42 protein-coding genes and 1 riboswitch are annotated in these 41,981 nt (G+C 37.0%); of the genes, 12 read left to right on the forward strand and 30 right to left on the reverse strand.

Going from position 1 to position 41,981, the window contains the following annotated elements; translation table 11 throughout:
* Positions 1-172 precede the first annotated feature (172 nt).
* Positions 173-367, forward strand: coding sequence for a hypothetical protein (locus AC1DCY_RS19880; protein WP_477352986.1), 195 nt, complete (start codon positions 173-175; stop codon positions 365-367).
* A gap of 41 nt (positions 368-408) precedes the next feature.
* On the opposite strand, the gene AC1DCY_RS19885 is transcribed toward AC1DCY_RS19880, so the two are convergent.
* From AC1DCY_RS19885 to AC1DCY_RS19895, 3 genes are all read right to left on the reverse strand, one after another.
* The gene (locus tag AC1DCY_RS19885) at positions 409-1,680 is read right to left on the reverse strand and encodes a glutathionylspermidine synthase family protein (RefSeq protein ID WP_477352988.1); all 1,272 of its coding nucleotides are present in this window, start codon (positions 1,678-1,680) and stop codon (positions 409-411) included.
* Between the two features lie 14 nt (positions 1,681-1,694).
* Complete coding sequence (locus tag AC1DCY_RS19890; RefSeq protein WP_477352990.1) at positions 1,695-2,369, reverse strand: hypothetical protein; 675 nt, start codon at positions 2,367-2,369, stop codon at positions 1,695-1,697.
* A 150-nt stretch (positions 2,370-2,519) separates the two neighbouring features.
* Positions 2,520-3,566 (reverse strand): DUF418 domain-containing protein, encoded by a 1,047-nt coding sequence (locus AC1DCY_RS19895; RefSeq protein WP_477352992.1) that lies wholly within the window; start codon positions 3,564-3,566, stop codon positions 2,520-2,522.
* A gap of 221 nt (positions 3,567-3,787) precedes the next feature.
* Between AC1DCY_RS19895 and AC1DCY_RS19900 the strand changes: the two genes are divergently transcribed.
* Together AC1DCY_RS19900 and AC1DCY_RS19905 are read left to right on the forward strand one after the other, a co-directional pair.
* The gene (locus AC1DCY_RS19900) at positions 3,788-4,051 is read left to right on the forward strand and encodes a Parvovirus coat protein VP1-like protein (protein WP_477352994.1); all 264 of its coding nucleotides are present in this window, start codon (positions 3,788-3,790) and stop codon (positions 4,049-4,051) included.
* A 368-nt stretch (positions 4,052-4,419) separates the two neighbouring features.
* Positions 4,420-4,707 carry a 3-isopropylmalate dehydrogenase gene (locus AC1DCY_RS19905; RefSeq protein WP_477352995.1) on the forward strand — a complete coding sequence of 96 codons (288 nt, stop codon included), beginning with the start codon at positions 4,420-4,422 and terminating at the stop codon, positions 4,705-4,707.
* Between the two features lie 259 nt (positions 4,708-4,966).
* On the opposite strand, the gene AC1DCY_RS19910 is transcribed toward AC1DCY_RS19905, so the two are convergent.
* Together AC1DCY_RS19910 and AC1DCY_RS19915 are read right to left on the reverse strand one after the other, a co-directional pair.
* The gene (locus tag AC1DCY_RS19910) at positions 4,967-7,321 is read right to left on the reverse strand and encodes a M13-type metalloendopeptidase (RefSeq protein ID WP_477352997.1); all 2,355 of its coding nucleotides are present in this window, start codon (positions 7,319-7,321) and stop codon (positions 4,967-4,969) included.
* 414 nt (positions 7,322-7,735) lie between these two features.
* Positions 7,736-8,506 carry a GNAT family N-acetyltransferase gene (locus tag AC1DCY_RS19915; RefSeq protein ID WP_477352999.1) on the reverse strand — a complete coding sequence of 257 codons (771 nt, stop codon included), beginning with the start codon at positions 8,504-8,506 and terminating at the stop codon, positions 7,736-7,738.
* A gap of 181 nt (positions 8,507-8,687) precedes the next feature.
* Here AC1DCY_RS19915 and AC1DCY_RS19920 point away from each other — a divergent pair, with 181 nt between their 5' ends.
* A complete protein-coding gene (locus tag AC1DCY_RS19920; RefSeq protein ID WP_477353001.1) occupies positions 8,688-9,212 on the forward strand; it encodes a GNAT family N-acetyltransferase in 525 nt (174 codons plus the stop codon).
* Between the two features lie 230 nt (positions 9,213-9,442).
* On the opposite strand, the gene AC1DCY_RS19925 is transcribed toward AC1DCY_RS19920, so the two are convergent.
* Both AC1DCY_RS19925 and AC1DCY_RS19930 read right to left on the reverse strand, forming a co-directional pair.
* Entirely contained in the window at positions 9,443-10,066 is a 624-nt protein-coding gene (locus AC1DCY_RS19925) for an HAD family hydrolase (RefSeq protein WP_477353003.1), read from the reverse strand.
* Positions 10,067-10,243: 177 nt separating this feature from the next.
* Positions 10,244-11,107, reverse strand: a complete 864-nt coding sequence (locus tag AC1DCY_RS19930) for an AraC family transcriptional regulator (protein WP_477353005.1) — start codon at positions 11,105-11,107, stop codon at positions 10,244-10,246.
* Between the two features lie 437 nt (positions 11,108-11,544).
* Between AC1DCY_RS19930 and AC1DCY_RS19935 the strand changes: the two genes are divergently transcribed.
* The gene (locus AC1DCY_RS19935) at positions 11,545-11,931 is read left to right on the forward strand and encodes an NUDIX hydrolase (protein ID WP_477353007.1); all 387 of its coding nucleotides are present in this window, start codon (positions 11,545-11,547) and stop codon (positions 11,929-11,931) included.
* A 100-nt stretch (positions 11,932-12,031) separates the two neighbouring features.
* On the opposite strand, the gene AC1DCY_RS19940 is transcribed toward AC1DCY_RS19935, so the two are convergent.
* The gene (locus AC1DCY_RS19940; protein WP_427560882.1) at positions 12,032-12,244 is read right to left on the reverse strand and encodes a hypothetical protein; all 213 of its coding nucleotides are present in this window, start codon (positions 12,242-12,244) and stop codon (positions 12,032-12,034) included.
* A gap of 22 nt (positions 12,245-12,266) precedes the next feature.
* Entirely contained in the window at positions 12,267-12,443 is a 177-nt protein-coding gene (locus AC1DCY_RS19945) for a sporulation protein Cse60 (RefSeq protein ID WP_477353009.1), read from the reverse strand.
* A gap of 275 nt (positions 12,444-12,718) precedes the next feature.
* Here AC1DCY_RS19945 and AC1DCY_RS19950 point away from each other — a divergent pair, with 275 nt between their 5' ends.
* Complete coding sequence (locus AC1DCY_RS19950; protein WP_477353011.1) at positions 12,719-13,819, forward strand: hypothetical protein; 1,101 nt, start codon at positions 12,719-12,721, stop codon at positions 13,817-13,819.
* 112 nt (positions 13,820-13,931) lie between these two features.
* On the opposite strand, the gene glnA is transcribed toward AC1DCY_RS19950, so the two are convergent.
* On the reverse strand, positions 13,932-15,266 hold the full coding sequence (gene glnA / locus AC1DCY_RS19955) for a type I glutamate--ammonia ligase (protein ID WP_477353013.1): 1,335 nt from the start codon (positions 15,264-15,266) through the stop codon (positions 13,932-13,934).
* A 458-nt stretch (positions 15,267-15,724) separates the two neighbouring features.
* On the opposite strand from glnA, the gene AC1DCY_RS19960 reads away from it, so the two are divergent.
* Genes AC1DCY_RS19960 through AC1DCY_RS19975 form a run of 4 tightly spaced genes read left to right on the forward strand, consistent with a single transcriptional unit; the run spans position 15,725 to position 19,443 of the window.
* Complete coding sequence (locus AC1DCY_RS19960) at positions 15,725-16,855, forward strand: SpoIIE family protein phosphatase (protein ID WP_477353016.1); 1,131 nt, start codon at positions 15,725-15,727, stop codon at positions 16,853-16,855.
* 3 nt (positions 16,856-16,858) lie between these two features.
* Complete coding sequence (locus AC1DCY_RS19965; protein ID WP_477353017.1) at positions 16,859-17,281, forward strand: ATP-binding protein; 423 nt, start codon at positions 16,859-16,861, stop codon at positions 17,279-17,281.
* Between the two features lie 27 nt (positions 17,282-17,308).
* The gene (locus tag AC1DCY_RS19970) at positions 17,309-19,003 is read left to right on the forward strand and encodes a methyl-accepting chemotaxis protein (protein ID WP_477353019.1); all 1,695 of its coding nucleotides are present in this window, start codon (positions 17,309-17,311) and stop codon (positions 19,001-19,003) included.
* A 53-nt stretch (positions 19,004-19,056) separates the two neighbouring features.
* The gene (locus AC1DCY_RS19975; RefSeq protein ID WP_477353021.1) at positions 19,057-19,443 is read left to right on the forward strand and encodes an STAS domain-containing protein; all 387 of its coding nucleotides are present in this window, start codon (positions 19,057-19,059) and stop codon (positions 19,441-19,443) included.
* 68 nt (positions 19,444-19,511) lie between these two features.
* Here the strand turns inward: AC1DCY_RS19975 and AC1DCY_RS19980 are convergent, their stop codons facing one another.
* From AC1DCY_RS19980 to AC1DCY_RS20045, 14 genes are all read right to left on the reverse strand, one after another.
* A complete protein-coding gene (locus AC1DCY_RS19980; protein ID WP_477353022.1) occupies positions 19,512-20,858 on the reverse strand; it encodes a sodium-dependent transporter in 1,347 nt (448 codons plus the stop codon).
* Between the two features lie 360 nt (positions 20,859-21,218).
* Complete coding sequence (locus tag AC1DCY_RS19985) at positions 21,219-21,806, reverse strand: ECF transporter S component (RefSeq protein ID WP_477353024.1); 588 nt, start codon at positions 21,804-21,806, stop codon at positions 21,219-21,221.
* 221 nt (positions 21,807-22,027) lie between these two features.
* A riboswitch (FMN riboswitch) is annotated at positions 22,028-22,227 on the reverse strand.
* A 303-nt stretch (positions 22,228-22,530) separates the two neighbouring features.
* Complete coding sequence (locus AC1DCY_RS19990) at positions 22,531-23,835, reverse strand: RNA polymerase subunit sigma (RefSeq protein ID WP_477353026.1); 1,305 nt, start codon at positions 23,833-23,835, stop codon at positions 22,531-22,533.
* Complete coding sequence (gene sigX, locus AC1DCY_RS19995) at positions 23,832-24,365, reverse strand: RNA polymerase sigma factor SigX (RefSeq protein WP_477353028.1); 534 nt, start codon at positions 24,363-24,365, stop codon at positions 23,832-23,834. Before sigX ends, AC1DCY_RS19990 begins: the two co-directional genes overlap by 4 nt.
* A 484-nt stretch (positions 24,366-24,849) precedes the next feature.
* Positions 24,850-26,625, reverse strand: a complete 1,776-nt coding sequence (locus AC1DCY_RS20000; RefSeq protein ID WP_477353030.1) for an ATP-binding protein — start codon at positions 26,623-26,625, stop codon at positions 24,850-24,852.
* Entirely contained in the window at positions 26,618-27,334 is a 717-nt protein-coding gene (locus tag AC1DCY_RS20005; protein WP_049668637.1) for a response regulator transcription factor, read from the reverse strand. Before AC1DCY_RS20005 ends, AC1DCY_RS20000 begins: the two co-directional genes overlap by 8 nt.
* 381 nt (positions 27,335-27,715) lie before the next feature.
* Positions 27,716-28,903, reverse strand: coding sequence for a c-type cytochrome biogenesis protein CcsB (gene ccsB, locus AC1DCY_RS20010; protein WP_477353032.1), 1,188 nt, complete (start codon positions 28,901-28,903; stop codon positions 27,716-27,718).
* Positions 28,900-30,564: a cytochrome c biogenesis protein ResB gene (gene resB, locus AC1DCY_RS20015; protein WP_477353034.1), complete on the reverse strand. Its 1,665-nt coding sequence runs from the start codon at positions 30,562-30,564 to the stop codon at positions 28,900-28,902. The genes ccsB and resB overlap by 4 nt, the downstream gene beginning before the upstream one ends.
* Before the next feature lie 13 nt (positions 30,565-30,577).
* Entirely contained in the window at positions 30,578-31,111 is a 534-nt protein-coding gene (gene resA / locus AC1DCY_RS20020) for a thiol-disulfide oxidoreductase ResA (protein WP_477353036.1), read from the reverse strand.
* A gap of 352 nt (positions 31,112-31,463) precedes the next feature.
* Positions 31,464-32,195 (reverse strand): pseudouridine synthase, encoded by a 732-nt coding sequence (locus tag AC1DCY_RS20025; protein ID WP_477353038.1) that lies wholly within the window; start codon positions 32,193-32,195, stop codon positions 31,464-31,466.
* A 220-nt stretch (positions 32,196-32,415) separates the two neighbouring features.
* Positions 32,416-32,538 carry a hypothetical protein gene (locus AC1DCY_RS20030; RefSeq protein ID WP_477353040.1) on the reverse strand — a complete coding sequence of 41 codons (123 nt, stop codon included), beginning with the start codon at positions 32,536-32,538 and terminating at the stop codon, positions 32,416-32,418.
* A gap of 509 nt (positions 32,539-33,047) precedes the next feature.
* The gene (locus AC1DCY_RS20035) at positions 33,048-34,118 is read right to left on the reverse strand and encodes a D-alanyl-D-alanine carboxypeptidase family protein (protein WP_477353042.1); all 1,071 of its coding nucleotides are present in this window, start codon (positions 34,116-34,118) and stop codon (positions 33,048-33,050) included.
* A gap of 86 nt (positions 34,119-34,204) precedes the next feature.
* Positions 34,205-34,798, reverse strand: coding sequence for an SMC-Scp complex subunit ScpB (gene scpB / locus AC1DCY_RS20040; RefSeq protein ID WP_477353044.1), 594 nt, complete (start codon positions 34,796-34,798; stop codon positions 34,205-34,207).
* Entirely contained in the window at positions 34,770-35,549 is a 780-nt protein-coding gene (locus AC1DCY_RS20045) for a segregation/condensation protein A (protein WP_477353046.1), read from the reverse strand. Before AC1DCY_RS20045 ends, scpB begins: the two co-directional genes overlap by 29 nt.
* Before the next feature lie 55 nt (positions 35,550-35,604).
* Between AC1DCY_RS20045 and AC1DCY_RS20050 the strand changes: the two genes are divergently transcribed.
* The gene (locus AC1DCY_RS20050) at positions 35,605-36,111 is read left to right on the forward strand and encodes a DUF309 domain-containing protein (RefSeq protein ID WP_477353048.1); all 507 of its coding nucleotides are present in this window, start codon (positions 35,605-35,607) and stop codon (positions 36,109-36,111) included.
* Here AC1DCY_RS20050 and AC1DCY_RS20055 read toward each other — a convergent pair.
* From AC1DCY_RS20055 to spoIIAA, 6 genes are all read right to left on the reverse strand, one after another.
* Positions 36,105-36,479: a GNAT family N-acetyltransferase gene (locus AC1DCY_RS20055; RefSeq protein ID WP_477353050.1), complete on the reverse strand. Its 375-nt coding sequence runs from the start codon at positions 36,477-36,479 to the stop codon at positions 36,105-36,107. The two genes, AC1DCY_RS20050 and AC1DCY_RS20055, sit on opposite strands and share 7 nt — an antisense overlap.
* A 199-nt stretch (positions 36,480-36,678) precedes the next feature.
* Positions 36,679-37,998 carry a diaminopimelate decarboxylase gene (gene lysA, locus AC1DCY_RS20060; RefSeq protein WP_477353052.1) on the reverse strand — a complete coding sequence of 440 codons (1,320 nt, stop codon included), beginning with the start codon at positions 37,996-37,998 and terminating at the stop codon, positions 36,679-36,681.
* A gap of 255 nt (positions 37,999-38,253) precedes the next feature.
* Positions 38,254-39,696, reverse strand: a complete 1,443-nt coding sequence (locus AC1DCY_RS20065) for a spore germination protein (protein ID WP_477353053.1) — start codon at positions 39,694-39,696, stop codon at positions 38,254-38,256.
* 15 nt (positions 39,697-39,711) lie between these two features.
* Complete coding sequence (sigF, locus tag AC1DCY_RS20070) at positions 39,712-40,455, reverse strand: RNA polymerase sporulation sigma factor SigF (RefSeq protein WP_477353057.1); 744 nt, start codon at positions 40,453-40,455, stop codon at positions 39,712-39,714.
* 58 nt (positions 40,456-40,513) lie between these two features.
* Complete coding sequence (gene spoIIAB, locus AC1DCY_RS20075; RefSeq protein WP_049668625.1) at positions 40,514-40,954, reverse strand: anti-sigma F factor; 441 nt, start codon at positions 40,952-40,954, stop codon at positions 40,514-40,516.
* Positions 40,947-41,300 (reverse strand): anti-sigma F factor antagonist, encoded by a 354-nt coding sequence (gene spoIIAA / locus AC1DCY_RS20080; protein ID WP_370075042.1) that lies wholly within the window; start codon positions 41,298-41,300, stop codon positions 40,947-40,949. Before spoIIAA ends, spoIIAB begins: the two co-directional genes overlap by 8 nt.
* A gap of 335 nt (positions 41,301-41,635) precedes the next feature.
* On the opposite strand from spoIIAA, the gene AC1DCY_RS20085 reads away from it, so the two are divergent.
* Positions 41,636-41,981: hypothetical protein (locus AC1DCY_RS20085; RefSeq protein ID WP_477353055.1), on the forward strand; the 346-nt coding region annotated here is incomplete at its 3' end.

The raw sequence follows: 41,981 nt of genomic DNA on the forward strand, positions 1-41,981 counted from the left end.
TATAGACTTTTACTAGTCTATAGATGGAGTATAACACCCTTTCAGACAATTAAGGTAGCAATAGTTACCTCTTGTCTGACCTCACTTTCATCCCATGTCTAAAGACGGGCTACACCCTGCATAGGCTTTCTCGTTCGGAAAATCTGTAAGAAAATATACTGGAGGGCTTGCAATGAAGACTATAGCGGGAACAATCTCTTTATCTGTTTCTTTTACTTTATTCATTTATTTGTTAGGACTAAAACTGGAGCATTCAATTAAATATGACTCTGGATTCTTTTTTCTTCCAATAATTTTACTGATACTTTCTGTTATTTTCTTTAGACAAGACTATAAACGAGAAAAAAATAAAGATTTACGAGACTAATGATCCCTTCATGTGGTAATAACACTCCGCTATTGAGCTTACTATTTCTGAACTAAAATTTCTTTCTTATATCCAACAGCTAACCAGTGCGAATCCCATTCTGTAATTTGATTGCCTACTCTACAAGATAAGCCACATGCACGATTATCAGCGATAAATGAGCCGATTAACCATTTCTTTGTTTGTAATCCTTCTTTTAGCTTTATCGTTATAGAGGGCATTTCCACGTACTGCTGATAAATAAACAAATTATCATCATAATGGGTATACGCAGAGGCATTCGTTTTCGTACCATCCCCTGCATAAATTTCTACAGTATTCCCTTCCCGCGAATAGACAGGTTTCTTTACGAACGGCAAGTTTTCCTGAACAAATGGTTCTGCCGAAAGGTATGTTGGCAACATATACTTTTGAATAGCAGCTCGTTCTTCTGCATTAAAAAGAAGTGGATCATCTTTTCGTTCCCAAATCAGCCATAATAAAATTTTCGATTGCAGTACATATGCAGCGGGTGCGTTGATAATAGCCAACTGTCCATCTTTTACAAGTTCCAGTAATTGTAGACCAATACGATCACCATCGGATGACACATCATCTATTAAAAACTCTACTGGGTGTGCGGGACGATACAAAATATCAATTTTTTCCATGGCAGGCGTGTAAAGTCCTCGAGCTATATTAGCAGTGTTACTTGAAAAAATGATTAGCTCTTGTATAGGAACATATTCCACTTCAAAAGGTATACATTTCTTTAAAAACTGTACCTGACAATATTCCTCATAATCTTCTGTAGCCGTTTTCCCAGTAATGATGATTTTAGGTTTTTTCACATCATTTAAATAATGCATAGCCGCAAAGAGTGCACCAGACAAGGTTTTATGTAATGCCGAAACATCATTCGGACTTTTAAATCCTAAATGCTGACAAAGCGCTTCATTAATCTCAAAGGTTTCTTGGACAAGAAATGGCGTTTCACCATTTAATTCAAGACATTTTATTTGTCCGTCCTCTGTACAAATAAAATCAAAGCGAGCCAGTACCGATTGTTGCTGTAAATAATCTAATTGGATATATGGCAGCATTTCAGAACGAATGCCTAGTGCTAAAAGTTGTTCATCAGCTAAATGCTTAAATTGTTTCCCAACCTTTAAAAATATTTTCCAAAGTATAGTAGATGCATAGTTAATTTCATCGATTTTCTCTTTCGGTAAATCTAGCACATCGTATAAGGCGTACTCAAGGTCCTCAAAGTCAGGAAAGAAATTAGGAAATTGAGAATAAAATGCTTGGCGTTGTTGAAAATGATTGTCCATGTTGATTTCTCCTTTTAAGAAGATGAAGAGCCACCACGAGAGGCACCACCTGAGCCAAAGCCTGATTTCCCTGTGTTGGAAGACGAGTGATTAGAATAAGAATTAGAACTATTCGTCGATGAACCTGAACTATTTGAGTATGAGCGCTTGCCACTCGAATAAGACTTGGAACCGCTTGTATTTGAATTTGAGCTATTTGTTGTTGTTGAGTTATTTGAGCTACTAGATGTTGTACCAGACGGATTTTGAGAGCCATTCGTCGTAATTCCATTTGAATTCGCATTTTTACTTTCGCTCGTATTGCTATAATTCGTTCGTGGTACTGCTGAACCGCCGCCTTTATCCTCTCTATCTGTACCATTTTTTAAATTGCGACTTTTATAAATGGCACTTCCTAGCATTGCTCCGGTAGTTGCATACATAAGTCCATTAAAAAAATGATGAGCATAATGAGGCGAATTCTCATCTAAACACTCGAACGAACCATCATCACTTTCTTTCCATTTATCACATTCATTTGCCATATCGCTGTCATAGACACTTTGTACCCCATTCCCTGATGTTGAAGTATTATTTGTATTAGTTGATTCTTCAACAGTCCGAGTTTCTGTATTCCCACATGCGGCTAATTGCATAGCCATAAATGACGCTGTTGTGACTGCTAAATATTTTTTCATTTGTTTTGCCATATCCTATTTCTCCTTTATTTCGATACCTATTTTACGGATGTCTCCTTCTTTAGGTTTCATTTTTTACAAATTCATACATATTGTCATAGCACTAAAAACCCCCTGGTGGATTGGAATCATTCATCTCCAGGGAGTTTCGCGCAAAGATATTTATTTAGTCGGTACTGCTTTTCTTCCATATGTCATAAAGCGCCATAGCTTTTCAAATGGCCCCATTTTAAAGAATTTGAACCAGATGACACTAAAGATAATTTGAATGATAAAAATTAAGATTGCAATAATCACCGCATCAGAAGGTGAAACAACTTCAAGCCCCATTAACGACATAATAGCTAGGCCAATAAAGCTTTGAGCTAAATAGTTTGTAAATGCCATCTGACCAACTCGTCCAATTGGTTTAAGAAGCTTCGCAATTTTCTTATTTTCTAACAAAACAAATAGACAAGCTAGGTAAAAATACGTTGTCGGAATTACCCCTAAACTAATAACAGAATTTAGATTTTCGTATCCGCCTTGAGCTGCAAACCAAATCCATATTGAAATGCCAACAAAAAGCGGGAACGTCACAAATTGTAGCCACTTTATTTGTTTTGAGTATTCACTTACATGACTAATCCAATCAGCTTTTGCTACTAAAAAACCAGTTAAAAACATGATAAAAATAGTAATTGCATCATTTCCTAAAAAACCAAAAACAGTTGAAAAGGCTCCTTGATTTGGCATAAAAATTTGCCCGATAATGCTTAGGACATGAACAGTAATGATAACAAATAACCATTTACTAATTGTTGAAACCTTTGCACTATAGAAAGGAATTAGTAAAAAACCTATTACTGCATAGATAGCAAGGATTGAACCCCAAAAAATAAAAAAATGAACTATACCAATTAATAATAAAGCTAGTAAACGTCTTGCAAAACGCCATCTTGGCTTATCGCCACGCGCTTCTGCACGTGAAGCAAAAATATAAAAGCCTACACCAAAGAGGAATGAAAAAATTGAAAAGAATTTCTTCTCAATAAAAATATTAATAAGCGTATCAATAATACCATTAATTCCACTATAGTCAGGCATCGGTCCTCCCTCTACTATTACCTGATAGGCCGCTACATTTATAAACAAAATGCCAAATAACGCTAGCCCACGGATAATATCTAAGGAAACAATTCTTTCTTTTTGAGTAACAGATGGATTCATTCTTTAAAACTCCTTATTTTTCATACTTTACTGCGCTATAACTATCATAGCTCCCCATCCTTACAGTAGTTTTTTTAAAAGCTTACAGGAACCTTACATTTTTAGATTTGTCTCGTCAGTTAATGTCTTTTTTTACTTACATTAGTTTTTAATCCCTTTCTGAAAGCAAAAATATCATATTTTATAGTAATAATTATTTTTTTTAAAAAGGAGAATAGATGATGTTCGGACACCGCAGACTTGGTTTTTGCTACCCTGGTTATAAATACTGTGGACCAGGATGTTCAGGACCAGGTAGACCTATCAACGCTGTAGATTCATGCTGCAAATTACACGACGAATGTTATGCTCGATATGGTAGATCAAGATATTGCGATGAAATGTTCCAAAACTGCTTACGACCACAAATGAACGCTAATAATAGAATGGCAAGAGATGCTAAATTGTTTTACAATATCTTCGAAATGCGAAACAGGTTCTTTTAAACAATAAAGAAAGCTCACGATGTTATTTTTTTTATTAAAAATCAAGTTTTAGGCTGAAACTATTTTCACACAATATATGTATAGAAATAAAAAGGAGGATTGAAGAGCTTAAATAAATTCGCTCTATCTATCCTCTTTTTTATAAAAAAATGAACATATTTACTACAACAACTAATTTGTTCGTTAATTCAACTTACCGGGCAGTTTACCTTAATAAGAAAAACAAAACTGATGATGGTATTATTAGGGAAATTTGTATAATACACAACTTTAATAGCATTTATTGTTATAATGTATCAGAAAAGAAAAGTAATCTAAGGGATAGTTATTTCATTAAGAAAAATCGTTTTTTGAAAAGAGGGAGTTAAATGGAAAGTTTTTTCTTAATACTTATGGGCTTTTTAATCGTTATGGCAAATGTTATTGGGTTTGTATTCTTCCAAAAAAAGAAAAATCTATATTTTGCAGCTTTCATAATATTACTACTAGCAGGTATTTTTGGTGGACTAGGAAGCGTATTAGCACTATTTATTATTCGTGATGCCTTTGCGGTATTCTACGGGTTGAATCTTGCCTACTATTTACTACTAAATAGTCTTATCGTATTTCTTCTTGCGATTTTAGCTACTATAATTAAAAAATATAATAGTAGATAAATGTGATTATGCAAAAAACTTAGTTTGTGAATGAATACACTTAAAATATTGGGTGCTTTAATTACATTTTTGATTCACAAAATATCGAAACAAAAAGGCAGAATTTATTCTACACGTTTTGTAGATTAAATCTGCCTTTTTGTTAACAAACAATATTTGAGAAAACAGCCTTACTCTAAAAAGGACTTCTTAACATCCTCTTTACCTTTATACACGGATGTAAGAGCTATCGGAATTAGCTCTATCTGCTCTAATTTTATTACCAGATAGAAACTCGATCCTCAGGTGCTACATACATGCCATCTCCAGGCTTAATTCCATAGGTATCATAGAATTGCTGGAAGTTCACAATCGTGCGGTTTACCCGAATTTTAGCGGCTGAATGTACATCGTTTTTGCTTAGGATCGCTGCAAATTCTTTTGTAGTTGTAGATTTCCATATTTCTGCATTGCTTTCGAAATATGCTTTATAATCCGGATTACTCATTTTGGATACAACTTGCAATGAAGCCGCCATTCCACCTAAATCAGCGACATTCTCGCTCTGTGTAAGCTGACCGTCGCTCGACACACCCGGAATAATTTCAATTCCATTATAGAACTCAATCAGTTTCTGGTTTTTCTCTTTGAATTTCTTAAAATCCTTTTCTGTCCACCAGTTATTTGCATTTCCATTTTCGTCGTATGCAGATCCATTGTTATCAAATGCATGGCTGATTTCATGACCAATGACCATGCCAATGGCACCATAGTTTGCTTCAGGTTTAGCGTTAATATCATAGAAAGGCGCTTGGAGAATACCGGCAGGGAAAGTAATTTCGTTATTAAAAGCATTGTAGAAAGCATTTACGGTATATACACTCGTTGTCCATTTCGTTTTGTCCACCGGTTTTCCTAGCTTGGCTTTCATGTCATCAATGTATGCTTTGTTTACTGTGACGGTATTAGAGAATAGCGAACCACCTTCGTCATATGTCTTGATAGCTACTTTATCTAATGTCGTATCCCATTTATCTGGGTAACCGATCTTAACAATCATCGTATCCAGCTTTTTAATTGCTTTAGCTTTCGTAGTTTCTGACATCCAATCAAGAGCTTTGATTCTTTCCTCATACGTAGCAATTAACTTCTCTACCATTTGCTCAACATCTTTTTTAGCTTCTGATGAAAAATGTTTCTCGGCAAACATTTGCTCCAAATATCCGCCCATTGTGCCTGTTGTCTTGGCCACTGCGATTTCTTGAGCTGTTTTTTCACCTGTAACGCCTAATAACGTTGCGTCAAACTCAATAGCAGCTTCTCTGAATTCATCTGACAACGAACCGCTTGTTGCCATAAGCAATTGCACTTTGGAGTAAGCTTTTAGTACGTTAAGATTAGTCTCAGTCAAGAGATCCGCGCCTTTTTGCGCCAGCTTCACATCGGTTACGATCACTTTATCAACACTGTCGACTTTCATCGATTTCAAGGCTTGTTTCATATCTACTGTTTTGAACATGTCATCGAATTGTTCGATTGTATACGGATTATAGTATTTATTGACGTCGCCTTTTTCATGAGGTTCAAGTGATACGGAAGCTAAGCTTTTCTCCATATCATATACTTTTTCGGCAAGTGCATTCGCAGCAGACTTTTCCTCGCCCGATGCCACAAGAAGTCTGGTCATATATTGAGTATAGGCTTTTTTCGCTTTCGAGTCTTCCGTTACAAAGCTGTTCTTATCCAGACCAGTAGTTAATCCAGAGTAATACAAAGCATTTTCACTGCTGTTCTTTGCATCGTTCATGATTGCAAAGTTGAATAATGAGGTTAGACCCAATTCTTTCTCCAGGATAAGATCTGCTTGAACGAGTTCATCAAGCGTTTTAGCCCCATCAATTGCCTTTACATATTTTTGGATGGGCTCAATCCCTTGTTTATTTCTATTTTTTGAATCCAACGCTGTCGTATAGAAGTCGGCAATTTTTTGTTCTTTTGTTCCTTCTGCGAACTGTTTGCCAGCGAGCTCTTCTATTATTTTTTCTATTTTATCGTTATTTTGCTTGTACAGCTCGGGAAATACGCCGCCCATGATTTCTCCTGCCGGAATTGTCGATTTATTTAACCATTCCTTATTGATTGCTTCATAAAAATCGTCATTTAAATGGGAGCCTTTAAGCGACCAAATTCTGGCGATAATGTTTTGGAACTCATCGATTGTAATAGTGTCATTTGCGCCTAATGTGCCGTCAGGGTTGCCCATCAATACGCCTGCTCTTGACAGTTTATTGATATCTTTCTTAGCCCAAGCGGGTACATCGGTGAACTCGACGCCAAATGTTCCACTGCGTAGATCATTTCCAACAGGCTTTGGTAATTCGCCGAATGCCCTGCTCAACATGACTAAAGCTTCAACCTTCTTAGCTGGCTCATTCTCTCTTAAATCTCCGTTTTTAGAGCCTTGCATAACGGCTTCTTTATTAATACCTGGTTGATAAGCATCTGCTGCCATCAACAAGGTTTTAGCGATCTCTCCTCTAGTCGCTGGTGGCGACGTTTCATCGGCATACACCGATACGCTAACTGATAGGACCATAATTATGGACATGAATAAGGATAAAAACTTCTTTTTCATCTTCGTGCTCCTCTATAGTAAATTTGTATAAATAAAGATAAATGGATAGATTTTAGAATTTATACCATTTAAAAACCATTGTAGTCGATTTTTTTCAGTTTGAAAATATGTAAGGAGCTTTTTCATTTTCACAATTAAACAAACGGAGAGATAACCAAACTAGAAGCAATAATCTTTGAGAGGCTCCTTTTGAATTACCGCAACATTAGTTTGATTAACGAACAAATTAGTTGTTGTAGTAAATAGGGTCATTTCTAATAAAAAAGAGGATAGATAGAGCAAATTTATTTAAGCTCTTCCATCCTTTTAATTTCTATATATATAATGTGTGACATTAAATAAGAATATTCACTATTTAAAGTTGGTTTGACTTTTAATAAAATATTTATTCACCGTGAGCATTTTTTATGAACATTAAGATTTTATATAAATTGCATATTTTTGTGGATTAGTAAAACCTAGCTTAGTGCCTAAATGATAAGATGCTTGGTTATGAATGTCACAATCCCAACAAGGCTGTATTTTATTTAAAATACAAAAATCAATAAATTTCTCTGCAATGAAGCTTGCTAATCCTTTTCCTCTATAATTCGGATCAGTTACTATATCAACCTCTGCGAATTGATGGGATTTAAAAATAGTGACAGCTTCACTAATAATCTTGTCTCCATGCCGCAAACAAAAACCAAAGCCATTTTCAAGAAAATTATTAGTAGAATCCCAGTATTCCTCATAATATTGATTGTCGAATTCTAAACAATGCTCAATTTGATGTTGCTTAATTTTAATGGATTCATAGTCAAGCGACTCTCTTCTTTCTCTATCGTTATAAGCATTTATAGCAAAGGTAAAAGTGTATCTTTCTAGTTTTTTCACAAGACCATTTAATCGTTGTTCAATTTTTGTGTTCCAATCATCTGAATAAGAAAACAATGTAAAACGTTTACTTTGTTCAATAGATTCTTGTAGTAAAGATCCAAGTTTACTTACGATTTGCTCGCTAGAAGAATCACCATAAACATAGTATATTCCCGATTTAGTTTGAAATAGAAGTGAATGGAGGCTTTCATTGTCGGCATAGACAGTGCCTTCTATTACCTGATCTAGTATGCTATAGACAAATGTTGGTGCCCTTTCTATTGTTTCTTTGATAATCGAATAATTCTCGGCCGTTACCTCGATCATTATCATTCCCCCTATTCTTTGGATATATCTTCAAGCATTATAACATTGATAGAAATTATTGGGTCTATTGTTTAATTTTTAAACAATGTATAATAGGTACATAAAATTTGAAGGGACTGAAATATGCGCAGATAGCAATATTTTTCATCCAAACTTAATTAATTACTTGGAGGTAAAAGTATTGATAGATCAAATCTACACAAAAAGATTGTATTTAAGAAAAATGAAGATGGCTGATGCACATAGTTTATTTAATATTTGGTCAGACTCAGAAGTTACAAAATTTATGAATATTACTAATTTTACTCATGTAGAACAAGCGAATGAAATGATTGAGCTTTTTGATGAATTAACTGAGGAGCGCAAAGCTATTCGCTTTACCATTATTGAGAAGGAATCAAATGAGATAATCGGCACTTGTGGATTCAATTCAATTGATGAAGTTAACGCCTCAGCAGAAATTGGCTATGATCTTGCTAAAGCTTATTGGGGAAAAGGATATGCGCCAGAAAGTATTTCGGCTTTGATTGATTATGCTTTCACCACTTTAAACATAAATAGAATTGAAGCAAAGATTGAGCCTGGTAATATAAATTCTATAAAAGTAGTAGAGAAATTGAATTTTACTTTTGAAGGAACATTTCAGGAAAATGAAGAATCAAAAGAATCTTTTTATGACATTAATGTTTATTCTTTATTAAAATAAATTGATGTAAAAGTTATAATAGCCAAGAATGTTACCTAAGAGCATTCTTGGCTGCTTTCATTTCTGTTACTTAATCAGAATCCAAATTTCACAATAAAGGTCAAGACTAAATGGATCTTCGTCTGAGTACGTATGTCCAAATAAGTAGGATGTTAAAATTCCCCATTCTTTTAATAAAAATAAGAGTATAGAGACCGTCAGAAGAGACAACTCCATACTCCCTCTCTAGTTTAAAATATATTCAATAAATCTATTGGCTTTTCGATGATATAGTCATACTCCTCTGGCTTACCAAAACCATATGAAGCAAAAACAAAAGGAATCCCTGCAAACTTCGCAGAAAGCATATCTCCTTGAGTATCTCCCACATATACAGCGTTTTTTATGTGATTTCTTTCCTTAATTAATTGAATATTTTCTCCCTTTGATAAGCCTGTACGTCCCGGATTTTCAAAATCGAGAAAATATTTGTCTAGTTTATGATAAGCATAAAATGTTTCTATGTAGCCCTCCTGACAATTGCTCACAATGAACAAGCGGAATTTTTTTGAAAGGGCTATTAAAGTTTCTTCTAACTGCGGATATAAAATACCGCCATTAAGTAATAAATCATCTTGCTCTTGCTGGCAGCATGCTAAAATAAGCTCCATCTGCTTTTCTTCATCAAGATAATCAAATAATACAGCGGCTATTTCTTTAATTTGTAAGCCCATCGTTTTAGATAAATCCTCTTCGGTTATCTTTCCTTTACCGAAAGGAGACGCCTGAACTACCTGCGTCCATGATTGCGCTACTGTTTTTCTTGAATCCCAAAGTGTCCCATCCAAATCGAAAATAATGCTATCTATGTCCATATGCAACCTCCTTCAATATATTATACAAAATATGGATGTTGAAGAAAGCGAAAATTTCTCTTAAGGAGAATTTTTAGATACAAGATACGGTGCTTACTATGCTGGACTACACTATATAAAACATCATCACTACAAAAAATGGATTTGGCAAACAATCGTTTACCAAATCCATTTATCTTATTGAACTGGAATCCAAATTTCAGAGTATGAATCAGGGCTATATGCATCTTCATCAGGGTAAACTTCAAGTTCAGCTGTTCCTGCTGGTTTATATGGATTGGATGGGAACCACTCTGAATAAATTTGCTTCCAAGTATTTTGCATAGCTTCTGGCATAGGACCATGCACCTCAAACACAACCCACTTCGATGCAGGTATTTCCGTCGCAAATAGGTTTTCTTCCACTTCCCCTACATGATCCGTAGCAATCCAGTAATCAATGAAACCATTTTGCTCTTGGCTTGTATTTGGTACACAAACACCTAACACCCCTTTGATGCTTCCGTTATTTAATTGGATAAGTTGATGATCGAATTTTTTCGAATTCATCTCATTCCAAAATTGAGGAATGCCTTGTAAGTTCTCACCATTTTGACAATTATATGTTCTTTTTACCCCTACCACTTGAAACTTTTCTTTTTCTACGATTTTATACTTCATTGGTTCTGCTCCCTTCAAGCTTACCTGGATGACCAGGCGATTGTATGATTGTAGTTGTCCTTGCTTCTTTCTTGCTTCACTAGGCGTTAGGTTATGCTGCTTCCGAAATGCCTTTGTGAAAGCTTCAGGAGAGTCGTAGCCATATTTGTAGGCGAGTTCGATTACTTTTTGCTCTGTATTTATTAACTCCTGTGCAGCTAATGTTAGCCTTCGACGTCTTATATAATCAGCAATAGACATATCCGTTAAAATCGAGAAAGTCCGTTGAAAATGAAAGACCGAAGAATTTACCTCTCGTGCAATTTGCTCCATTGTGATGTCATCTAGTAAATGCTCCTCGATATAATTAATTGCTTTTTGAATCGACTCAATCCAACTCAATTGCTCTCACTCCTTGTTTATAGCTTAAAACATCATAATTAGTTATTCCTGTCTTTTTATGCTAACTTTGGACTGGTTAAAATGAAAGCTTTATTTTCACCATAGCGTGGTGTTGATTTCCGTTCCGACCGGTCGCTTTGTTGCTGCCGCTACGTTAGCACTACGCTTTCGCACAGAACAAAGCTTCCTGGGGGCGTCCGATGAGCCGCTTCACTCGCGTTGCTCGCTCCAGGGTCTCAGGCCAGCACGATGCTGGTCACGAAGGCGTTATCACAGGACGTGATGGTTTTAGCCTTCGTTCCTCTATTGTTGATCCCCAAGGAGTCGACCAGTCTCCATTCCAATCAACCTATATGCATAGAATCAACAAAAGTAATACCTATTTTTGGATAATATAGGTTAAAATAGTATAAAAAATTAGATTGAAGGTTTTGATATTGGTTAAATGGCAAGGAGCTGCAGGAATTTGTTTAAATGAAGACAAACAATTATTAATGGTTTTGCAAGGGACTGAAGAGGAAGTAAAAACTTGGTCAGTGCCATCAGGGGGAAAAGAAACTACCGAGAATTTTGAGACATGTTGTATCCGCGAAGTATATGAGGAAACAGGATTTGTAGTAGACATCGTCAGAGAAGTGTTACATAAAAATAATGATGTAGTAGAAGTTCGCTATTTCGAAACAATCATTAAAGCTGGTCAAATGCTGATACATGATCCCGATGAATTGATTTATGACATTGCGTGGAAATCAAAAGATGATTTACTAGATTTAACATTATCTTTCCCTGAAGATAGACAATTTCTATTATCATTATTTCAATAAAACCTATCGCAATAAATGATGAGAAACTTAGCTTAATGCTTGGCATTACCTCAACCGCGGGTATTTTCCTTTCACCCGCGGGTAAACTCTTATATTATGATTATTTCATTTTTACTTTTTCAACAGCCGCTTCATATATCAATTCATCATCAATTTTAATATATTGATTTTTCGCAGCCTTACAATAGCCTTCTTGTTCTAAAAAATCCTTTAGTTCAGATTTCTTCGCAAATATTTTTTCAATGACATTTTTCTCCGCTCCAGATTCATCATCTGTTCTTTTAGCAATTGATACCCAATATATTTTTGACAAGTTATTTCCCCCTTTGGATCAATTATTTATAAATAATTAAAGCTGAATGTATAACTGTATGTTCCCCTATATATAAAGTATTGTATTTAATATCAACTATTAAACACTCGCTTAAATCTAATAGAGCGTTGTTAATATCATGTTCAAATTGTACAATGTCATTATTTTGGATCGTTACTACTTGAGTCGCTTGCGTCATACATTTTCCCCCTTTTCTTCTAATCATAGAATAAAAGGAATTATTTGTCACAACAAAATGTTTTCGGTAGTAGGAGTAGGAAGAGAAAAAGTAGTACATAAAAATCATAGGGTAATTCTGCAAAATATTTGGTAATATATACTAAGGATACCAAACAGAATTGAGAATAACTTTTGCTAAAACGTATACTTGGTATTTGATTGGAGTGCAGGCTTTGACAACTCTTGAAGATGAGCTTTTTTAAAAAATACCATAGCAAAAATGGAGAGATTCATTTGAAAATAATAGAGAGAGTAATAATACTATCATGCACAGCTATATTCCTATTCATTGTTTTTAAAGCCGTTTATAATGGTGTACTGGCAAATAGATCTTTGATTAAACCGCAAAGTTCAAATTATTATCAAATAATCGATAAAGATTTCAATAAAACCGTAGACGTACCTTTTACTGATATTCACTCATATAGAGGGAATGCTGACTATATTTATATGAGTGTAGATCAAGAAAGTACTTCTCTCAATAATAAAATTGTTCAATATAATCGCAAGACTCAAAAATGCACAACCATTTTTACTAGTAAATTCAAATTACCGTCAGTTCAAGGGGTAGAATTAAATGATAATTGGTTATTGTGGGTAGATACCGATGAAAATGGATGGTATCTGAATCCATATTTTATGAATTTAAAGACGCAAGAAATTCAACCATTAACAAAAGAAAATGAAGAAAATGTTATTAATGATTTCCCCATACTAATTGAAGACTACGCAGCTTGGATTAAAATGGACAGAAAAAGTGAAAAAGCGGAAGTTATGCTTAAGAATCTCAAAACAGACGAAACTATAAGTATAATTAATTCAAATAGCTTTACATTCAGGAATATGTCTTTGTCTGCAAAGGATGGAAAAATATTATTTACTGATGAAAAAGATCATTTTGGATACCTCTATTTGTATGATGTGAAAAGTAAAGAAATAAAAGAATTTAAGAGTTCATATGAATTTATTGGTTGGGCAAGGCTTCTAAATGATCAACAATGGGTTTATCTAACATTTGACGCCCCATCTGAACCTTCAACTGGTGATGGTAAGCTAATTTTTTATGACGCTTCGACAAATCATACGCAAGAAGTTGTTTCGGATATTGATAGTGTAAGTGATCTTAACATTGATTTTAATAATCAAATATATTTATTTTTCAATGATAATGAGTACTATAAAAAATTTAAGATAAAGGATCATCTATTAGTTGAGGATGGTTGGTTAGAAATACCGAATTTTTTTAGATTTTCAGCTGAAAATGGTGTTTATATCCATGACTATGAACTAAATGAAAAAGGCAAATTAATAATTCAAAGTAAGCTAACTAACTAAAAAATGGCTATCCCTATCAATGAAAAATTGGGATAGCCTTCTTTTTGACACTCAATTCCCCCACATTTTGGGTCAAAAAAGTGTCGGAGCACTAATGCCCCAACACTCCCCTTCAATACATTTTTAAATATTCTTCCCGCTCCCAGTTATGGACACGTGTGCGGTATTTATTCCATTCTATTTCTTTAGCAGCAGTGAATTTTTCAAAGATATGATCTCCAAGCGCTTCACGTACGATATGATCCATTTCTAGTTCAAGGAGTGCGTATTCCAATGACGATGGGAGGCTGTCGATACTGTTCAATTCACGTTCTGCTCGTGACATTTTATAAATATTGCGATCTACAGCATCCGGTGGTGTGAGATCTTTGCGAATGCCATCGAGCCCAGATGCTAAAATAACAGCCATCGCTAAATATGGATTTGCTGCTGGATCGACAGAACGCAACTCAATTCGTGTTGATAGTCCCCTTGAAGCTGGAATTCGAATAAGTGGTGATCGGTTTTGTGCAGACCATGCTACATAGCAAGGAGCCTCATAGCCTGGCACTAATCGTTTATAGGAATTAACAAGTGGATTTGTTATAGCTGTAAAGCCGTGTACATGTTTTAGTATCCCGGCCATAAAGCTACGTGCTGTTTGGCTTAATTGCAATTCTGCACGATCATCATAAAACGCATTATTATCCCCTTCAAATAATGATAAGTTAAAATGCATTCCAGACCCATTAACACCATATAGTGGCTTTGGCATAAAGGTTGCGTGCAGTCCATGCTGTGCTGCTATCGTTTTTACAACAAGCTTAAACGTTTGAATATTATCACATGCTTCGATCGCACTTGCATACTTAAAGTCGATTTCATGTTGACCTGGTGCAACCTCATGATGTGATGCCTCAATCTCAAAGCCCATTTCTTCTAACTCTAATACGATATCACGTCGACAGTTCTCCCCTAAGTCAGTTGGGGCTAAGTCGAAGTACCCACCACTATCATTTAACTCAAGTGTTGGATGCCCTTTTTCATCTAGCTTAAATAAGAAAAATTCTGGCTCTGGTCCTAAATTAAATGAGCTAAAACCTAACTCCTCCATCTCCTTTAACACCCTCTTCAGATTGGAGCGTGGGTCACCTTCAAATGGTGTACCATCTGGTCTAACAATATCACAGATAAAACGAGCCACTTTGCCTTTTTCAGCAGTCCAAGGAAAAATTACGAAAGTATCACGGTCAGGGCTCAAGTACATATCTGATTCCTCAATGCGTACAAAACCTTCAATTGAGGAACCATCGAACATAATTTTATTGTCCAATGCTTTTTCTAATTGGCTAACTGGTACTTCAACGTTTTTTATTGTTCCTAATATATCAGTAAATTGTAGGCGAATAAATTTAACATTTTCTTCCTCAACACGACGTTTAATATCTTTTTTTGTATAACGTTTCATTTTTCACCACTCCAATGTAATTTTTATTAACACAATTCTTTTGTAACTGTTTTTAAAATACATTAAAAGGGTGTAAAACACAATATCTATGTAAGGTTTTATTACATGCATTTTATCGAATATATTAATCTTTTTTACAGATGGATAGAGTCACTCTCCCATCCCTTTTATCACATAAGGTCTTTAGACTCATCATACTGTAGTTTAACTAAAAAAATTTTGACTTTATTGCTAGATGCAAGAACTTTTTTTCCATATTTTATATCACATTAGTCTTGTATAATGTCATATTTATTGGTAAATTTATAGCAAATTAGAATTTCTATATTATTCATCATATAAGTAAATATGGCGTATATATTATAGTCGGAAATTATCATATCCATTTTACCTTGGCGCAATTGCGTCCGAGGCAATATATCTTCTGAAAGATACATAAGGCGGTGAATGTAAGAAGCATGTCAGTACTAATTATTGGCAGCGTAAGTAATGATGTGTTGCGTCTGCAAAAATATTCTCATCGTATCGGCATCAAAAATATTCATTGCTTTACAACAACTGACGCAGCAATGAATTATTTATCAGATTCTTTGAAAGAAGAGCTGGAATTAATTATTCTCGATGCAAAAATGACGCTTAAAAATTGCGAGAACATCTGTCAACAAATTGAGAAACTAAAGAGCTGGCTTGATGCCCCTATCCTTCTTTCTACTACTTATGAAAAAAGCATTACAATTGATAGGGTTTTTGAAGCTGGGATTTTCGATTTCATTTTAAAACCATTTGATTTCACCCAGTTTAAAACTCGGATTCAGGTGGCCCTTACATATCAAAAGGAAACCAAGCTACGAAAGCAGCAAGAAAGCATTATTCAAAAAGATTTAATTGTCGCGAAGAAATTTCAAAAAAATGCACTATCTCCCTCATTGAATCTTGAGCATATTCAGATTGATGGGCTTTATGTTACATCCAACACATTAGGAGGTGACATGTACTGCTGGTTTAAGATTAATGAACATTTAACTGCCATTCTTCTTTACGACGCAATGGGACATGGCATTGCCGCATCACTCGTTACAATGTCCATTAGATCTTTGTTAAAGGGAATAATCACGAAATTAATTGATCCAGTTTTAGTAATCCGAGAACTTAACCGACAAATTTACGAGTTATTTTCTGATGAAGATATGGACCGTTTTTTAATGACAGCTATCTACATACTCATTGATACGAAAAACGGAACTGTACACTATGTTAATGCGGCTCATCCATCTGGTTTCTTATTTGGAAAATACGGAGAGACGGTGTTCCTCCCAGCAAATACACCTATCTTAGGGCTATTCCCAACTATTCATATTAATAAAAAAACGATACCTTTATCCGGATGGCATCGCATAATACTTTATACAGATGGCTTATTGACAATCAATGAGCAACGCGTAGTTGATATGGACTTTTTCCATTCTTATGCTTCACAAGATAATGGCTACGCCTTACAAAAATTTTCTCAAAAATATGATTTATTCGACAATGATTACAGCGATGATATAACAGTAGTTTCAATAACAATTACATTACAGGGTCGGTGATTGATGATGGAATTCACACTCAATGTAAATCCTGATACACAAGCTATAGCTTATGTAGATCAAATTATGGAGAATTATACTAATGTATATAATCTACCTTTTAAAAGAGAATTACGATTTGTCGTACATGAATTAGTTATAAATGCTGTGGCAGCTAGTGAAAAGATAGAGCCATACTCCAAAAAAGCAATTCAAGTACACGTATCCTGCTCTAATGAAGAAATAAAAATAACCGTTACCGATGAAGCGAAAGGTATTGCAGAAAATGATTGGGATAAGGTTCTACAATTTGATTTGAACGAACCCGATTATTCAGATCGCGGGCGAGGTTTATTTTTTATTAAAAATATGGTCGACCATATTTGGTTTGAAAATATTTCTGAAACGAAATTTTTAGTTGGTATTTCAAAAAAGATTCATGTATAAAGTAAACGTATAATTGGAGGAGTTTTCATGAAGCTGTCAATCCGAAAAAAAATGAGCCTGTTAATATTCGGGTGTATTTTGCTACTTACTACACTTTTAGCAGGAATAAATTTTTATGTTGCCAAAAAAAATCTTTTAGAAAGTGCAAATACAAAGCTTTTATCAGATATTCAATTAGGCTATGAATATTTAGATGCTAAATTCCCCGGAGAATGGTCCATCAAAAACAATCAATTGTATAAAGGCGATGTCAAAATGGCAGACAATTTCGAGGTAGCTGATAAAGTTGGAGAGCTTACCAACGGGAATGTCGTCTCAATCTTTCAAAACGATACTCGCATTAGTACAAATATAGTCGAAAATGGAGAACGCGCATTAAATACAAAGGTTTCTGATGAAGTTGCGAAAGTTGTGTTAGAAGAAAAAAAACGTTTTATCGGATCAGCAAATGTCTTGGGTAGTATGCATCAAGGAGCCTATGATCCAATTTTAAATAGCCAAGGAGATGTTATTGGCGTATGGGCAACAGCTGTACCTACCGCTCCATATATAAGTATTGCTACAAAGTCTGCACTTGAAAATGTAGCGATCTCCTTAGGAATTGCCATTTTAATGATTGTTGGGATTAGTTGGTTTTTACAGCGACAAATCATCACACCCATTAATATTTTAAGTACAAATGCCAAAGATTTAGCAGATTTAAATTTAAATGTAAAGTTATTAAACCCTAAAGGTAAAGATGAGATTGCTGTTTTAGCAAATGCCTTTAGTGATATGAAGAATCGTTTAACGGAAACGATGACAATCGTAGCTGGTAGCGCCAATCAAATAGCTAACTCATCGCATTCATTAGCAGAATCATCACATCAAACAAGTGAGGCTTCTAACCAAATTGCACTTACGATGAATGAAATTGCAGTTGGTACTACGACTCAATCTGATCAAGCCGAACAAATAGTGTCGATGATGCAAAAAACAATTGAAGAAGTATCGAGCAGTTTACAAAAGGCCGAGAATACGTTAAATAGCGCTATAGAATCAACCCATTTTGCACGTCAAGGTGAAGAGGCGATCAATGAAGCTATAAAACATTTAAGCGATGTCACACAAACAGTGTCTTACGCGACAGATTCTATCCAAAAACTAGGTAAACGCTCTGAAGAAATTGGCGGCATTATTACTATTATTACGGGTATCGCAGAGCAAACAAATCTACTTGCCCTCAATGCAGCCATCGAAGCAGCACGGGCAGGCGAGCAAGGAAAAGGATTTGCCGTTGTTGCATCAGAGGTACGCCAGTTAGCCGAACAATCAAGTTTAGCATCAGGACGAATTACAAATCTCATTAAAGATATTCAGGCTGAAACCTCTGTGACAGTACGCACGATGGAAAGTAATTTGCTAGCAGTAGAGGAGCAAGTAACAATTATCAATAAAGGAGGAACTGCATTAAAGGAAATAGTTGAAAAGGTCGAAGAAACAGAAAAAGGCGTTGAGCAAATGAAGGCTGCATTTACGCATGTCAACAACAACTCCTTAGGGGTTCAAAAAGCCATTCAAGATATTTCCCGCATCATTGAAGACTCCGCTGCAGCAACAGAGGAAATTGCCGCAACATCAGAGGAACAATATGCAACCGTTGCAGAAATTACACAAAGTTCAGATGAATTAGCATCGATTGCTGATAAATTACAAAATGAAGTCAATAAATTCAAATTTTAATTTCTAAAGAATTAGAATTTTCTAACACGAAAAGAAAATGGAGGCTCTATAGTATGAATCAGAAGAAAATTGCGATGGATATTGACACAAAGGCTGATTATATTTTGATTGCGTTTACTGGTGATTTAGAATATGGGTTGATTGAAGAGATAAAAATCGAGCTTCAATCGTTAAGCTTGGAAACAAAGCATGGATATATTATCGATATGCAAAAGGTTACAAACATCGATAGTACCGGCTTTGGCATGATTGTCAATTTCGCAAAGAAAGTATCTGTAAAAGAAAAGAAAATCGCCATTATTGTTGCCGATGATTTCATTCGCAATTTGTTTGCTATTTCACAAGTCGATAAAGTATTCCCTATTACTAAAAGCGAAGAACAAGCAAGACAGATCATTAGAGAAGGCTGGCTAGGTGAACTATCGCTTAGTGAATACTAACCCTATTGTTGCCCCCCAAACATAAAAGTAGGTTGCATTCCTATTAAACGGAACGCAACCTACTCTCTTTAATATTGTAAAAGCATATTGACAAACACAACGATAATCACAAAGGGTACTACTATTAACATCAGTAGTCGATACGTCGAATAGAACCCCTGTCCCATTTGACTTCCTATTAATAATTCCTTCTTCACAAATTCTTTATCAACTACATACGCAATAAAGATAGCAATCAATAAGTTACCCAACGGCAGCATTAAATTAGAAACTAAAAAGTCAGTTGCATCAAAAATTGTTTTTCCAAAGATTGATACGTCCGCTAATGTACTTGATGAAAGCGCTGCAGGAATCGCCGCAATAAAAACTACTACACCTAGTAGCATCGTCAAAGCAGAACGAGACATACGCCCCTTCTCCATAAATGCCGCTACGATAATCTCATATAGACTGAAGGAAGAAGTTAGTGTTGCGAATAAAAATAATAATAAAAACATCGCTAAGAATATTTCACCAAATGGCATTTGACTAAATGCTGTTGGCAGAACCATAAATAGTAAGCCAGGTCCAGATGCTGGTTCTAAATCAAAGGCAAATACAACAGGGAAAATTGCTAATCCTGCTAAAAACGATACAAGCACAGTGAGAAGAACAACGGAGCCTGCAGAATTAGGTAAGCTCACATCTTTCTTTAAATAGGAACTGTACGTCACAAGACAAGAAAATCCTACTGCTAAACCAAAGAAGGACTGCCCTAACGCTTCTAATATAGCTTTTCCAGTTATATTGGAAAAGTCAGGCCACAAGAAGAACTTAACCCCCTCCATTGCCCCATCTAATGTTAAAGCCCGTACAACAAGCACAATAAACATAATGAATAATAAAGGCATCATCCACTTACTGGCTTTCTCTATGCCATTTTGTACTCCAAGTGAAATGACTAGAACATTTACTAGTGTAAACAATCCTAAACCGAGTAATGTAATCCAAGGTGTTCCTACAATCTTTCCAAATAGTTCACTAGGATCATTAGCAGGATCAATAACTGCCCCAGTTACACCAAGGCCACTATATATAAAAATCCAACCTCCTACAACACTGTAAAAAGTTAATAATAAAAAACAGCCAAGCACACCTAAACGACCAACCCAGGCCCATCCTGTTTTCGTTGGTGCAATTTTTTTATATGCAGTCACAGCTTCAGACTGTGTACCACGACCTAAAATATATTCCGATAATAACATCGGTAAACCAATCAGCAATGTAAATAGAACAAAAATAAGGAAAAACGCTCCCCCACCACTTTGTCCAGTAACATAAGGAAGCTTCCAAATTGCCCCTAGTCCGATTGCAGCTCCTGCCGATGCTAAAATAAAGCCTAGTTTACTAGACCACTGACTCTTTTTTTCGCTCATCTCTTCAAACTCCTCTAACTGCCTAAACTCTTCCTTATTCTACATGAAAATATTATGCTTTACTAGATGTTACTTTCGGGCAATAATATCCAACACTTCTCTCTTAGACTGAGTTCCTCTAATTCAGCGGATGTCTTTTGTACCGAAAGCGTAGCGACAGGTACAGATGTTTGAACACCCGCCGAAATGACTTAAAACCGCGTTTATCTCACCATCTATAGAGGTGAAAGACTTCTGTAGCTGACGCTTCGTTTTCTATACCAAAATAATTGTAACTGCCGTTTCACTTTCGTTACAAAAGACTAATGCTGAAAGAAGTAAAAAACCTCGAGCGCTTAACAGCTCGAGGTCTCATCCTAATTATTTTGTTAAATACATAGAACGCTGATGATTAATCCATTTACGCATTGTTGTGAATAGTAATGCCATGATGATAGTAATTAAAATACCTTTCACAATGTTAAATGGCAAAATACCAGCTACGATCATTTTATATAGTGAATCACCTACAACAGGCTCCATACCTAAAAAGTAAGTGTACATAGGTAAAAATACTGCATAGTTAAGAATGCTCATTCCAACTGCCATTATGATTGTTCCAGCAGCTAAACCTCCGATAAGGCCTTTAACTGTTTTGGAGCGATTAAAAACAAAGCTCACTGGTAGAATAAATAAAATACCTGTTGCAAAGTTCGCGATATGTCCTACCGGTACTCCTGTTGGCGTGCCTGAGAAAACCCAGTCCAACACATTCTTAAAGAATTCTACTAAAATACCAGCTACAGGTCCCATTGTGATCGCTGCTAGTAATGCTGGCATATCACTGAAGTCTACTTCCAAAAATGCTGGAAATGGTGGAATTGGGAAATTAAAAAGCATTAATAAAAACGAAATACTGCTCAGCATGCCAATCGTAATATACGATTGAAGTTTAACATTTTTCTTCATAGAAAACTCTCTCCTCTTTGCTGATTCAATCTCGCAAGAAGAAAGGTTACGACCTAATCAATAATTATCATGAAAAAACCCTTATGCAAAAGAGCATAAGGGAGAATAGGCATGATTAAAGAACGCCATTAATTAACTATTTTAGAGCATACGTTGTGTGAAGCCACATCGAATAAACGCTCGTTCATAGCTAAATTCATAACAATGAATGACGATCGTACCTCCATCTTCTCCCATCCAGACTTTAACTGTCGGCCTTGGAATTGCACCAAGTCAGCCATGCAAAAAAAATTATTTGCACAGGTCGCGGGCTGAAGAGCATTTAGTAAATCAAGCGAGCTAATATGTCTTAAAGGAAATATTAGCGATTTACAACTCTATTACCGCCGGTCGGGATTTTCACCCTGCCCCGAAGATGAATCAATATTTTTTTGTTTCATAGCCTTACTATAATGAATTATTAGAGAAAAGTAAATAGCTTTGCTCAAAAAATTCCGATCAAACTTGTATGCTTTATAAATACTCGGCTAATAGCGCCTTATAAAATGTAGGGATTTTCTGCATGCTTATTGATTATTAGTCTTCACCAATTGGCAATTTATCGCTAACGTAGCTTTTTTGCTATTGGAGTCATAAAATGACAAAAGCATTCACGCACATATAGCGGCGAGAATGCTCCAAAAAATTTATTTACTTTCTGTTCGTCTATTTGTTGTTATGCTATTTATGGCATAAATCGTTTATTAGCTCCTACAGGCTTGGGCAAGAAATTTTTTAAATCAAATCCCTCCCAGTTCTCTTGTACAACATTATCTATACGTATTTGTTGATCAAAGCTTGCTGCAGTTAACATCATAGCTTCAATTAATTGAGTAGCACGGACCGCGTCCATTGTCGTTAAATCAAGCGGCTCATCAAATGTTACTATAACGCCTTCTGCTACCTCTTTCACTGTGTATGTTACATTTTCCGGTACAACTGAAACGTATACATCATCATTTTTATTTCGCATAGCGGTAAGTGCCTCTGTTACAGTGGAAAAAGTTTTGCGAGAATCGGGTGATAAATATTCAGCTCCACTTTCATCTTTATATAAATAATAATTAAAATGATTTGAGCTTGTTAATGACATGTGCTTACTTGGCTCTTCTTCCTTAGAAAACTCGTAGGCTGTACCATCAGGATTTTCAAACTCAACATCTTTATACTCTGAATCTGAGAATGTATCCTGTAAAGTATCTAAATATTCATTAGTATTTGCTGAAGCAACATCATAAACATTTTTCTCCGGCAATACATGAACTAGTTTATCGCCCTTCTCCTTCAATTCTCCTTTATATGGATGATAGTTAGTAAGACCATTTGGTTTCTCATCAATTTGTGGCGCATACTTTTCATACATTTGTAATGTTGTAGGCTTTTTATTCGCAAAATCAGTAGCAACTCGTTCATTTGGAATGATATACGTCATCGGTACACTTTTCTTATCACGATTTGCCAAACCAATATGGAACACTACTGCATCTGTTAAATCTTCCTCATAAACAGATGATCGTAGAGACATGATCCGTGAATGTTCTGCTACTATGTTGGATTCCATAATCTTATCATGGTTGACAGAGCTTTTCGCCGCACGACTATCCTGCGATGTTGAATATTGAGAGGGTTCAGGAGCATTAGCCTGGTCCATTTTTGTATTATTATTATTTATGAACATGGAACCTGTAAGTACTGTTAAGGCAAAAATAGCTGCAACACTCATAAAGATCGGCCATTTACGAACTTTCTTTTTTGTTGTCGCTGTCTCGGAACTTTCTTGTTGCGTATAAATACTGTGTTGTTGCTCTTGCGATGTTATTTCATCATCTATTGGTTGTTGTATAGCTTCTTGAAGATGGACATTATCCTGCAAGCGAGCATCTGCCAATAATCGATTTAATATTTCTTCTTTCGAACGGCGGTCAGAAAGCTTAGGGGCATTATTCAATACATTTTCCAGTTGGTCATCATCAAATTGGTTATGTGTCATTGCCGTTTCGCCTCCTGTTCTCTAACCTGTTGTAGCTGTTGCCTTAAAAATTTAATGGCACGATGCTGAGTGGTTTTTACCTTCGCTTCTGTCCAATCTAGTATTTGCGCTGTTTCTGCAATCGATAAATCTTGAAAGTAGCGCATAATAATAACCATTTTTTGGTCACCTGTACAGTGTTCAAGTGCTGATTGCACCTGCATAAATTCATCACTGGCCTGCAGCACTTCTTCCGGTGATGGTGTGGTTGAATGTAGCTGTTCCGTTTCCCAATCAAAAAATTCAAGTGAATGTTTTTGGCGTACAGCTTGCTTTCTAAAATGATCAATAGCGACATTTTTAGCAATAGCAAAAAGCCAAGTCTTTTCGGTGCTCTTTCCTGCAAACTGATCATATGAGCGCAATACGCGAACATAAACCTCATGCGCTAAATCCTCAGCAAGTGTACGGTTTTTTACTAAATAAATAAGAAACTGGAACACGTCTTGATGATATGCATCGTATAATCGATGGAACACGGAGTCATTCAAAGCACTCCACCCCCGTTCTATTTATATTTGTCGTCTAAATGTTTACAGAAGTTACATCCAATTTATACCACTCTATCAATTATGCCTTGGCATAATTGCGTCCGGAATCGGCTTTGTGCTTAGGCCTGCAGATGGTTTTTGCGCGAAAGCGTAGTGCTAACGTAGCGTCAGCAGCACCGATGCAGGTCAGTTAGCCGTTATCGCATGGATGCGATGGTTTTAGGCTAACATCCCCTAAGCACCCCTTCCCGATTTCCGCGACATCCGCCGGAGGCTTTAGGCCAACGTGATGTTGGTCACTCAGTCGTTGCCACAGGACGTGGCGTTCTTAGACTGAGTTCCTCTATTTCAGTAGATGTTTGGACACTCGTCGAATAGTAACTGAAACCCGCATTCATCTCACCATCTACAGAGGTGGGAGACTTCTGTACCTGTCGCTACGCTTTCGGTACAAAAGACACATTGCCGAAAGAAGTTAATAATATTAATCAAAAGGTAAATAAAACGTGAAAGTAGTCCCCTCTTTCAGCACACTATCTACCATAATATTGCCTGAATGTGCCTTGACAATATTTCTAGCAATAGCTAAACCTAGGCCAGTTCCGCCTTTAGAACGCGTACGTGCCTTATCTGCTTTATAGAAACGTTCAAAGACATATGGTAAGTCCTCTTGGGGAATACCATGCCCTGTATCCTGGACAGATATCTTGGCAAAGGTTGGCTCCTGCTCAACCTTCACTGTTACTGATCCTTCATCAGTATGACGGAGAGCATTATCTACTAAATTCGTTAATACTTGTTCAATTCGATCCTCATCTATACTAATCGTAGCTTCGTCTTTAAATTCACTGTCAAATATTAGACGAACATGTTTCTCTTTTGCCACCTGTGCAAATTTTTGAGTAATACGTTCAAATGTTGAATTAATTGGGAGCTCATCCTTGTAAAGCGTCATATGCCCTGATTCCATACGCGCAAGGTCTAATAAATCTGTTACAAGACGACCCATACGCTTCGATTCATCATAAATAATTTTTGTAATCTCATTGCGTTCTTCTTGATCCTGTATAAAATCATCATCCATTAGAGCCTCTGAATAGCCTTGAAGCATCGAAATCGGCGTCCGTAGCTCATGAGACACATTAGCAATAAAGTCTGAACGCAGTTTTTCTAAGCGATGCTGCTCAGTCATATCACGAATAACCGCAACCGCTCCACGTATCGATTCCTCACTATAAAGAGGGCTAATCGTAAACGTATAGTAACTTCCATCCATCTCAATTTCTTCTTCAAGCTTATCCTCAAACATCAGTACATGATCGAGCATATGATACAGCTCTGGCGGAATCGGTTTTGCACTTTGTGAACCCTTATTAACAAACCACTTTTGCATTAAACGGTCCGCTGGAGGATTACTTAATAATATTGTACGATCACGATTAAACGTAATAACTGCGTCTGTCATCGATGTTAAAATATTTGAAAGCTGTTCATTTTCTTGATTGATCACTTCTAGATTGTGTTTCAATTGACGGCCCATTTGATTAAAGGCAACTGCAAGCTGGCCAATTTCATCATTTTGAGTAGTCGGCATCTTCGCTTCAAAATTCCCTTTAGAAATTTCAAACGCTAACTCACGCATTTTACGTAATGGTGACGTAATACGTGATGAAAGGAAAAACGCAAAAAATGTCGTCAGCACAAAGGCAATGAATGCAGATAAAAAGACAACTTTCGTCGTCTCTTTCGATGTTTTATGCAGCGCATCCGGACTTTGATAAATAAAGACAGCCCCGTGCACAGTATTTTCCACATTTAGTGGGAAACCAAGCACAACATACGATTCCAATTTTTCTTCGTCTGTGGAAGATGGCATCATCATTTCCTTAATAATTGGTTTATCTGATTGAAAAACTTCTTGGAACGATTTATTGGCTAAAATCATATCCTGGATTTCTTTTTTATTGACACCTTCCTGCATAGCGAAAGAAACTCTGTCATGGTTAATAGCAATAAGTGCATTTGTACTTTCAGGTAAAATATCTTTTAATAATTCCGAAGTCGACTCTGCTGTTTCATTATCATCTATTATACTTGCAACTGTTGCTGCAGTTTGACGCAAGGAGCTTTCTGCTTGTTGCATATGGTAATTTTGAAGAAACTCCAGCATTAAAACCGTGAAAACAAACAATACAAATGAAACGAGAAGCAATATGGTTACCCATAGCTTCCCGACAACACTATTCCATATTCTATTCATTGACAACCTCAAATTTGTAACCAACGCCCCATACAGTAACAATCATTTTTGCAGCGTTTTCAGATACTCGGTTGAGCTTTTCACGTAAACGTTTTACATGTGTGTCAACTGTACGCAAGTCACCAAAGAAATCATAATGCCAAACTTCTTTTAGTAATTGTTCACGGTCAAATACTTTGTCTGGTGATTTAGCTAGGAAATAAAGTAATTCATACTCTTTAGGCGTTAAATTTACTTCAATACCCTCTGCTGTTACACGGTGCGCATCGTGATCGATCATTAAATGTTGGAACACAACTAAATCTTTTGAAGAAGAAGCATTTGTCGAAGGTGAGAATGCTTGTGAACGACGTAATATAGCCTTCACACGTAACACAACCTCACGAGGACTAAATGGTTTTACAATATAATCATCTGCTCCAAGCTCAAATCCTTGTACACGATTCGCTTCCTCGCCTTTTGCAGTTAATAAAATAATTGGTGTTGCTGCTCGTTCGCGGATTTCCGCACAAACTTCAAGCCCGTCTTTTTCAGGCATCATAATATCTAATAAAATACAGTGATACTCTTTTTCCAAAGATTTTTCGATCGCTTGTTCACCATTTTCTGCCTCGTCAACAAGGTATCCTTCTCGCTCTAAATACATTTTTAGTAAGCGTCGAATACGATCCTCGTCATCTACTACTAATACTGAAATATTTTCTGACACTTTCACGATCCCTCTCTTCTAATCTTTCTCTACCTTCTATTGTACATGGTACAGCACATATTGAAAAGGAAAGAAAGCCTTCTTGCCACAGCAAGAAGGCTCTTCTTTCTAATACTAGCGACGTAAAAATCTCATATGTGCTCAAAATCAATTATGCCTCGGCATAATTGAGTCCGGAATCGGCTTTATGCTTGCATAAAGAACTCCTTTCCGATTCCGTGACATCGCCGGAGGCTTTAACTTCTTTCAGCAGGTGTTTGGACATCCACTGAAAAGTAACTTAAATTCCCATTCAGCTCACCACCTATAAAGGCGAGAGACTTCTGTAGCTGACGCATTGCTTTCGCTACAAAAGACATTTGTTGAAAGAAGTTATTCAGTTTAAGCTGAAGCGTATGAATGTAAACCTGCAAGAATCAAGTTAACAGCAATTAAGTTGAATAAGATAATTCCAAAACCAATTAATGCTAACCATGCAGATTTTTCACCTTCCCAGCCTTTTGATAAACGTAGGTGTAGGAATGCTGCATAGAATAACCATGTAATAAGTGCCCACACTTCCTTCGGATCCCATCCCCAGAAACGACTCCACGCAAGTTGTGCCCAAATCATTGCAAAGATTAAAGCCCCTAACGTAAATACCGGGAAGCCAATTATTACTGAGCGATAACCAATTTCATCAACTAATTGTAAATTTACTCGTTTGACAAAAGGTTGGAAAATCGCACTAATTCGACGTCGTGCAATTAATCGAATTAATAAGTATAAAATAGATCCTACTAATAATGACCAAACAACTGTTGTTAATTTCTTCGCATTAATGAGACCAGGCATTTCTACTAATGGAGACATGCCATGTTCTTCCACTGCCTTATATTCATTCATACCAAATATTGGCGGCATTTGGTATGTAATTTGACGTTCATTACCTTCTTTATCCACATAAGAATATGTTGAATCGTAATCCATCAAATTAAAAACGGATGTAGCGACAACGAAACCAACGACTACCACAAGGAAGAACATTACCGCTTCTAACCAGAAACGTTGTTTAGAAGGTTTCTTTAAATCAACTACTTTTAATAAATAAATTAGTCCTGCTACTGCACTAATTGCTAAAATTGATTGGCCTAAAGCAGCTGTAATAACATGAATTGTTAACCAGTAACTTTGTAAAGACGGCACTAAAGGACTAACCTCTTTCGGGAACATCGACGCATAGGCAATTATTAATATTGCCACAGGCAATGCTACTAAGCCTAGAGCTGGCAAACGATAAATAAAATAAATCAATATGAATGCCCCAACAATGAACATTCCGAATGCAGTCGTAAATTCAAACATATTACTAACAGGTGCATGCCCTGAATAAATCCAACGAGTGATAAAATAACCAAGCTGTGAAAGTAGGCCTATAATCGTTACAACAATTGCTACCTTACCCCATTTTTCGGTATTTTTGCCTGTTGCATTCGATTGTTTTATCGAACCACCAAACAATAAAGTTGCAACTAGGTAGGCTATGAATGCTACAAATAATAAGTTTCCACTTATGTCAATCAAACTCATAAGGTGTCGTCACCTTCCTTTTCCTTTTCGGATTTCTTGACATCTTCTGACTTTTCTAACTGATCTTCATATGGTGGTAGACCAGCAAATGTAGTGACTTTATCTAAATCCTTTTTCATACTGAACATATTTTTATTCACATGGGCAGCCATCAACACTCTACCATCCGGCTCCACCTGTAACCATAAACGTCGGTGATTCCAATACGAGCCAATTACTACACCAATCATGAAAATAATACCGCCGACAAATAAAATTGGTATCGTACTATCCTTACGAATTGTAAAGTTTGATGAATTACGCATCTCTGCTCCAGCGAATTTCATTCTATATTTGTTTTCACCAAGTGGTTCAAGTGGTGGCTTCCTGATTTCTACAAAGCTTACTTCACCTTTTGGAGTTTCTGGTGTTGTCATTCTAAATAAAAATGCTGGATTATTTGGTATTGATGATTTTGTCTGTGGTTCACCGTTTTTAAAACCATCAAAATCTGGTGTATAAACAAGAATCTGTACTGAAGAACCATTTCCTAAATCATATTCTTTTTTAGGATTCGTTAAATCAATTTCAATTTGACCTAGTGAATTTTCTTCTGTTGCTTTATTCACTAAATAAAAATTCATCTGTCTCAATTCGTTAAGACGATAATTCATTTGATACAGCGCAAAACCGTTTTCTTTTAACGGATGATTGACTCGAATAGAGTAATCTCTCAATTTTTCAAGATTGTCTATATCTCCAGGAAGAGCTCCTTCAGGTTGTTTGTATAATGTAATGTCTGTTTGATAGTTTTTCGCCATAGCATTTACACCTTGGTTAGATTGCTCATCCTGAGGCTTATCGCCATGGGTTTCCAAAATAAATTTATTATTTTTAATAAAGTAGCCGTCCATACCAGGTATAGCTCGTGTTTCACCTTCGCGGATCCAAATCGTCTCATCCACATAAAAACCAGGTAATAAGCGCAACATAACACCTGCTAAAAAGATAATGAGACCGACATGATTTATGTATGGGCCATATCGAGCAAAACGACCGCGCTCTGCTAGCAATGCACTTCCATCACGACGAACATGATATTTTAATTCAGTCATTTTTTGCTCAACTTTATCTAGGGTTTCATCAGGGTTTGACACTTGTCCTTCCCCAACTATACGTTGACGCTTCATAAAACTTTCATGACGTTTAACGCGCTGATTTTTTAAAGACTTATGCAATGGTAAACCACGGTCTAAACTCGCAACAATAATAGATATCGCAAGCATCCCCACTAAAATTTGGAACCACCAAGTATTGTACAAATGAGAAAGACCTAAATTATTATAGATTTTGCCGGCGAAACCATACACTTTCTCATAATACTCTGCTTTGTTAGATTCCGGTGCATTAACATATATCGCTTGCGGTAATATTGTTCCGATTGACGCTGAAACCAACGTGATAATAATGAGGGCAATACCCACTTTTACATTCGAGAAGAAATTCCAAATTTTATCGATGACTGTTTTATTATACGTTTTTGAACGAATCGCCGTTCCATCGTAGCGCATATCAACAACTTTTGTTTGTTTACCTTCCTCAGTTAAAGGACGACCACATTTCTCACAAAGCTTCGTGCCATATGGGTTACTATGTCCACAAGCACAAATGATGTTTTCCATAGTCATTTACTCCTTATTTCGGCTTCACTAATTCCATGTACGAAGCAATATTTTCCTCCGTTATTTCACCAGTAATAATTTTGACTACTTTACCATCTGGATCAATAAGGAGAGTTGCAGGTAAATTACCTACATTGTAGGTAGTACTAACACTTTTCGTTTTGTCAATAACTACTGGGAACGTTAATTCGTGTCTATCGACAAAATTCTGTACTTCAAAATCTGTTTGTGCAATATTGACCGCCAATGTTTGTACACCCTGATCTTTATAGACTTTATACTGACGGTCCATTGCAGGCATTTCCTTCTCACACGGAGGACAAAAAGTTCCCCAGAAGTTCAAAAATACTCCCTGCCCTTTATAATCAGACAGCGTATGTTTCTCACCGTTTAAATCTACTAACGTGAAGTCTGGTGCTTGAGAGCCCACTGCTATTAACTCTACTTTATCCTTTGTCGCTGTTCCGTATACCGTGTAACCAATTGCTAAAACTAAGACTGCCAAAATAATGGTACGAATGACGCGACGTTTTTTCTTTTTCTCCAAGTTAATAAACCCCCTATCAATTTACGGCTTAGAGTAACTCCTGCTGACGCTAAGCTTTTCATACAAATATTCATATGTATAGGTTGTATCGTCCAATTTACGACATTTACATGTTTGTCAAATTTTATATTTGTCATTCACTTGTGCGTCAAACACCACCTAGCAAATCATGGAAACGATTTCATCTAGATGCAACTAATTTAGGTGAGCTATTCTCACCTATTATAGCAAATGGAAACACAAACGCTTAGTTAATAATTATGAATGATTTATGAACGATTTCACTAATAAGAAAGTGAATACATTACTATTGCACATAGAAGTATTTCACTTTCTCTTAGTAATTACTCATTTATCCGATTTTTCCTGTCTCCGCTAACACTCGTAATTGCTTCACTTCATGCTTTGATAATTCACGATATTCCCCCGGAGTTAGTCCGAATAAATCTAAGAAGGCAAAGCGTTCACGTTTTAGTTTAACAACTGGAGTACCAATTGCCTCGAACATGCGACGCACTTGACGATTTCGCCCTTCATGGATCGTAATTTCACAGATTGCCTTACCTGCTTTTTCATCAAATGAAGTCATACTAACCATTGCAGGGGCTGTTTTGCCATCTTCTAATTTAATTCCTCGTTGAAGCTTTTTTAAACCTTCAATCGTTGGAACACCTTTAACACGAGCAATATACGTTTTGTCGATTTTAAACTTCGGATGCGTCAGCATATAAGAAAATTCACCATCGTTCGTCAATAGCAATAAGCCAGATGTATCATAGTCGAGACGGCCAACTGGGAAAATTCGTTGCGGAATATGCTTAAATAAATCTGTGACAGTTTTGCGTCCTTTGTCGTCCGTTACAGCCGAAATCGTTCCACGTGGTTTATATAATAAATAATAAACCTTATCCTCTTTCTCAAGCTTCACGCCTTCTACTTCTATCGTATCTGAGTTTGAAACCTTTGTACCTAACTCACGAACTACGACTCCGTTTACTTTTACTTTACCTTCTACAATCAATTGTTCTGCCTTACGCCTAGACGCCACACCGGCATACGCAATGACCTTTTGTAATCTTTCCATTCTTTCACCTCTAGTTTTCATTCACCTTGGTTTTGACACCAAACGTTAAACCTTATTCGCACATTAGGAATAAGGTTATTTTTCCCGCTAATCTGTGAAAATTATGTCATACTTTTATACATTATTAAAGAAAAACTAATTATGCATAAGTAATTAAATTATTTAAAATAATTTCCATCAACTAGTTTCTGGATAATTTGCACTTAAATTTTAAGGGTTATCACCATGACGTGGGGTTGATTTCCGTTCCGGCTGGGCGCTTTGTTGGGGGCGTCCGATGAGCCGCTTTTGTTGTTGCTGTCGCTTCGCTTTCGCACAGATAAAACATTTGTTGCTTTCGCACAGAAAACATCCGCTTCGCTGCAGTGTCTCGGGCCAACAGATGTTTTTTGCGCGAAAGCGTAGTGCTAACGCAGCGTCAGCAGAGGGTTTTGTTTGTGCGAAAGCGCAGCGACAGCAACAGCACCGATGTTGGTCACGAAGGCGTTATCACAGGACGTGTGGTTTTAGCCTTCGTTCCTCTATCGCTAATCCCCAAGGAGCTACCCTCCAATCAACTTATATACGTGGGATATGTTTTAACAAAATGTCTTCCAACTTTTGAATTTTATCGGAACACTTTTACGTTTTATCGACCAACTTCTGAATTTTATCGACGTCCACCTTTCAAAGAGCAAAAAAAGATTCACACACAAAACTGTGTGTGAATCCTTTCTCTTTAGTTTGTCTCCTAGCCTTCACTCAATCGGCTTATACTCGAGTTGTCGCTTTTTCGGGCTTAGCTTCATTTTTCTCGTCACTACGTTTCTGCGGGCCGTTCAGCTAATAAGAAAAAAAATCAGCGAATCGCTTTTAACGATCCACTGATTCAACTTTTACTGGCACTGCATAGATACGCTCTTCACCGAGAAAGATGGACAATACGCCTTCCTTACGTTTTCTAGAAACATGCAAAACTTGCCTTACACTTTCTTTTTCTTCTTTAGTTAATTGCAAAAGAATTGGTTCTTCTAAACGAATGGAAAGGTTTTTATTGACTTTATATTTACCTTTTTTCACCACTGTTTCAAGGCTGTACTCTTGCCAAACCTTGTTAGCTAAACCCCGATGTACATTCCAGTCATCGGATTCGTTCAAAGTGACGACAATACAGGTTTGCCCGTCCTTTTGGAAGGCTGTTGCGAGCGTCCGACCAGCTACCTTTGTAAAGCCTGTTTTTCCGGCAAATGCTGAACCTTTTGCTGATTTTAATGCATTAACAGGTTGTTGTGTCTCATCGCCTATTTCGATGGCAACCCCTGACCCTTCTCGTAATAAGCGGTGCTTATTTTCCCATAACATCCCGTTTTCTGTATTGGCACGATAAAGAACTGTAGAGGCAATCTTCTTGAAAGTTTTATTTTGAAGAGCAACTCTCAACATTTCAGCAGTATCCCTCGCTGACGATAAATGCTCATCATGGTGCAAGCCAGAAGGGTTCATAAATACTGTATTTGTGAGACCAGCAACAACAGCCCGCTCATTCATTAACTTGACAAACCCTTCTACCGATCCGCCGGCATGCTCTGCTAAAGCTGTTGCTGCATCATTTCCTGAACGAAGCATCAAACCATATAACAGTGTTTCTACCGTAACTTTTTCACCTGCTTGCAAGTAAATTGACGAGCCCTCAGCCGTTGCAGCCCTCGGTGAAATAACTACTTCATCTTGAAGATTGCTATTTTCAATAGCAACAAGTGCTGTCCAAATTTTTGTTAAGCTAGCAATTGGTAACCGTGCATCACTACTTGATTCAAATAAAACACGGCCCGTATCACCATCTAAAACAGCATATCCGCTACCACCTCGTGCTAAACTGGTTTGTGGAAGCATTAACATTACCACGACTAACATGAACAATATTAAACGTACTAACCGAAGCAACGAGCCACTCCTTATTAAAGTAATAGGAAAATATAGAATATATTTATGTTTCAAGCAAAGCATTATACCTTTAAAATCTTGTTTATTTACTTTACTCCACTAAATGTTTCTTGGAATTTCGTCATAAATAAATCTGTTTCTTGCTCTTGTTCAACTAATTCTTCTTCAGGTAAAGGCGGCATTTCATCTATATTATTTAAGCCAAAGTAATTTAAGAATTCTTTTGTAGTACCATATAAGATTGCACGTCCTGTCCCTTCCGAGCGTCCAACTTCCTTAATTAACCCTCTAGAAACGAGCGTTTGAATTGGTCTTTCACATTTCACACCACGTAAATCTTCAATTGCTACACGTGTAATTGGTTGTTTGTATGCCACAATAGCCAATACCTCAAGCGAGGCTTGCGATAATGATTGAGCAGTTGGATTTTCTACTAATCTTTGAATGGTATCTGCTAGATCAGATTTTGTAATAAGCTGATAAACTCCAGCTATTTCTTTTATAGTAAGGCCTCTTGCTAAATCTTCTTCATATGTTGTTTTCAATACTTCCATTGTTTGTACGACTAACTCTTCCGGTTCGCCTAAAAGTTGTGACAATTGTTTAATGGTTAAGCCGTCGTCTCCAACAACAAATAATAAGGCTTCTATTCTACTCTGCAGCATCATTGTTTTCCTCATCATCCCATTCCTCCTTCTGTAATGTAACTGTTAATTCTTCAAAGTTACCGTCTTGCTCTACGATGACGACCTGACGTTTCATCAGTTCAAGAATAGATAAAAACGTCAGAATAAGCGTTGGCTTATCTTCATAGGGAAAAAGCTCGAAAAATGATGCACGTCCACCTGTAGTTCGTAATGAATCGACAACTGAACGCATTTGATCTTTCACTGAGCGTTCTTGTCTCGCTACAGTTGTTTTTAGCGGTTTCTTTAATTTTTTTCGACGCATCAGTTTTTGAAAGGCTCCAAGCATGTCATAGATGTTGACGTTCAAATCAAATAACGCCATTTGCTCATCTGATGCTAACTCTGATAAATCTGCTGGAGGCCGTGTAAATACCTGTGCGCGATCTGTTTCAAGCTCTTGCAGGCTACTCGCTGCTTCTTTATATTTCTTATACTCTATTAATCGTTGCACCAGTTCTTCACGAGGGTCTGGGCCGTCGACTTCTAATTCGGCATCTTCAAGCTCACCTTCATGAATTGGCAAGAGCATACGACTTTTAATAGCTAATAATGTTGCAGCCATCACTAAATATTCACTAGCCTCATTTAACTCTAGTACCTGCATTGCATGTATATGGTCGATATATTGTTGAGTAATTTCAGCCATTGGGATATCATAAATATCAATTTCCAATCTGTGAATTAAATGCAATAATAAATCAAGAGGCCCTGAAAAGGCTTCTAATTTTACTTCATAAGACATTGTTTTACCACCCTGAGATTCTATGTTCTTTTAGTATAGTAGAAAGGAGTCCAAAATGCATCCACAGCATCACACTTTATTTATTGACTACTGTGCTTTTTTTAATGGTAATCAAGATTTCTTTGAATGCCACGAAGTCCTCGAGGAATACTGGAAGGATATTGCTCCAGGTGATAAAAAGCATCCTCTCGTTGGTTACGTACAGCTAGCAACAGGTTTATATCATTGGCGACGTGACAATTTTATTGGCGCTGCGAGAATCTTAGAAAAAGCACTCCATAATTTTCAATATAATATGGGCCACATCTTTTTTGACGAAACCGACTATGAAATACTGCTAACACAACTAACAGATGCGCTTTCTGCTATCCAAAAGGGCCAGTCCTTTCAAGCATTTCAAATTCCTCTATCACCCATATTGGAGGAATTAGTATTTGCTCGCATACAGCTTTTACCATCATGTAGCACTAACTATCTTCTTCATAAACATATGCTTCGAGATCGCTCACATATTCTTGCAGAGCGTCAAGAAAGCAAACAAAGAAAAAGCAGACGTCAATGATCGTCTGCTTCTTCATCGATACAATTTATACATTTTTGAACAATATTTCGCGTTTCCTCTGTTGCACGAACATTTTCATACTGGCCAAGGTCTGCTACTTCCTGTAGCATTTCCTTCGCAACACCCTCACCTCTATAAGAAGGGACAACGGATACATGTTGAATCGTAGCCATACTATCACTGTCTGTTACAAGTCCAACAATGCCTATATACTCATCGTTCTTTTTCCATAAATATAAAACCCAATTATCATCATTTTCATAGGAGTGGATTGTCTCTTTGAGCTTTTTTATGTCTTTTTCGTTAGGCATAAACGAGAGTAGCCCCATTGCTATTTTCTCGAAAGCTTTTTTATATCGAATTAACATATTTGTCTATTCCCTCATTTTCTAGCTGTACATAATCTTTGATTATCCTACACGATTTGTACTTTTACCGCAAGTCAATTTCTGTCTTACGAACCAGGTCCGAGAATACCTTTAGACGCCAATACCCAATAGACAACGCCCCACAACAAAATAAAAGTTGAAATGGACGCTAGTAATACCCATTTGTTTTTTCTCATATTTACTCACCCTTTTTTAACGTTAGCGGGAGATCGTTTTGTACAATATCTTCATAACTTTCGCGTCGAATTGCTAATTGATGCTTGCCATCTTCTACAAATACAACTGCTGGTCGTGGCACACGATTATAGTTACTCGCCATCGAATATCCATACGCACCAGTACAGAAGATTGCTAGCACATCACCAGAAGCTGCTTCCTGAAGCTTAGCATCAATAATTAATTTATCGCCAGATTCACAAAGTTTACCAGCCACTGTATATGTTTCACTTTTTGATTCATTTGCTTTACTTGCAATGACCGCCTCATACTTCGCATCATATAATGCTGGACGGATATTATCACTCATACCACCATCGACAGCAATATATTTACGAACATTAGGTACTGTTTTTTGTGAACCAATTGTATAAAGTGATGTTCCTGCATCGCCTACAAGTGATCGCCCTGGTTCAATCCAAATTTCCGGCATAGTTAGACCAAGTACAGTCGCTTTGTTCTTTACAACTGTAATCATATCCTCTACATATACTTGTGGCTCAAGCGGTGCATCTTCCTCAGTATAACGAATTCCGAAGCCCCCTCCTAAGTTTAACACAGTACATGTAAAATCGTGAGTCTTGTTCCAATCAGAAATCTTATCAATTAGTTTTTCTCCTGCTAATCCAAAGCCCGCTGTGTCAAAAATTTGTGAGCCGATATGGCAGTGTAATCCTAGAAGCTCTAAGTATTCATGGTTAAAAGTTTTTTGGAAAGCTTCATCTGCTTGACCATTATTTAAATCGAAGCCAAATTTAGAATCCGCTTGACCTGTCGTAATAAAATCATGCGTATGTGCCTCAACACCTGGTGTGACACGTAGTAAAATACGCATTTTTTGCTGACGGCGCTCTGAGATTTCTTGTAAAAGTTGAATTTCATAGAAGTTATCCACGACAATACAACCGATTTTCGAGTCAAAGGCTAATTCTAATTCTGCGATGCTCTTATTATTACCATGGAAATGAATGCGCTCTGCAGGGAATCCAGCTTTTAAAGCTGTAAATAATTCTCCACCAGAGACCACATCTAAAGATAAATTTTCTTCTGCCGCTAATTGGTACACAGCCACACATGCAAATGCTTTTGAAGCATAAGCTACTTCTGCTTTTACACCTAGTTTTTTAAACGTATCAATAAAGCCGCGTGCACGCTTACGAATAAGCGCTGTATCATACACAAATAAAGGTGTACCATACTCTTTTGCAAGCCCTAATGTATCTACCTGTCCAATCGTTAAATGACCATCTTCAGAAATCGCTTGTGTTCCATATAAATGCATGTGCATCTCTCCCTTTTCACATCGTTCCATCTTGTGATAAAAATTGCACCTCATTTTTAAAATGTAGTATTGCTACTTTTTTTTAGAGGTATTGCTTCATTCAACAAGGGTTCGAACAGTACACGAGTGCTTATATCACATAAATGCCAACACTTTGTCGTGGTGAACCTTTTGATGAATGAAGACAATTTTCGCAAAAATCACAAAATACTATATGTGAACTTTATCACATGAAAAAAACGAGTGCAACGGCTCCTATGATCTTTTTCGTTGTTCGGAATCGACTATATAAGGTCTTAATGCATTTGATGTCATTGGGAAACGGACAAGTACGCGGAGCATCGCATTTGGAAAGAACGGAATAAGTGGCCATAAATAAGGCGCTTGCATCGGACGTAATGAACATAAATACGTAAATAATATAAAAAACCCAATAAATAACCCATTAACTCCCCAAATTCCAGTCATTATTAACAACAATATTCTAAAGAGTTTAATGGAGATACCCAGTTCATAAGACGGAATTATAAAGGTCAGAAGAGCTGAAACAGCTGTATATAACACTACTTCTGGCGAGAATACCCCAACATCAATAGCAATCTGACCAATAGTTATACCCGCAACCAACCCCATCGCAGTGGATAGTGGTGATGGGGTATGAATGGCGGCCATCCTCAAAAATTCTATCCCAATATCTCCAATAAGTACTTGTAGTAAAAGCGGGATATGTGATTTTTTCTTTGCCCCTAAAAAAGATAACTCATCTGGTAAATGTATCCCGTGCGTTGCAAATAAATACCACATAGGTAATAATAATAAACCCGTAATTACTCCAAAATAGCGCATAAAACGAACAAACGTTCCGATTGATGGTGCCTGCCTATACTCCTCAGCATGCTGCAGTAAATGAAAGGCCGTTGCTGGCACGATAATGACAGAAGGAGACGTATCGACAACAATGGCTACATGTCCCTCAAGTAAATGCGCTGCGGTAATATCTGGTCGTTCCGTATAACGTACAAAAGGAACTGGATGAAACTTCTGTTTAAACAGCCATTCTTCTAGTGATTTATCAGTCATAGTCAAGCCATCATGATGAATTTGTTTAATACGCTGTCGCAATTTATCGAGCGTTTCATCACTCGCAATACCCTTTATAAACACTAGCGCAACATCGGTTTGACCGATTTCGGATATTTTATGTAGCTCGAAACGTAAATTACTATTGCGAATTCGCCGACGAATCAAAGCAGCATTTTGTGAAATACCTTCAACAAAACCGTCCCTAGATCCTCGAATTACCTTTTCATTGTCAGGCTCCTCTGGTGAACGTCCTGGATAGCTTCGTATCTCTGCAACATAGCCGTAACCACTTTTAGTTATAAAGGCTACCTGTCCACTTAATACGGCTAATAAAATGGCTTCACGTTTGGTTTGCTCTGAGCGACCTTGGAAATTGAAATAGGCTTCAAAATACTCCTTTTCATCCTCAATATCAATGTCCTCATCAGGCAACATATTAGAGAGTAATTGTGTTAACACTATTCCATCCACAAGTCCGCTTATATATATGCAAAGAACCGGCAAATCTTTGACAAATACATGCGTAATACTAATGTCAAACGATTCGCCGTCACCAAATTGCTCTTTAAGAAAATTTTCGGCTTCTTCTAAGCTGTTAAATAGTTTATCTGTCATGCTGTCACCATTTTCTTAGATGTCTTTTTTTACCTCTTCCACTTCAACTGTGGCACTTGTGGCCATCCAATTTTTTAATTGAGCAAGAATTTTTTTCTCTAATCGTGATACCTGAACTTGTGATATACCTAACCTGTTAGCAATTTCAGTTTGGGTACAATCTGAGAAATATCGTAAATAAATAATGGATTGCTCTCTAGGCTCGAGCCTCGTGAGTACCTCTTTTAGTGGTATATAGTCAAATGGCTGCTCAGATTTTTCGTCCTTCATCTGATCCATTAAAGTAATAGAATCCCCTTCGCTCTCATACAATTGTTCATGCAAGGAAGCAGGATCTCTTAATGCATCAGAAGCTGTTACAATTTCCTCAGATGTGACACCAAGAACCTGTGCTAATTCATGAATGGTTGGTGGGTGCTCATTTTTTTTAATGAATTCATCAGTTGCATGACGAATTTTAAAATTAAGCTCACGAATAGATCGACTAACCTTCACCATGCCATCATCCCGTAAAAAGCGCTGAATTTCTCCAATAATCATTGGTACCGCATATGTCGAAAATTTAACATCATACGTTAGATCGAATTTATCCACAGACTTCATGAGCCCTATGCAGCCAATTTGAAATAAATCCTCGAGTTCCACGCCCCTGCTTGTAAAGCGTTGGACGATAGACCACACAAGCCTCGTATTCCCTTCAATCATTCGTTTACGAGCCTCATGATCGCCCTGCTGTGCACGTGCAATTAAATCCCGCATTTCTCCCTGTGACAATAGCTTATCGGACGACTGTTCTAGCGGCTTCAATATTGCATCCTCACATTACCGGTGTGCGAACCGAGTAAAATTTCTTCGTAAACGTGACAGTTGTACCTTCTTGCCACTTGGACATTACGGTCAATTGATCTGAAAAACTATCCATAATGGTAAAGCCCATACCTGAACGTTCCATCGCACTTTTCGTCGTAAATAACGGCTCCATTGCTTGGCTTACATCCTCAATACCAATACCTTTATCCAAAACAGACACAGTTACAATATCATCCTCACGCTTTGCATGAACTGTAACAACGCCTTTACCATTCTCTTCATAACCGTGAATAATGGCATTAGATACAGCCTCTGAGACAACCGTTTTAAATTCGGATAGCTCATCAATTGTTGGATCTAATTGTGCGATAAAACCTGTCACCGCTACACGCGCTAAGGCTTCATTTTCACTAAGTGCTAAAAAAGTTAATGTCATTTCGTTATCCATTTACAATCCCCCTAACTCGATCAATTGCTTCTTCTTCAGTTGCATTCATCATCCACGGCCCTAAACCTGAAAATTGAAATACTTTTCGCATTGTCGGCGATGGATTCAATAAAATTGTTCGTCCAGCGACTGCCTCTAACTCTCGCATCCGACCAAGGACTAAACCTACACCTGAACTATCCATAAAGGAAAGCCCCTCTAAGTTCCAAATAATAGTCGTTACAGCGCCTTGAAAAATTGCTGTAGAAATTTTAGCTCGAATTTGCTCTACCGCATGATGATCGAGCTCCCCAAATAAACGTACAACTACTGTCTCTCTTGTTACCATTTCTAATTGAAAATGCATGAACATCGCCTCCTCCTCGTGCAATTCCACATTCAATGTGGTGATTCCTTGCGGCTGACAGAACTAGTGCAAAGTCTTCCGAAATAGTGTCAAATCGACATATTTATAGCTTTTTAGGTTAATTGCAGTATGGGATAAATCCACATTTTTTAAACGTGGCAGGCATTTTTCACAAGAATTATTATGATGATCAATTATGCCTCGGCATAATTGCGTCCGGAATCGGCTTTGTGCTTGCACAAAGAACTCCTTTCCGATTCCGTGACATCCGCCGCGGAGGCTTTAACTTCTTTCAGCGGATATCTTTTGTACCGAAAGCGTAGCGACAGGTACGGATGTTTGAACACCCGCTGAAAGAAGTTAAAGGCCGGCAAAATTTTGGCTCTTCCTTCCGTCGCTTTGTCGGTTCTATCCACGACTTTAACGATTCTATCCGTTGCTCCGACTATTCTTTCCGCCACTTCGACTCTTCTTTCCGTCGCTCTGGCTGCCTTCCGTCGATTCGACCCTTCTTTCCGTCGCTTTGGCTTTTCTTTCCGTCGCTCCAGCTCTTCTTTCCGTCGCTTTGGCTTCTTTCCATCGCTTTGCTGGTTCTATCCACGACTTTGGCTGCTCTATCCATTATTTTGGCTGCTCTATCCACGACTTTGACGATTCTATCCACGATTTTGGCTGTTCTAT

This window comes from Lysinibacillus sp. 10T31 (genome assembly GCF_056394365.1).

Coding starts and splice junctions, on each gene's coding strand:
- AC1DCY_RS19880 (WP_477352986.1), top strand. CDS start 173: ATGAAGACTATAGCGGGAACAATCTCTTTATCTGTTTCTTTTACTTTA.
- AC1DCY_RS19885 (WP_477352988.1), bottom strand. CDS start 1,680: ATGGACAATCATTTTCAACAACGCCAAGCATTTTATTCTCAATTTCCT.
- AC1DCY_RS19890 (WP_477352990.1), bottom strand. CDS start 2,369: ATGGCAAAACAAATGAAAAAATATTTAGCAGTCACAACAGCGTCATTT.
- AC1DCY_RS19895 (WP_477352992.1), bottom strand. CDS start 3,566: ATGAATCCATCTGTTACTCAAAAAGAAAGAATTGTTTCCTTAGATATT.
- AC1DCY_RS19900 (WP_477352994.1), top strand. CDS start 3,788: ATGTTCGGACACCGCAGACTTGGTTTTTGCTACCCTGGTTATAAATAC.
- AC1DCY_RS19905 (WP_477352995.1), top strand. CDS start 4,420: ATGGAAAGTTTTTTCTTAATACTTATGGGCTTTTTAATCGTTATGGCA.
- AC1DCY_RS19910 (WP_477352997.1), bottom strand. CDS start 7,321: ATGAAAAAGAAGTTTTTATCCTTATTCATGTCCATAATTATGGTCCTA.
- AC1DCY_RS19915 (WP_477352999.1), bottom strand. CDS start 8,506: ATGATCGAGGTAACGGCCGAGAATTATTCGATTATCAAAGAAACAATA.
- AC1DCY_RS19925 (WP_477353003.1), bottom strand. CDS start 10,066: ATGGACATAGATAGCATTATTTTCGATTTGGATGGGACACTTTGGGAT.
- AC1DCY_RS19945 (WP_477353009.1), bottom strand. CDS start 12,443: ATGACGCAAGCGACTCAAGTAGTAACGATCCAAAATAATGACATTGTA.
- glnA (WP_477353013.1), bottom strand. CDS start 15,266: ATGAAACGTTATACAAAAAAAGATATTAAACGTCGTGTTGAGGAAGAA.
- AC1DCY_RS19960 (WP_477353016.1), top strand. CDS start 15,725: ATGTCAGTACTAATTATTGGCAGCGTAAGTAATGATGTGTTGCGTCTG.
- AC1DCY_RS19965 (WP_477353017.1), top strand. CDS start 16,859: ATGATGGAATTCACACTCAATGTAAATCCTGATACACAAGCTATAGCT.
- AC1DCY_RS19970 (WP_477353019.1), top strand. CDS start 17,309: ATGAAGCTGTCAATCCGAAAAAAAATGAGCCTGTTAATATTCGGGTGT.
- AC1DCY_RS19975 (WP_477353021.1), top strand. CDS start 19,057: ATGAATCAGAAGAAAATTGCGATGGATATTGACACAAAGGCTGATTAT.
- AC1DCY_RS19980 (WP_477353022.1), bottom strand. CDS start 20,858: ATGAGCGAAAAAAAGAGTCAGTGGTCTAGTAAACTAGGCTTTATTTTA.
- AC1DCY_RS19985 (WP_477353024.1), bottom strand. CDS start 21,806: ATGAAGAAAAATGTTAAACTTCAATCGTATATTACGATTGGCATGCTG.
- AC1DCY_RS19990 (WP_477353026.1), bottom strand. CDS start 23,835: ATGACACATAACCAATTTGATGATGACCAACTGGAAAATGTATTGAAT.
- AC1DCY_RS20000 (WP_477353030.1), bottom strand. CDS start 26,625: ATGAATAGAATATGGAATAGTGTTGTCGGGAAGCTATGGGTAACCATA.
- ccsB (WP_477353032.1), bottom strand. CDS start 28,903: ATGAGTTTGATTGACATAAGTGGAAACTTATTATTTGTAGCATTCATA.
- resB (WP_477353034.1), bottom strand. CDS start 30,564: ATGGAAAACATCATTTGTGCTTGTGGACATAGTAACCCATATGGCACG.
- AC1DCY_RS20025 (WP_477353038.1), bottom strand. CDS start 32,195: ATGGAAAGATTACAAAAGGTCATTGCGTATGCCGGTGTGGCGTCTAGG.
- scpB (WP_477353044.1), bottom strand. CDS start 34,798: ATGAGGAAAACAATGATGCTGCAGAGTAGAATAGAAGCCTTATTATTT.
- AC1DCY_RS20045 (WP_477353046.1), bottom strand. CDS start 35,549: ATGTCTTATGAAGTAAAATTAGAAGCCTTTTCAGGGCCTCTTGATTTA.
- AC1DCY_RS20050 (WP_477353048.1), top strand. CDS start 35,605: ATGCATCCACAGCATCACACTTTATTTATTGACTACTGTGCTTTTTTT.
- AC1DCY_RS20055 (WP_477353050.1), bottom strand. CDS start 36,479: ATGTTAATTCGATATAAAAAAGCTTTCGAGAAAATAGCAATGGGGCTA.
- lysA (WP_477353052.1), bottom strand. CDS start 37,998: ATGCATTTATATGGAACACAAGCGATTTCTGAAGATGGTCATTTAACG.
- AC1DCY_RS20065 (WP_477353053.1), bottom strand. CDS start 39,696: ATGACAGATAAACTATTTAACAGCTTAGAAGAAGCCGAAAATTTTCTT.
- sigF (WP_477353057.1), bottom strand. CDS start 40,455: ATGCGGGATTTAATTGCACGTGCACAGCAGGGCGATCATGAGGCTCGT.
- spoIIAB (WP_049668625.1), bottom strand. CDS start 40,954: ATGGATAACGAAATGACATTAACTTTTTTAGCACTTAGTGAAAATGAA.
- spoIIAA (WP_370075042.1), bottom strand. CDS start 41,300: ATGCATTTTCAATTAGAAATGGTAACAAGAGAGACAGTAGTTGTACGT.